Source organism: Kineosporia sp. A_224, from assembly GCF_002198655.1.
Classification (GTDB): domain Bacteria; phylum Actinomycetota; class Actinomycetes; order Actinomycetales; family Kineosporiaceae; genus R-H-3.
Genome location: NZ_MWLN01000210.1, coordinates 1 through 57,671, shown reverse-complemented (window position 1 = coordinate 57,671; position 57,671 = coordinate 1). Strand labels below are relative to the sequence as shown.

Here is a 57,671-nt window from a genome sequence, read left to right as displayed (position 1 = left end):
ACACGTTCGGCTGGCCGGCGCCGAAGCCGGTCATGACGGCCCGGCTCGCGCAGTACGTCGACCTCGCCGCGAAGCACGGCCTGCGGGTCCAGCTGACCCTCTTCGACTGGTTCGGCCGCACCGACCAGGTCGCGCAGAGCACCACCTGGGTCCGGGCCGTCACGGCGCCGTACCGCGGCGACTCCCGGGTCGCCTTCGTCGAGCTGCTCAACGAGGTCGACCCCGGCGACGCGCGGACGACGGCCTTCCTGCAGGCCCTGCTGCCCGTCGTCCGGACGGCGCTGCCCGGGGTGCCGAGGACCGTCTCGGTGAGCTCGACCGCCGGGCCGGACGCCCTGCGCCGGCTCGTCACCGCCCTGCCCGGGCTGCTCGACGTCGCGGACATCCACTACTACGGCGAGGCGTCGAGCGCGTACGCCTGGCTCGGCCGGGCGAAGGCCGCGGCGGGCGGCCTGCCGCTGCTCGTCGGCGAGGCCGGGCACTCGATGCGCTACCCGACGGACACCGCCCGCGGGCGCGCCCACCACGAGGCGCTCCAGGCGGTCTGGTTCGACGCCGTCCTGCGGGCCGGGCGCGACCGCGGCGTCCCGATCGGGGTGTGGATGCTCACCGACCTCGCGCCGACGGCGATCCCCGGGCACGCCGAGCGCGAGGCTCCGCAGGAGTACACGTTCGGGCTGCGCCGCCTCGACGGGACGCTGCGGCCCGCGGCCGGGGTGGTCCGCGCGTGGTGGAGCGGGAAGCCGCCGGCCGGGCTCACCGACACCTTCTCCCGGTCCTCGACGGACGGGCTGCCTCCCGGCTGGCGGATCGACCGCCCGGCGGCGGCGACGTACGGCCGCGACGCCGCCGTCGGTGCCGCGGCGGCGGGCAGCGCGCGGGTCTCGGGGGCGTCCGGGGACGCGCTCGCGGTGCCGAACCTGTTCCGGCTCGTGCCGGTCGACGTCCGGGCCGGGAGCCGGGTGCGGGCGACGGCGAAGGTCCGGTTGCCCGGCAGCGGTGCCGTGTCCGTGGCGCTCGGCTGGCACGACGCGTCGGGCGCGTTCCTCGGCGGGCCGCAGTCGGCGACGGCGCGGCGGGGGACGGCGTGGACGACGCTGTCGGTGACCGGCACCGCGCCGAAGGGGGCCCGGACCGTCGTCGTCTACCTCAAGGCCTCGGGCGTGGCGGGCTCGGTGTGGTTCGACGACGTGACCGTCCTGCCCGTCGCCTGAGGCGGGACCCGCGCAGGGTCAGCAGTCGCAGGCGATCGTCACGCGGAGCCGGGTGTCCTCGCGCTCCTCGTGCCACTCCACGTCGCGGCCGCAGCCCGGGCAGGCGGCGACGAAGACGACGACGTCCGGTGCGGGGACGCCACGCAGCCGGGCGCGCGCGAGCGCGACCCGGGCGCTCTCGGTCCGGCCCGCGGGCAGCGGGACGAGTGGGACGCCGGGCAGCAGGGCGGCAGGTCCCGGACCGGCGACCGGTGGCGCGTCCGTGCTCGACATGACCTCGTCCCTCCGCCGGTGCCCGGGTGGCGCCGTCACCGGACCATCGACCCCCGCGCGGGGCGGCTTGAGGGACCGGTCCCTACGCTGGCCCCCGTGGAGACACGTGCGCTCGGCCGGACGGGCCGACAGGTAGGGGTCGTCGGGCTCGGCTGCTGGCAGCTGGGGGCGGACTGGGGCCAGGTCGAGGAGAAGGACGCGGTCGCCGTCCTCGAGGCCGCGGTGGAGTCCGGGGTGACCTTCCTCGACACCGCCGACGTCTACGGCGACGGTCGCAGCGAGACGCTCATCGGCGCCTTCCTCCGGGAGCGCCCCGACGTCGCGGCGCGGGTCACCGTGGCGACGAAGATGGGCCGGCGGGCGAACCCGCACGTGCCCGCCGAGTACTCGACGGCGAACTTCCGGGCGTGGGCCGACCGCAGCCGGGCGAACCTCGGCGTCGACACCCTCGACCTCGTCCAGCTGCACTGCCCGCCGACGCCGGTCTACTCCTCGGACGCGGTCTACGACGCGCTCGACGCCCTCGTCGCCGACGGCACCCTCGCCGCGTACGGCGTCTCCGTCGAGACGTGCGACGAGGCGCTCACCGCGATCGCCCGGCCGAACGTCGCGACGGTCCAGATCATCCTCAACGCGTTCCGGCTCAAGCCGCTCGAGCGGGTGCTGCCGGCGGCGCGGGCGGCCGGGGTCGGGATCATCGCCCGGGTCCCGCTCGCCAGCGGGCTGCTCTCCGGCAAGTACGACGAGACGACGACGTTCGGTGCCGACGACCACCGCACGTACAACCGGCACGGCGAGGCGTTCGACGTCGGCGAGACGTTCAGCGGCGTCCCGTTCGACGTCGGCGTCGCCGCGGCCCGCGAGGTCGCGGCGCTCGCCCCGCCCGGCGCCACGACCGCCGCCTTCGCGCTGCGCTGGATCGTCGACCAGCCCGGCGTCAGCGTCGTCATCCCCGGCGCCCGCAACGCCGAGCAGGCCCGGGGCAACGCGGCCGCGGCCGGCCTGGCGCCGCTCGACGCGGCCGCGCTGGACGCCGTCCGCGGGATCTACGACGCGCGGGTCCGCAGCCACGTCCACGACAGGTGGTGAGTCCGGGGGTGACCGGCGCCGTCCGCCCCGGCCCGTAGGATCGACGGGCGCACCGAACGAGAACCCTCCGGAAGGACCACCGTGCTCCGCACCCATGAGGCCGGCACCCTGCGTGCCGACCACGTCGGCCAGACCGTCACCCTCGCCGGCTGGGTGTCCCGGCGCCGGGACCACGGCGGCGTCGCCTTCCTCGACCTGCGGGACGCCTCGGGCGTCGCCCAGGTCGTCGTCCGGGACGAGACCGTCGCCCACGGCCTGCGCAACGAGTACTGCCTGCGGGTCACCGGCGAGGTGTCGGCCCGTCCCGAGGGGAACGAGAACGAGAACCTGCCCACCGGGGCGGTCGAGGTCGTCGCGAAGGACGTCGAGGTCCTCAACGAGGCCGCGCCGCTGCCGTTCCAGATCGACGAGCACGTCGAGGTCGGCGAGGAGGCGCGGCTGCGCTACCGCTACCTCGACCTGCGTCGCCCGGCGCCCGGCGCGGCGCTGCGGCTGCGCAGCAAGGTCAACGCGGCGGCCCGCGAGGTGCTCGCCCGGCACGACTTCGTCGAGATCGAGACCCCGACGCTGACCCGGTCGACGCCCGAGGGCGCCCGCGACTTCGTCGTGCCGGCCCGGCTCGCGCCGGGCTCCTGGTACGCCCTGCCGCAGAGCCCGCAGCTGTTCAAGCAGCTGCTCATGGTCGCCGGGATGGAGCGGTACTACCAGATCGCCCGCTGCTACCGGGACGAGGACTTCCGCGCCGACCGGCAGCCGGAGTTCACCCAGCTCGACATCGAGATGTCGTTCGTCGAGGAGGACGACGTCATCGCCCTCGCCGAGGACGTCCTCGCGGCGCTCTGGAAGCTCATCGGCCACGAGGTCACGCTGCCGCTGCCCCGGATGACCTACGCCGACGCGATGCGTCGCTACGGCAGCGACAAGCCCGACCTGCGCTTCGGCCTCGAGCTCGTCGAGTGCACGGAGTACTTCTCCGGCACCGGGTTCCGGGTCTTCCAGGCGCCCTACGTCGGCGCCGTCGTCATGCCGGGCGGGGCGTCCCAGCCGCGCAAGACCCTCGACGCGTGGCAGGACTGGGCCAAGCAGCGCGGTGCGCGCGGTCTCGCCTACGTCCTCGTCGGCGATGACGGCGAGCTCGGCGGCCCGGTCGCCAAGAACCTCTCGGACGACGAGCGCGCGGGGATCGCGGCGCACGTCGGCGCGACGCCGGGGGACTGCGTCTTCTTCGCGGCCGGCGAGGTCGCGCCGTCCCGGGCGCTGCTCGGCGCCGTCCGGCTCGAGGTCGGCCGCCGGGTCGGGATCATCGACGAGTCGGCGTGGTCGTTCCTCTGGGTCGTCGACGCGCCGCTCTTCGAGCCGAGCGCGAAGGCCGTCGAGAGCGGCGACGTCGCGGTCGGCGCGGGGGCCTGGACGGCGGTGCACCACGCGTTCACCTCGCCCAAGCCGCAGTGGCTCGACACCTTCGAGTCCGACCCCGGCAACGCGCTCGCCTACGCCTACGACATCGTCTGCAACGGCAACGAGATCGGCGGCGGGTCGATCCGTATCCACCGCAGGGACGTGCAGGAGCGGGTCTTCGCGCTCATGGGCATCACGCCCGAGAAGGCCCAGGAGAAGTTCGGCTTCCTCCTGGAGGCGTTCAAGTTCGGCGCCCCGCCGCACGGCGGCATCGCGTTCGGCTGGGACCGGATCGTCATGCTCCTCGCAGGCGCCGAGTCGATCCGCGACGTCATCGCGTTCCCGAAGTCGGGCGGCGGCTACGACCCGCTCACCGGGGCGCCCGCGCCGATCACGCCCGAGCAGCGCAAGGAGGCCGGCGTCGACGCGAAGCCGGCCGTCAAGGAGCCGAAGCCCGAGGACGCCCGCGTCTGAGGCGTCCCGGTACGACGAGGGCCCCTGCCGGTCGGCGGGGGCCCTCGTCGTACGGCGGGGGTGTCAGCCGGTGAACGGCACCCGGACCCACGACAGCGGCTCGGTGGCGTCCTCGTCGACGGTCACCCGCAGGTAGTCGGTCGCGTTGCCGGACCCGTCGACGGTGACCCGGTGCAGGTTCGGCACCGCCGGGACGCCGTAGAACGACGTCCACGTCGCCGCCAGGCCGATCGGCGAGGCCTTCGTGCCGTCCAGGGGGTTGTCGTCGGTGAAGACGTGGCTGTCGCCGTTGAGCAGGTAGACGGGCTTGCCGTACTTCAGCGACTCGGCGGCGATCGTCTGCACGACCGGTCGGAACGCGCCGAACGCGAGGTCGACCTGCGGCGTCGTCGGGTCGAACATGTCGGCCTGCATCATGAGGACGACGGCCTGGTCACCCTCGCCCCTGGCCCGCCGGAACGTCTCCTTGACCAGGGCGATCCCGGCCGCGGTCCGGGCCTTCTCCTCGGCGACCTGCTCCGGGGTGGGGGCGGTGCGGCCGGTCCACGGCAGCAGGCTGTTGTTGCTGCCGACGATGTGCACCGCGGCGAACGCGACGTCGGCCCGCTCGAACGAGACGTTCTCCGGGATCCCGGCACGCGCCTGGCTGCGGACCTTCATCGTGGCCCGGCCGAGGGTGCGTCCCGGCGCCGGGACGAAGACCTCGCGCACCTTCGCGAGCCGCTCGAGCGGGTCGTACGTCCCGTTGTTCGGCCGGTGGCAGTCGGTCCACTCGTTGTCGCCCGGGGTGTAGACGAGCGGCTTGGTGAACGCGTCGAAGTCGCTGCGGATCGTCGCGAAGTACGCGTCGCTGCACAGCGACGACCCGCTCTTGATGTCGCCGAGGTGAGCGACGAACCGGACCTCGCGGTCGGCGCCGATCTGGGCGACGTTCGCGGGGAACGCCGCGAGGGCCGCGTCGCCGTACGGGATGTCGCCGATGACGGCGAAGGTGTACGGGCCGTCGTCCGCGCTGGCGGTGGCGGCGGTCGCCACGGAACCGCAGGCGAGTGCCGCGGTGGCGAGGACGGCGCCGGCGGCGGCGCCGAGTCGGCGGGAGCGTGCGGTGCGGGCCATGGAGGCGCCCTTTCGGTCGGGGGCCGGACGCGCCGATGCTCGCGGCCTCCGGTGAACGGGGCCGACCGGTGCGACGCACGCCGGATGAACCTCCCGGGCTGCTACCGCGCGGAGTCCTCCGCGAGCCCGGCGCCGGCGGCGAACCGGGAGGACGCGAGGTGCAGCGCCATCCGGTAGCCGAGCCGCTCGTAGAGCCGGCGGGCGGCGGGGTTGTCCGCGTAGAGGTCGATGGTCACCGCGGCGGCGCCGGCGGCGAGGGCGTCCCGGGTGAGGCAGGCGGTGACGGCGGCTCCGAGGCCCTGCCCGCGGGCGGCCGTCGCGACGGCGATCGAGGCGAGCAGCGGCACCCCGGGGACGGCCTCGTAGTCGGCGCCGCAGGCGAGCAGGGCGCCGTCCGGGCCGCGCACCCCGAGCCAGCCGCGCACGGCCGGCTCACCGGGCTCGGCGCTGTGCCGCGGGCTCTCGGCGGCCAGCAGCGCGGTGATCGCGGCGTGGTCGTCGGCTCCGAGCGGGACGACCCGGTCCTCCGCGGGCACCGCGGCCGGGGCTGTCGTCGTCCACATCCAGTCCCACTCGGCGGGTGCGGACAGGCCGGGGAACGCGTCGGCGAGGGCCCGGGCCCACGGCCCGCGCTCGACGGTCACGAAGTCGGCGCCGCTGCGCCCTGCGACGTGCCGGACGACGTCCACCACCGCGCCGGTCGTGCCGGGGTCGCCGGCGGGGTCGACGACGACGAGGCCCGTGCCGTAGGCCCGCCGGTGCCGCACGAGCGCGACGACCCCGGACGCCGGGTCGTGCCAGGCGCACCCGGGCTCGGGCTGCGCGACGCCCCAGCGCAGCCAGGCGGCGACGCCGGGGCGGGGCTCAGGCCGGTGCGTCGGGCGCGGCCACGTGCCGACCGGCACCGGTGCGACCCGCGGGGGAGTCGGCGAGCCCATACGCATCCACCTCGAGGTCTTCGGGGCCTTCGCGCAGGCCGAACCGGTCGTGCAGGCGGCGCAGCGGTTCCGGTGCCCACCAGTTCCACTCGCCGAGCAGCGTCATCGTCGCGGGCACGAGGAGCATCCGCACGAGCGTGGCGTCGACGGCGACCGCCACGGCGAGCGCGACCCCGATCTGCTTGATGATGAGCAGGTCGCCGGCCACGAAGCCGGCGAAGACGACGACGATGATGAGCGCCGCCGACGTGATGATCCGGCCGGAGCGCTGCAGGCCGTTGAGCACCGCGGCGTCGTTGTCGAGGCCGAGGTCGCGGAACTCCTTGATCCGTGACAGGAGGAACACCTCGTAGTCCATCGACAGCCCGAACGCGAAGGCGAGCGCCAGCGCCGGGATCGTCGTGTCGATGCCGCCCGCGGAGGAGAAACCGAGCAGCGACTCCAGGTGACCCTCCTGGAAGACCCAGACGAGCACGCCGAAGGACGCGCCGAGCGAGACGATGTTCATGACGAGCGCCTTGAGCGGCACGAGGACCGAGCCGGTCATGAGGAAGAGCAGCACGAACGTCGCGAGGGCCACGACGCCGACGGCGTAGGGCGCGCGGGCGAGGATCCCGGCGGTGAAGTCGGCGACGTTCGCGGCCTCGCCCGTGACGTAGGAGGTGAACCCGGGGCGGACGTCGCGGACCCGCTCGACGACGGCGCGGGCGGCGTCGGACTGCGCGTCGTCCGTCGTCCGGATCCCGAGGACGGCGACGGCGTCGGCCCCCGTGCCCTGGACCCGGGCCGGGTCGACGGACGCGACGCCGGGCAGGTCGGCGACGCCGCGCTGCGCGGCCCAGGCGTCGAGGTCCGCCGCCGGGCGGCCCGGGGCGACGACGACGACCGAGGCCTCGCTCAGCGCCCCGAAGCGGGTCTCGACGGTCTCGAAGAGCACACGCTGCGCGGAGTCCGGCGGGAGCATCTTCACGCCACTGGAGACCAGCCGCATCGACAGCACCGGCACGGCGGCGACGACGAGCACGGCGGCGACGGCGAGGATGACGACGAGAGGACGGCGCTGGACCCGGCGGGCGAGCCGGGAGAAGGCGCCCTCGGCCGGGGCGACGTCACCGAGGCGGCGGGCCAGGCGGTCGAGCAGCGGGACCCGGTGCAGCACCCCGGGCCGGATGAGCCGGTCCCCGGAGACCGCGACGAGCGCGGGGACGAGCGTGAGCGCGACGAGGAGCGCGACGACGACGACGCTCACCCCGGCTGCGCCGACGGCCCGCAGGACCGACGCGTTCATGAGGAGCAGCCCGGCCAGGCTGACGGCGACGGTGATGCCGCTGAAGAGGATCGTCCGCCCCGCCGTCCCGAGGGTGTGCTCGAGGGCGCCCTCGAGGGCCGCCGCTCCGGGGCTCTCGTCAGGGCCCAGCCCGTCGCGGGCGTGCAGCCGGCGCAGCTCCTCGCGGTAGCGGCTCACGAGGAGCAGCCCGTAGTCGATGCACAGGCCCAGCCCCAGGACGCTGACGACGCTCGGCACGCTGGAGTCGAGGTCGATGACGTACGAGAAGCCGAGCAGCGTCGCCAGGCCGCCGCCGATCGAGGCGATCGCGCCGACGATCGGCAGCCCGGCGGCGAGCAGGCCGCCGAACACGAGCACCATGACGAGCAGGCTCAGCGGCAGCGCGATCGTCTCGCCCTTGCGCAGGTCGCTGCCGACCTTGCCGTTGATCTCGTCGACGAGCGTCTGGATGCCGCCGACCGTCGTCCTCGCCCCGGGCGCCGCCGCGCTGACCTGGGCGCCGAGCGCGCCGAGGCGCTGCGTGACGATGTCGAGCGTCGTCCGCTGGACGCTGCGGGTGAGGTCCGGGTCGAGGGTGACGACGACGAGGAACGCCCGCCCGTCGGTCGACAGGAGCGGGCTCGGGGTGCCGGCCGGTCCGAGGTAGGGGTCGACGACGGACTGCACGTGGTCGATCCCCGCGAGGCCCGGGCGGGCCCCGGTGACGAGGCCGCGCAGCGCCGGGTCCTGCGGGTCCGTGCCGTCGACGAGGAGCTGGAGCACGGTGCCGGTCGTGTCCGAGGCCGCGAGCAGCTCCCGGCCGGTCGTGCTCTCGCCGGGCACCTGGGGGGCGTCGCCCGCCTGGAGCCGGTCGAAGAGGGCCTCGTTGCCGAAGGCCCCGGACGCCGCACCGAACCCGGCGACGACGGCCACGAGCCACGCCACGAGGAACCAGCGGGCCTTGCGTGCGATGAGGCGTCCGAGAGCGTGCAGCACGTCGATAGCGTGGCAGGCGTGACGGACCTGTTCTCACCGGACCCCGACGACACGGACGACGACGGCGTGTCGTCGGGCGCCGTCCGGCTGCCGCTCGCCGTCCGGATGCGCCCGACGTCGGTCGGCGAGCTCGTCGGCCAGGGGCACCTGCTCGCCGCCGGGTCGCCGCTGCGCCGGCTCGCCGAGGGCGGCTCCGGGCCGGCCGGCCCGGCGTCCGTGATCCTCTGGGGGCCGCCGGGCACCGGCAAGACGACGCTCGCGCACGTCGTGTCGAAGGCGACGGGGCGGCGGTTCGTCGAGCTGTCGGCGGTGACGGCCGGGGTCAAGGACGTCCGGCGGGTCATGGAGGAGGCCCGGGACGCCCGCGACCTGCACCGCCGCGAGACGGTCCTGTTCCTCGACGAGATCCACCGCTTCACCAAGGCCCAGCAGGACGCCCTGCTGCCCGGCGTGGAGAACCGCTGGGTGGTGCTCGTCGCCGCGACGACGGAGAACCCGTCCTTCTCCGTCGTGTCGCCGCTGCTGTCCCGCTCGCTGCTGCTCACCTTGCGGCCGCTCTCGGACGACGACATCGGCGGTCTGCTCGACCGGGCCGTCGCGGACGACCGCGGGCTCGGCGGCGCCGTCACCCTCGAGGACGACGCCCGCGCGCACCTCGTGCGGATGGCCGGCGGGGACGCCCGGGCCGCGCTCACCGCGCTCGAGGCGGCCGCCGGTGCGGCGCTCGACGAGTCGGCCGCCCGGCCGGCGCCGGTCTCGCTCGCGACGACCGAGCGCGCCGTCGACCGGGCCGCGGTCCGCTACGACCGCGCGGGCGACCAGCACTACGACGTCGCGAGCGCCCTCATCAAGTCGATGCGCGGCTCGGACGTCGACGCGTCCCTGCACTACCTCGCCCGGATGCTCGAGGCAGGGGAGGACCCGCGCTTCGTCGCCCGGCGGATCATGATCGCGGCGAGCGAGGACGTCGGCATGGCCGACCCGAGCGCGCTCCAGACCGCCGTCGCGGCCGCCCAGGCGGTCGCGATGATCGGCATGCCGGAGGCGCGGATCATCCTCGCCCAGGCCGTCGTCCACCTCGCGCTCGCCCCGAAGTCGAACGCGTCGTACATGGGCATCAACGCGGCCGTCGCCGACGTCCGCGCCGGCCTCGGCGGGCCGGTCCCGCCGCACCTGCGCGACGCGCACTACGCGGGGGCGAAGAAGATCGGCCACGGCAAGGGGTACGTCTACTCGCACGACGAGCCGCTCGGGGTGGCGTCCCAGCAGTACGCCCCGGACGGCGTCGACGGCCGCGAGTACTACACCCCGACCGACCGTGGCTTCGAGCGCGAGCTGACGACGCGCCTGCAGCGGCTGCGGGACATCCTCCGGCGTCGCTGACCGAGGTGCGGCCGTTCTGCGGTTGATCGTCCGGCGACGGGCCGGACGATCAACCGCAGAACGGCGCCCGCCTGCCGCCTGTGGATGACGGGCGGCGTCCGTGGCCGGGGTTGGGCATGATCTGCGGCCGTGGTGGGGCGGGACCGGAGGTCGGCGCGGTGGCGGCACGCGGGTGCCGACGCGTGGCGTGCGCTCGCCGCCGCCCAGGCCGGGGTCGTGAGCCGGCCCCAGCTGCTCGGGCTCGGGCTCACCTCCGGACAGGTCGACGCGCTCCTCGACTCCCGCCGGTGGCAGGGCCTGCACCCCGGCGTCTACGCGACCTTCACCGGGCCGGTCCCGGCCCTCACCCGGGCATGGGCCGCTGTTCTGGCCGCCGGCGACGGCGCGGCCCTCGGCGGGACGACGGCGCTGTGGCTGTGGGGCGTGCACGACGGACCGCCCGCCGTCATGACCGTCTGCGTGCCGGGCGCGCGGCACGTCGTCCAGCCGCGGGGTGTCGGCCGGGTCCGTGTCGTGCGCAGGCGCCGGCTCGACGGTCGGGTGCACCCCGCCCGGCAGCCGCCGCGGCTGCGCCTCGAGGAGGCGGTGCTCGACCTGGCCGACGAGGCGACCCAGGAGGCCGCGGTCGTCGACCTCGTCATCCGGGCCACCGCGAGCCGGCGCACCTCCCCGGAGCGGCTCCGGTCAGCGCTGGACGCCCGTGCGCACCACCGGCACCGCCGGCTGCTGGTGGAGGTGCTCGGCGAGACCGCCGAGGGCGTGCAGTCGGCGCTCGAGCGCCGATACCGCCGCGGCGTCGAACGCCCGCACGGGTTGCCCCGTGGTCACTGCAACCGGCCCGAGCCGGTGCACGACGGGCGCGGGCGGAAGGTCCGCAACCGCTACCGCGACGTCCGGTACCGGCGGTGGGGCCTCGTCGTCGAGCTCGACGGTCTCGAGGCGCATCCGCGCTGGCTCGCCTGGCTCGACCGTGGCCGGGACAACTCCGTGACCGTGGTCGGGGACCGAAGCCTCCAGTACGGCTGGCACGAGACGGTGGACGACCCCTGCGGGATGGCCGTCGAGGTCATCACGGTGCTGCGGCACCGGGGCTGGCGCGGTACCCCGACCCCGTGCGGCCCCGCCTGTCCCGTCGCGCCGCTCGTTCCGTCCACGGATCCGCTTCCTTGAGGTCGATCGTCGGGCGCTGCCCGGGTTCAACCGGTGGTCGCAACACCGGCTGCTGGTGGGCTGGACAGTAGCTGGTCAAGGGCTTCTGCGGGGGTTCGCCAGTCGAGGGTCTTTCGGGGTCTGGCGTTGAGGGTGGCGGCGACGGCTTCGATGTCGTCGCGGGTCCAGCGGGTCAGGTCGGTGCCCTTGGGGAAGTACTGGCGGAGCAGGCCGTTGGTGTTCTCGTTCGTGCCTCGCTGCCAAGGACTGTGCGGGTCGGCGAAGTAGACCCGGACACCGGTGTCGATCGTGAACTGCGCGTGCTGGGCGAGCTCTTTGCCCCGGTCCCAGGTCAGTGACCGTCGTAGTTCTTCGGGCAGGGTGGTGATCTGGGCGGCGATCGCGGCGCGGACGGCCGCGGCGCCGTAGCCGCTGAGCGTGCTGCGGCTGGGCGCGTCACCGTCTCGAGGCAGGTGCAGGAGCATCGTGAAACGGGTGGTGCGTTCGACCAGTGTCCCGATCGCGGTCTTGCCCGCCCCGATGATCAGATCGCCTTCCCAGTGCCCAGGGACCGCTCGGTCCTCGGCGTCGGCCGGCCGTTGGCTGATCTCGACGTCGGGTGTGACGTGGTTGCCGGGGTGCTGGCGTGCTCGGGCGCGCGGGCTGCGCAGCGAGCGTCCGGTCCGCAGGCAGGCGACGAGCTCGCGGTTGAGTGCCCCACGGCTCTGGACGAACACGGCCTGGTAGATCGCCTCCGGTGAGATCCGCATCGACTCATCGTCGGGGAAGTCCACCCGCAGCCGGCGCGAGATCTGCTCCGGGCTCCACGCCGTCGCCCATCGCCGGTCCCGCCCCCGCTCAGGGCGCCTGCGCAGCACGGGCGCCGTCGCCGGCCCGGGGACTGGGGTGCCGTCCGCGCGGCGGACCTGCCCGGACAGGCGTTCCTGGACGTACCTGCGCAGCCGGGGGTTGACGGCCAGCTTCGCCGGCTTGGGGCGACGGGCCCTCATCTCGGCCTTCCAGTGCGCCGACGACGGCACGTAGACCGGCTTGCCGTTACGCAGGCTGGCGTTACGGCGCAGCTCGCGCGAGATCGTCCCCGGGTCACGGCCCAGTTGACGGGCGATCTCACGAACCCCATCGCCTGCGGCCTTCGCAAGGGCGACCTGCTCGCGCTCGGCGAACGACAGGTACCGGCCCTTGACCGGCAGCAGCATGAACGTCGGCATCCCGCCACGATCACGAAACAACCGATGCCCGGTCGGAACGGACACGCCGATCACCGCGGCCGCGTCCTCGGTGCTCAGCCCCGCGGCGATCTGTCGCCAGAACACCCGCTCGAGTTCGAACCGGACCGGCGCAACCCCGGGCGCACGCCCCGGCCACCCACTCCTACGCATCGGACGCCCACCAGGCCGATCCACAAGACACCTCCACGATCGAGGTGTTGCGACCACCAGTTGAATCCGCCCTGTGCCGGACGATCCACCGCAGAGGCGGGACGCGTGCGTCAGACCGGGCGCTCCAGGGTCAGGAGGGTGTCGTCGACCTCGATCGGGCCGCTGCGGATCTGGATCGTGCCGTGGACCCGGTACGGCGGCAGCCCCGTGTCGGTGAAGCCGAGGCGCGCGTAGACGGCGCGCGCGGCCGCGTTGTCCTCGCTCACCGTCAGGCGCAGCCGGTCGGCGCCGAGCGCTCGCGTCTCGTGCAGCAGCGCCTCGACGAGGGCCCGGCCGACGCCGCGGCCGCGGGCGCCCTCGGCGACGAGGACGTCCTGCATCTCCGGCGGGTCGGTGAGCGCGAGGTGGGCGTGCCCGAGGGGCGTGCCGCCGTCCCAGGCGACGACGTAGAACCCGGTCGGGGACGTCGTCGCGCCGGGGGAGAGCCGGGAGAGGTCGAGCACCTCGAGCACCCGGGGCACGTCGTCGTCCGTGAGCCGTCTGACCTGCGGCACCGTCTCCACGCGCGGGAGCGTACGCCCGTGCCGAGCGGTGCACGAAGGAGGCGATAAGGTCACCCGATAGCCCGAACGTCGCCCGGACCGCGCCTGCGGACGACGCGCGGGCGTCCCGTCCGTCCGGCCCGCGTGCCGGTCCAGAACACCGCACAGGGGAGCAACGCATGTCCCTCGGCGACGTCGCAGGGCTCATCGCGGCCCTCGCGTTCGTGCTGCTCGTCGGCTTCCTCGCCTACCCGCTCGTCAAGCTGGGCAAGGTCCTCGAGGAGACCCGCGTGACGGTCCGCGGCATCTCCGACGGCACGGTCCCGCTGCTGTCCGAGGTGACGACGACGGTCGCGAGCACGAACGCCCAGCTCGTCAAGGTCGACTCGATCACCGACAACGTGGCGCAGGTGTCGACGAACGTCTCGGCGCTCACCGCGCTCTTCGCGGCGACCCTCGGCTCGCCCGTCGTCAAGGTCGCCGCCTTCAGCTACGGCGTCCGGCAGGCGATGAACGGCCGGTCCTCGGGCCGCTCGCGCCGGAAGGGCTGAGCGCGATGAAGCGGCTGTTCTGGATCGCGCTCGGCGCCACGGCCGGCGTCCTCGTGGTGCGCAAGCTGACGAAGACCGTCGACCAGTACTCTCCGGAGGGCGTCGGGCGCTCACTGTCGAACCTCGCGGACGCCGTCCGGGACGCCGCGGACGTCGTCCGGGAGGCGATGGACGAGCGGGAGCAGGAGCTGCGCGTCGCCCTCGGCGTCGACTCCGGGGTCATCACGCAGGACGAGGCCCGGGCGCTGCTGGAGAACCCGACCCGGGGCCGGGGCGACCGCTGACCCACCGCGCCACGGACGGCGCGCGAGCACCACGCACGAGACGAGAACCACCCGACGAGCACCACCGAGCCACACGAACACGACCGGAGGCCCCGAGATGGAGACGGCTGAGATCCGCCGTCGCTGGCTGCGCTTCTTCGAGTCTCACGGGCACACCGTGGTCCCGAGCGCGCCGCTGCTCTACGACGACCCGACGCTGCTGTTCGTCAACGCCGGCATGGTGCCCTTCAAGCCGTACTTCCTCGGCCAGGAGACCCCGCCGTACCCGCGCGCGACGAGCGTGCAGAAGTGCGTGCGGACCCTCGACATCGAAGAGGTCGGCAAGACCACCCGGCACGGCACGTTCTTCCAGATGAACGGGAACTTCTCGTTCGGCGACTACTTCAAGGCCGGTGCCATCGAGCTCGCCTGGCAGCTCGTCACGGGCTCGCAGGCCGAGGGCTACTACGGCTTCGACCCGGACACGATCTGGGTCACCGTCTACCAGGACGACGACGAGGCGATCGACCTCTGGAAGAAGATCGCGGGCCTGCCCGACGAGCGGATCCAGCGCCGGGGCCTGGCGGACAACTACTGGCACATGGGCGTCCCGGGTCCCGGCGGCCCGTGCAGCGAGATCTACGTCGACCGCGGCCCGGAGTACGGCAAGGACGGCGGTCCGGTCGTCGACGAGGACCGGTACCTCGAGATCTGGAACCTCGTCTTCATGCAGTCCGAGCTGTCGGCGGTCCGCACGAAGGTCGACTTCGACATCCGCGGCGACCTGCCCGCGAAGAACATCGACACCGGCATGGGCCTCGAGCGCGTCGCGTACCTGCTCCAGGGCGTCGACAACATGTACGAGATCGACGAGATCTTCCCCGTCATCAAGCGGGTCGAGGAGCTGTCGGGCCGGCGGTACGGCGCGAACCACGAGGACGACGTCCGGATGCGGGTCGTCGCCGACCACGTCCGCAGCGGCCTCATGCTCATCGGGGACGGCGCCACGCCGTCCAACGAGGCCGGCGGCTACGTGCTGCGCCGGATCCTGCGCCGCGTCGTCCGGTCGGTCCGCCTCCTCGGCGTCGAGGACCCGGTGCTCGCCGACCTCACGACGGTGAGCAAGGACCGCATGAAGGCGTCCTACCCCGAGCTCGAGAGCGGCTTCAACCGGATCCGCTCCATCGTCGACGCGGAGGAGGAGGCGTTCCGGCGCACCCTGACCGCCGGGACGACGATCCTCGACGTCGCGGTCGAGAAGACCAAGGCGGCCGGCGGCACGACGCTGTCCGGGCCGCAGGCGTTCCAGCTCCACGACACGTACGGCTTCCCGATCGACCTCACCCTCGAGATGGCCGGCGAGCAGGGCCTGACCGTCGACGAGACCGAGTTCCGCCGGCTCATGGCCGAGCAGCGCGACCGGGCCAAGGCCGACGCCAAGGCGAAGAAGACCGGCCACACCGACCTGTCGAGCTACCGCGCGATCGCGGACTCGATCGGCCGCTCGGTCGAGTTCACCGGCTACGACGAGGTCGTGTCGGTCGGCCGGGTCGCCGGGCTCGTCGTCGACGGGGTCACCGCGCAGTCCGCGACGGAGGGCACCCGGGTCGAGGTCGTCCTCGACCGGACGCCGTTCTACGCCGAGGGCGGCGGCCAGCTCGCCGACGCCGGCCGGATCGAGGTCGACGGCGCGGTCCTCGAGGTCGAGGACGTGCAGTCCCCGATCACGGGCATCGTCGTCCACCGGGCGCGGGTCGTGTCCGGCGAGGTCCGGGTCGGCTCCGAGGCCCAGGGCATCGTCGACGTCGAGCGGCGCAAGGCGATCAGCCGCTCGCACACCGCGACGCACATGGTGCACAAGGCGATCCGGGAGGCGCTCGGCGACACCGCGACCCAGGCGGGCTCGGAGAACTCCCCGGGCCGGTTCCGGTTCGACTTCCAGTCCCCGAACGGCCTGCCGGCGAGCGCCCTGCGCGACGTCGAGGCCCGGGTCAACGCGCTGCTCATCGAGGACCTCGAGGTGCACGCCGAGATCATGAGCCAGGAGCAGGCCCGCGCGGCGGGTGCGATGGCGCTGTTCGGCGAGAAGTACGGCGACCAGGTGCGCGTCATCTCGGTCGGTGACTGGGCGCGCGAGCTCTGCGGCGGCACGCACGCCCGGCGCTCGGGCCAGCTCGGCGTCGTCCGGCTGCTCGGCGAGGGCTCGATCGGCTCCGGCGTCCGCCGGGTCGAGGCGCTCGTCGGCGCGGACGCCTACGCCTGGTCGGCGCGGGAGCACGTGCTCGTCTCCCAGCTCACCGACGTCCTCAAGGTGCGCCCGGAGGAGCTGCCCGACCGGGTCGCGGCCCTCGTCGCCCAGCTGCGCGACGCGCAGAAGGAGATCGACCAGATCCGCGCCGGACAGGTGCTCGCGGTCGCGGGCTCGCTCGCGGCCAAGCCGGTCGACGTCTTCGGCGTCGGCGTCGTCACCCACGACGCGGGCGAGGCCACCGCGGACGACCTGCGCACCCTCGCGCTCGACGTCCGCGGCCGGATGCCCGCCGACCGGCCGGCCGTCGTCGCCGTCGGCGGCGTCACCAAGGGCCGCCCGGTCGTCGTCGCGGCGACGAACGAGGAGGCCCGGCGCTGGGGCGTCGCGGCCGGTGACCTCGTCAAGGTCGCGGCCGGGGTGCTCGGCGGTGGCGGCGGCGGCAAGCCGGACGTCGCCCAGGGCGGCGGCACCGACCCGGCCCGGGTCGCCGAGGCGCTGACCAAGCTCGAGCACGCCGTGGGCGAGCGCGTCACGGCGGGGCGCTGACCGGGGAGGCGGGCGGGGACGTGCGTCGCGGCGTACGGCTCGGGGTGGACGTCGGCTCGGTGCGGGTCGGTGTCGCGCGCAGCGACCCGCACGGCATCCTCGCGACGCCCGTAGAGACCCTGAAGCGGGACAAACGGGACCGGTCGGACATTGACCGCCTCGTAGATCTTGTCCGTGAATGGGAGGTTCTCGAGGTTGTCGTCGGGCTTCCGACGGGCCTGTCGGGGGCCGAGGGGGCAGCGGCGGGGGCCGCCCGCGGTTACGCTGGCGAGGTCGCGCGGGCGGTGTCGCCGGTTTCGGTACGGCTCGTCGACGAGCGGTTGTCGACGGTGACGGCGACGGCCGCTCTACGTGGTGCTGGGGTGGCGGCCCGCAAGCACCGCGGTGTCGTCGACCAGGCGGCCGCGGTGGTGATCCTGCAGTACGCACTCGACGCCGAAAGGGCGTCGGGGCACGCGCCCGGCTCGCTCGTGGAGTCCGGGTCGGCGCCGGAGGAGGCTCGGGAGGCGTGACGACGTGGTGAGCGACGTCGAGTTGCCCGGGCTGCAGCCACCCCCCGGGCGGGTCCGGCGCAGCCAGCGGGCCCAGGAGAAGCGCCGCAAGAAGCGCAAGCGCCGTTCGCTGGTCGCGGTCCTCGTCAGCCTGGTGATCCTTGCGCTGGCCGGGACGGCCGTGTGGTTCGGCGCCAAGCCGATCATCGCGAGCCTCACCGCGCCGAGCGACTTCCCCGGCCCCGGCACCGGCAGCGTCATGGTGAAGATCCCGGACGGCGCGTCGGGTCGCACGATCGGCCGGATCCTCGCGGAGAAGAAGGTCGTCAAGTCGGCGAAGGCCTTCGTCGACGCCGCGAACAAGGACCCCCGCGCGCAGAAGATCCGGCCCGGCACGTACGAGCTGCGGCTGCAGATGACGTCCTCTGGTGCCATCGCGCTCCTCGCGGACCCGAAGAACCGCCAGGTCAAGACGTTCACGGTCGCCGAGGGCAAGCGCGTCGCCGAGATCGTCGACATCATCGCCAAGACCGGGATCCCGAAGAAGGACCTCCAGGCCGCGCTCAAGGACCCGGCGGCGCTCGGCATCCCGGAGTGGGCGACCTCGAAGAAGGGGCTCAAGTTCCCCGCCGAGGGCTTCCTCTTCCCCAAGACGTACGAGGTCGAGCCCGGGGACACCGCGGTGAGCGTGCTCACGGCGATGGTCACCGAGACCCTCGACGAGCTGACCGCCGCCGGGGTGCCGGCGGGTCAGGAGTGGAAGGTCCTCACCGAGGCGAGCATCCTGCAGGCCGAGGGCGGCCGCTCGTCGGACTACCCGAAGATGGCCCGGGTGCTCGACAACCGGACGAAGAAGGGCTGGAAGTTCCAGCTCGACTCGACGACGTCGTACGCCGTCCAGCGCTTCGGCGTCACGACGACGAAGAAGGAACGCGACACGAAGTCTGCGTACAACACCTACTACGTCAAGGGCTACCCGGTCGGGCCGATCTGCAACCCGGGCGCGGACGCCATCGAGGCGGCCCTCGCCCCGGCCAAGGGGACCTGGCTGTACTGGGTCACCGTGAACCCGGAGACGGGCGAGACGAAGTTCGCCACGACGGACGCCGAGGCGCAGAAGAACATCGCCGAGTTCCAGAAGTGGCTGCGGGACCACCCGCAGGGCACCTGACGTGACCGGCCCCGGCACCGCACCCGACGGGGTGCGGCGGGCCGCCGTGCTCGGCAGCCCGATCGCGCACTCGCTGTCGCCGACCCTGCACCGGGCCGCGTACGAGGCGCTCGGGCTGACCCGGTGGCGGTACGACGCCGTCGAGGTCGCCGAGGACGGCATGGCGGCCTTCCTCGCCGGGCTCGACGCGTCCTGGGCCGGGCTCTCGCTCACGATGCCGCTCAAGCGGGTCGTCCGGCCGCTGCTCGCCGCGGAGAGCGACCTCGCCCGCGCCGTCGGCGCGGTCAACACCGTGACCTTCGGACCGGCCGGCCCGGTCGGCGACAACACCGACGTGCACGGCATCGTCGCCGCGCTGGCCGGGGCGGGGGTCCGGTCCGCCGGCACCGCGGCCGTCCTCGGCGGGGGTGCGACGGCGTGCTCGGCGGTCGCGGCGCTGCGCGACCTCGGGGTGCGTGCGCCGCGGGTCCACGTCCGCTCGGCCGGGCGGTCCGCGGACGTCGTCGCCGCGGGGGAGCGGCTCGGGCTCGACGTCCGGCTCGCCGCCCTCGACGCGGCGGACGTCGTCGGCGCGGCCCCGGCCGTCGTCGTCTCGACGCTGCCCGCGGGTGCGGCGGACGCCCTCGCCGACGCCCTCGCGGCCGGTCTCGTCGCCCCCGCCGTCCGGGACGGCGCCGCGCCGCCGGTGCTGCTCGACGTCGTCTACGCCCCGTGGCCGACCGCGCTGGCGCGGGCCTGGGCCCAGGCGGGCGGCCCCGTGGTCTCCGGGCTGGCGATGCTCCTGCACCAGGCGGCCGAGCAGGTCCGGCTCATGACCGGGCTCGAGCCCCCGGTGGCGGCGATGCGGGCCGCCGTCGAGGCCGAGGTCGCGCGCCGCTGACCCGGCCACCCGGACGGCCCCCGCGGCGGTTGGGCCGAGCGGTGGACCTCCTTCAAGCGTGCGGCGCCGGCTGCCGATGACCGCGCCATGACGGCGACCGGCTCCCAGCCCGCGGAGCGTCGCCGCCGGTGGCGCACGTGGTGAAGCAGCTCGCGGAGATCCTCCTCGACGGGGGCCTCGTCGACGAGGCCCAGCTCGCCGCCGCGTACGACGTCCACCAGCGCGAGGGGCGCAGCCTCGGGCGCGTCCTCGTCGAGCACGGCGTCCTCTCCGAGGCCCAGCTCGTCGCGGCGCTCGCCCACCAGATCGGGCTGCCCTTCGTCGACCTCACCGACTACAACGTCGACGGCTCGGCCGTCGCGCTCGTGCCCGCCGCGGTCTGCCGCCGGCACGCCGTCCTGCCGATCGGCTACGAGGACGGCAAGCTCCTGCTCGCGATGGCGGACCCGGGCAACGTGTTCGCCCTCGACGACGTCCGGTCGATGACCGGCTGGGAGCCGCGACCGGTCGTCGCGACCCGCGACGACCTGCTCGCCGCCGTCGACCGGCTCTGCCGGGCGGAGGCCGACCTCGACGACCTCGGCAGCAGCTTCGCCGTCGAGGAGGAGGACGACCTCGGCCGGCTCAAGGAGGTGGTCGAGGAGGCGCCGATCGTCAAGTACGTCAACCTCCTCATCACCCAGGCGATCCAGGACCGGGCGTCCGACATCCACATCGAGCCCGGCGAGCACGAGCTGCGGGTGCGCTACCGGATCGACGGCGTCCTCCACGACGTCATGCGCTCGCCGCGGTCGATCCAGTCCGGCGTCATCTCGCGCCTGAAGATCATGGCCGACATCGACATCTCCGAGCGCCGCATCCCGCAGGACGGCCGGCTCTCGGTCTCCACGGGCGGCCAGAAGATCGACCTGCGCGTCGCGACCCTGCCCACGGTGTGGGGCGAGAAGGTCGTCATGCGCATCCTCGACAACTCCACGGCCCGGCTGGCCCTGTCCGACCTCGGCTTCACGGACGAGAACTTCACCCGCTACTCGGCGAGCTTCACCAAGCCCTACGGGATGATCCTCGTGACCGGACCGACCGGCTCGGGGAAGTCGACGACGCTCTACGCGACGCTCAACCTCGTGGCCCGGCCGGAGATCAACGTCATCACCGTCGAGGACCCGGTCGAGTACCGGCTGCCGGGCATCAACCAGGTGCAGGTGAACGCGAAGGCCGGCCTGACGTTCGCGGCGGCGCTGCGGTCGATCCTGCGCTCGGACCCGGACGTCGTCCTCGTCGGGGAGATCCGCGACCACGAGACGGCACAGATCGCCGTCGAGGCGGCCCTCACCGGGCACCTCGTGCTCTCGACCCTCCACACGAACGACGCGCCGTCGGCGATCACCCGCCTCACCGAGATGGGCATCGAGCCGTTCCTCGTCGGCTCCGCGCTCGACTGCGTGCTCGCCCAGCGGCTCGCGCGGCGGCTCTGCGTGAAGTGCAAGGAGCCCTACGAGCCGACGCCCGAGGAGCTCCTCGCCGCCCGCTACCCGTGGATCCCCGGCCAGGAGGTGCCCACGCTGCACCGGGCCGCCGGCTGCCCGGCGTGCGCGCGCACCGGGTACAAGGGCCGCCTCGCGCTCCACGAGGTCATGGCGGTCACCGAGGACGTCGAGCGGCTCGCCGTGCAGCGGGCGTCGTCGACCGACATCGGCAGCGTCGCCGGCCGGGAGGGGATGCGCCGGCTGCGCGAGGACGGGATGGCGAAGGTGCGGGACGGCGTGACCTCCATCGAGGAGATCCTCCGGGTCGTCGCCTAGGCCCCCGCCGGGCCCGCAGACCCGGACGGCGGCACCCGGACGGCGGCATCCGCGCTCAAGCGGGGGAGCCGGACGGCCGATCGACAGACGAGCACGAGTCCAGGGCGCGCGAGGGAGAGCATCGGTGGAGCAGCAGGGACAGCCGGGCGGGCCGCCGAGGCCCGCCGAGCCGTACGTTCCGGAGCGGTTCGCCCTCGCCGACCCGGCGCAGCCCGCCGTCCCGGCGCAGCAGCCCGTCCAGCCCGTCGCCGTCCAGCCTGCCGTGCACCCGGCGGCCCACCCCGTCGCCCAGCCCGTCGCGCAGGCGACCGCGCCGCACCCGCCCGAGCCGCGGGTCGCGGCGGCGGCGGAGGCCGCCTCCGGCGAGGCGTACCGGCGGGCGACGACCGAGCAGGGTGTCGGCGAGGGCGACCTCGACCTCGGCATGGTGCTCGGACGCGCCCTCGACATCGGTGCCTCCGACGTCCACCTCTCCGCGGGCGCCCCGCCCGTCGTCCGGGTCAACGGCGAGCTCGCCGGGCTCGACGAGCTCGGGCCGCTGTCGTCGCAGCTGATCCAGCGGGTCGTCTACGCGATCCTCACGCAGAAGCAGCGCGAGCGCTTCGAGACCGAGCTCGAGCTCGACTTCGCCTACGCGCTGCCGGGGCGGGCCCGGTTCCGGGTCAACGTCTACCGCCAGCGCGAGTCGGTCGGCGCCGCCTTCCGGCAGATCCCCTTCGAGATCAAGACCCTCGAGGACCTCGGCGTCCCGCCCGCCGTGAGCAACTTCGCCGGGCTGCCGCGCGGCATGGTCCTCGTCACCGGGCCGACCGGCTCCGGCAAGTCGACGACGCTCGCCGCGCTCGTCGACCTCGCGAACCGGACGCGCCGCGACCACATCATGACCGTCGAGGACCCGATCGAGTTCCTCCACCGGCACAAGGCCTGCCTGGTCAACCAGCGCGAGGTCGGCGAGGACACGCACTCGTTCTCGCAGGCCCTCAAGCACGTCCTGCGGCAGGACCCCGACATCATCCTCGTCGGCGAGATGCGTGACCTCGAGACGATCTCCGTCGCCCTCACCGCGGCCGAGACCGGTCACCTCGTCTTCGCGACCCTGCACACGCAGGACGCCGCGCAGACGATCGACCGCGTCATCGACGTCTTCCCGCCGCACCAGCAGACCCAGGTCCGCACCCAGCTCGCCGGCGCGATCCAGGGCGTCGTGTGCCAGACCCTCTGCAAGACGGCCGACGGCCGCGGCCGGGTCGTCGCGACCGAGGTCATGGTCGCCACGCCGGCCATCCGCAACCTCATCCGCGAGGGCAAGACCCACCAGATCTACTCGGCGATGCAGGCGGGCGCCCAGTTCGGCATGCACACGCTCGACCAGCACCTCGCCGACCTCGTCCGGACCCGGCGCATCACGTACGAGCACGGTCTCGAGAAGGCCCACCACGTCGAGGACTACACCCGCCTCACCGGCCGGGCCTGAGCCGACCTAGGGAGACGCACATGGCGACGGCGACGAAGACCTTCGACTACTCGGTCCGCGACCGCAAGGGCCAGCTCGTCAGCGGGCGCCTCGACGCGCCCACCGAAGCTGCGCTCGTCCAGAAGCTGCGGGGCATGGGCTACGCCCCGGTCAGCATCCGGGAGTCCAACGCGGGCATGAACAAGGAGCTGTCCCTACCGGGCGGCAACCGGGTCACGCTCAAGGACCTCGCGGTCATGAGCCGGCAGTTCGCGACGATGATCAACTCGGGGCTCTCGCTGCTGCGGGCGCTCGCGATCCTCTCCGAGCAGACCGAGAGCAAGCCGCTCGCCAAGACCCTCGGCGAGGTCCGCAACGCCGTCGAGACGGGGCAGTCGCTGTCGTCGGCGCTCGGCAAGCACCCCAAGGTCTTCCCGCCGCTCATGGTGAACATGACGCGCGCCGGCGAGGTCGGCGGCTTCCTCGACGCCGTCCTGCTCCAGATCGCGGCGAACTTCGAGGCCGAGGTCAAGCTGCGCAGCAAGATCAAGTCGGCGATGACCTACCCGGTCGTCGTCTTCGTCATCGCGATCATCGCCGTCGTCGGCATGCTCCTGTTCATCGTGCCGATCTTCGCGAAGATGTTCGACGACCTCGGCGGCACGCTGCCCGCGCCGACCCGGGTGCTCGTGTTCCTCTCGGCCGCGATGCGCTGGGCCGCACCGATCCTGCTCGTCCTGGGCATCGTCGGCGCCGTCGTCTGGTCCAAGGTCAAGCACGAGGACCGGGTCCGCTCCGTCGTCGACCCGATCAAGCTCAAGGTGCCGGTCTTCGGCTCGCTCTTCCAGAAGGTCGCCATCAGCCGGTTCAGCCGCAACCTCGGCACGATGCTCTCCTCGGGCGTGCCGATCCTGCAGAGCCTGGAGATCGTCGGCGACACCAGCGGCAACATCGTCATCCGGAACGCGGCCCGGGACGTCGAGGAGAGCGTGCGCCGCGGCGAGTCGCTCGCCGGTCCGCTCTCGGAGCACAAGGTGTTCCCGCCGATGGTCGTCCAGATGCTCGCCGTCGGCGAGGACACCGGCGCGATGGACACGATGCTCCACAAGATCTCGGACTTCTACGACCAGGAGGTCGAGGCGACGACCGAGGCCCTCACGAGCCTCATCGAGCCGATCATGATCGCCGTCCTCGGCGGCATCGTCGGCGCGATGATCATCGCCCTCTACATGCCGATCTTCTCGGTGTTCGACCTCATCCAGTAGTTGATCCAGTAGCTGATCCAGTAGCTGATCCAGTAGGAGGACCGGTGACCCGCGCCCTTCGGGCCGCCCGGAGGACGGCGGAGCGCCCCGGCGACGACGGCTTCACGCTCGTGGAGCTGCTCGTCGTCATGCTCGTCATCGGCATCCTCGCGGCCATCGCGATCCCGGTCATCGCCGACCAGCGGCAGAAGGCCCGGGACGCCTCGACCCGCTCCGACGTGAACCGCCTCGGCAAGCGCGTCGTCGAGCACTGGCTCGGCGCGACGACGCCGCCCACCGTCGTCATCACCGGCGGCCGGTTCGTCGTGGCCGGTGACGACCTCGGCAAGACCAGCCCCGGCGTCGTCGTCGCGGGCGCCGACCCGGCGACCGTCGACACGACGGGCTGGACGGCGTCCGCCTGGTGCCTGGCGCTGACGCACCCCGACGGCTCGCTGGCCGGCGTCCGGTTCTCCGCCCAGCAGGGCCTCGAGAGCGGCGTCTGCTCGAGCCCGACCGCGCCCTGACCGCAGGCCGCAGGGGACCGAGGTCCCCGCGGCCTGGGCCGTCCGGGTGAACCGGCCACCCGAACGCAGCACCGGCCGGCCGGGGGCCCTCAAGAACCGGCGTGGGTCGCCGATGCAGGACCGTCATCGTCAACCATCGCGGCGACCGCTCTCCGGCGGGCGCCGAGCCTCGAGAAGGGCCCAGCGCATGCTTGCTCGCATCCGCAAGTCCGTCGACGAGAAGGACTCGGGCTTCACGCTCATCGAGCTCCTCGTCGTCATGATCATCATCGGCATCCTCGCCGCGATCGCCATCCCGGTCTTCCTCTCGCAGCGGGCCAAGGCGCGCGACACCGCGGTCAAGGCCGACGTGTCCACGCTCGGCAAGGAGATCGCGACCTACTTCGTCGACAACACCACGGCTCCCGCGGTGACGCTGACCTCGGGCCGCTACACCGTCGCCGGCTCCGACGCCGGCAAGGCGAGCAGCGGCGTCGCCGTCGTCACCACGTTCGGTGCGACCGCGACCGCCACCGGCGCCACGGCCACGACGACCGGCTGGACCGCGGCCGCGTGGTGCATCGCGCTCAACGACACCAACGGCAGCACGAAGACCTTCAAGTACTCGGCGCAGAACGGCCTCGAGTCGGGTCAGTGCGGCACGGCCACCACTCCGTGACCTCGGTCCGGTGACCTTGCGGCCCTGGCGGCCGCAGACCACGCCTCAGGGGCGACTCCCGCAGGGGGAGTCGCCCCTGAGGCGTTGCAGCGCAACAGGTCGGCGCGCATCCCGGCGGTCACCCCGGTGGCCGTCGCCGTCCGTCACGGTACCCACGGACGGCGGGAGGCCGGCCGGGCGCACCCCGGTGACCGGCCTCAAGGGATCGCCCGGTCCGGTCGATGACGCAGCCGGGACGGCGCGGGCGCAGCACCGTCGCGTCCCGGCCGCAGGACTGTCCACGAGGGGGAGCACATGCCGCGACGAGGCCGGCCGGACGGTGGGTTCACTCTCGCCGAGGTCCTCGTCGCCATGAGCGTGTTCAGCATCCTCGTGACGGTGGCGCTCGGCCTCGTGCTGCGGACGACGGGCCTGCTCGCCTCGAACGACCGCCGGGTCGTCGCCGCGAACCTCGCCGACCGCCAGATCGAGTCGGCCCGCTCGCAGCGCGCCGTCGACATCCCGGACGGCCTCACGACCCGCACCGAGACCGTCGGCGGCGTGACGTACACGGTCAAGCAGACGGCCACCTACGTCCCCTCCGACGCCACGTCGAGCGTCTGCACCGCGAGCGCCGCCGGGCTGGCCTACAAGCTCGTGACCGTGACCGTGACGTGGCCCGGGATGGGGCAGGTCAAGGCGGTCCGGGCCGACACCCTCAAGGCGGTCGGCATCGGCACCGACGGCCTCGACACGGCGTCCGGCTCGGTCGCGGTGTCGGTCGTCGGCGCGAGCGGTGCCGCGGTGTCCGACGTCGTCGTGACGCTCTCCCCGGGGGGTGCGACGACGACGACCGGCGAGGACGGCTGCGCCGTCTTCACGAGCCTGGCCCCGGGCGCGTACACCGCGGCCGTCGACGCGGGCGGCTACGTCGGGACGACGAACGCGCAGGCGAGCACGCTCACGAGCCTCGGCGTCTCGGCGGGCACGATCGCCCGCGGCACGCTGCTCTACGACACCGCGCGCTCGGCCCAGCTCGTGCTCGACGGGCCGACGGGCTTCACCGCGCCGGCCGGGCTGCGGACGGTGCTGCGCAGCAGCTACGTCTCCGAGACCGCCTACCCGGTCTGCACCGGGGCGGCCGTCGGCTGCGTGACGGCGCTCCCGGGCACCGCCGAGCACCTCTTCCCGACCGTGTACGACGTCTGGGCCGGGACGTGCGCCGACGTGAAGACGATCAGCGGCGCCGTGACGACGGTCGACCTCTCGCCGGCGGCGTCCGACGGCACGAGCGTCTCCGTGCGGACCGGCTCGGTCCTCGTGGACGTCCGCAGCCTCCTCGGTACGAGCCTGGCCGGCCGGGTCGTCACGGCGACGCACGCCGCGGACGCCGCCGGACTCGGGCAGCGCTGCACCACCGGTGAGACCTTCGTGCTCCCCGCGACGACCGGCGGGGGGACCGGCGTCCTGCTGCCCGCCGGGACCTGGACGTTCACCGTCGCGAACGGGGTCGCCCCGGTCACGGCCTCGCTCGACACGTCCGGCCCGAAGACCGTCGTGCTGACGGTGACCGCGTGATCCGCCGCCTCGCCCGCAGACTCACGGGCCGACCGGGACGCCGCGGCGACGCCGGCGTCTCCGTCGTCGAGCTCGCCGTCACGGCGGCGGTCGGGTCCGTCGTCCTCGTCGGGGTCGCCACGGTCGCGATCGGGACGATGAACGCCTCGCGCTCGGTCGCCGTCCGGGTGGGGACGTCGGCCGACACCCGGATCGTCGGCGAGGCCGTCAGCCGCAGCCTGCGGACCGCGGTCCGGCCCAAGGGCCAGTCCGCCGCCCTCGTCCAGGGCACCGCGACGTCGGTGACGTTCTACGCGCTGCTCAACCGGTCCGGCACCCCGCAGAGCACCGACACGGTGGCCTCGCTCGTCGAGCTCGGCTGGGACGGCACGTGCGTGACGCGCCGGATCACCCCGGGCGTCGCGGTGACCGCCCCGGCGGTCACCGGCCCGTTCTGGACCTGGACGCCGTCCGGCACCCCGGTGTGCCTGGCCCGGACGACGACCCCGCCCGCCTACCGGTACTACGCGACCGCCGTCCTCGCCCAGGGCGGCGTCGACACCGCACCGGTCGCCCTGGTCTCCGGGGCGCTCGCGAGCACGGACCTGCGCGCCGTCCAGAGCATCGAGGTCGGCCTCACCGTGACCGACCCGAAGCACCCGGAGGTGCCCGGGGCGCCGCTGCTCACCCGGGTGACGCTGTCCAACGTCCTCACCGACTCCGGAGGGGTGTAGCCGATGCGTCAGCGAACGGGCCGCCCGATGCGCCGCCTGCACGCCGCCGACGAGGGCGTCGCGCTCGTCACCGTGCTCGGCACGATGGCGGTCGTCACGCTCTTCCTGCTCTCCTCGCTCGCGCTCGTCATCGGGCAGGCGCCGAAGGCCCGCACCGACCAGGACGCCAAGGCGGCCGTCGCCGCGGCGCAGGCCGGGATCGACGAGTACGTCGCGCGGCTCACCGCGAACGACAGCTACTGGACCCTCGGCGCCGACTCCGCGAACCCGGCGTTCACGACCGGCCGGACGATCCAGGGCTCGGCCGGCCGGGCGGCGTCCTACCGGTACCAGCTCCTGTCGACGGCCGAGGACACCGCGCGCAACGGCGTGATCCGGCTGCAGGCCACCGGGACGTCGAGCCCCGGCGCGGGCGCCGCGCCGGTGAGCCGGACGCTCACGGCGACGTTGCAGCCCAAGGGGTTCCTGCGGTTCATCTACTTCAGCGACGTCGAGGTCCTCGACCCGGAGCTGTTCTACGCGCGGACCTCGGTGACCGTGAACGGCAGCGCCTACTGGAACAGCGGCACGTCCGGCACCCGGTACCGCTACGTGGACGAGGGGACCGGGGTGCCCGTCGCCTGCGGGGGCTACTACTACGCGGGCCGGTCCGCTCCCACGTACGCGGCCGCCTCGTACCCGGTCCGGGTCCTCGACACCTGGTCGAACACCCTCACCGGGACCGTCGTCAGCACCGGCACCGTCGCGGGGTTCAGCTGCCTGGAGATCCAGTGGGCGTCCGGCGACATCGTCCAGGGGCCGCTGCACAGCAACGACGCCCTGCAGGTCGGCGGCAGCCCGCTCTTCACCGACCCGGTCACCGAGTCGAGCTGGACCAACCCGCCGGACCCGTCCCGGCGCTGGTGGAACAGCGGCCAGCCGCTGCTGTCGTCCGGCGGGACGCAGGGCTACTGGCCGGTCTACGCCGCACCGCTGGCGATGCCGAACGGCAACTCCGAGCTCCTCAAGTACGTCGAGCCGCGGATCGACGACCCGTCGGCGGCCGCCGGCCCGGGCTGCCTCTACACCGGCCAGACCCGGATCACGTTCCAGGGCAGCACGATGCAGGTCTACAGCCCGTCGACGACGAACGCCCCGTCGCGCTGCCTCGACACCTCCAACCGCGGCAACGTCCAGACCAAGGCGGTCCCGCCCGTCGTCTACGTCAACGACACCGCGACGTGCGGCAGCGTCGACACCTCGAAGATGACCGTCCCGCGGTCGGGGGAGTGGACCGGCGGGATCACGACCGACTACTCCTGCGGCCGCGGCACCGCCGTCGTCCAGGGCACCGTGGACGGCCAGGTGACCGTCGCCGCGAAGGACGACGTCGTCGTCACCGGGGACGTGCTCGCCTCGGACGGCGCCACCGGGACGGACATGGTCGGCCTCGTCGCCGGCAGCTACGTCTGGGTCTACCACCCGGTCGACTCCTCGGGGAACAACCTGCTGTCGTCGTCCTCGAGCGTCCACACGATCCAGGCGGCGGTGCTCTCGCTGCGGCACAGCTTCCTCGTGCAGAACTGGCAGTACGGCGCGGCGCTGTCGTCGACGTCGTCGACCTCGTCCAAGCTCAACGTGCTCGGCTCGATCTCGCAGCGGTACCGGGGCCCGGTCGGCACCGGCAACTCCGGCGGCCCGACGAGCGGCTACCTCAAGAACTACGTCTACGACCAGCGGCTGAAGAACCTCCAGCCGCCCTACTTCCTCAAGCCGGCGGCGACGCCGTGGCAGGTCGTCACGGTCACGGACAAGTGACGGGTCCGGTGACCGGGGCGTGACGCACCGCAGCCGTCCACTACGGTTCTCGGCGTGCTGATCGCGGTCTGCGGCGTCCTGGGCCTGCTCGTGGGGTCGTTCCTCAACGTCGTCGTCGCGCGCGTGCCCGTGGACCGGTCGGTGGTCAGCCCGCCGAGCGCGTGCCCGCGGTGCGACACCCCGATCGCGCCGCGGGACAACGTCCCCGTCGTCTCCTGGCTGCTCCTGCGCGGCCGCGCCCGGTGCTGCGGGGAGCCGGTCTCGGTGCGCTACCCGCTCGTCGAGGCCGGGACGGCCGTGGCGTTCGCGCTCGTCGGCTGGTGGCTGGGCTGGGTCGCCGTGCTCCCCGCGTTCCTCTTCCTCGCGGCGATCAGCATCGCGCTGGCGCTCATCGACATCGACACGTTCCGGCTGCCGTACGTCATCGTCGCGCGGTCCTACCCGGTCGCCGCGGTGCTCCTGGGGGCCGCGAGCCTGGCGGCGCGGGACACGTCGTCCGTCGTCCGGATGCTCGCCGGCGGCGCGGTGCTGTGGCTGTTCTACCGGCTCCTGCACGCGGTCTACCCGCAGGGGATGGGCTACGGGGACGTCCGCCTCGCCGGGGTGCTCGGGATGTACCTCGGCTGGCTCGGCTGGTCCGAGCTCGTCACCGGGGCGTTCTTCGCCTTCCTCGTCGGCGGCCTCGCCGGCATCGCGATCATGGTCGTGGGCCGGGGGTCGCTCAAGACCCAGATCCCGTACGGGCCGTACATGATCGTCGGGGCCTGGCTCGGCGCGGTCTGGGGCGCGGACGTCGCCGGGGCGTACCTGCGCGCGGCCGGCCTCGCCTGATCCGCACAGGCCCCCGCCCGGCCCCTCGCGGCTACGCTCTGCGCTGCTGGACCCCGCCCGGCCCCCAGCGACGCCACGTCCTCGTCGGGACCAGCGCGGTGACCCTTCGTGAGACGGGCGCTCCGCCGATCGGACGAAGCGTGCCCCTCCCGGGCTAGTGGGCGGGGCCGACGCCTCAAGCGGTCGTCCTCCGGACCCGATCTGGACTCGTGAGCCCGGTGCCAACCGCGCCGGGCCGATTCCACGGAGGGGATCATTCATGGCGGGTCGAACCGCGATCGGTCTGGACATCGGGACCTCGGTCGTCCGCGCCGTCGAGCTGTCCTACGGGCGCTCCGGCATCACCCTGGAGCGCTTCGGCCAGGTGGTGCTCCCCGAGGGTGCGGTGCGCGACGGCGAGGTCGTCGACCCCGAGCCCGTGACGGCCTCGCTGCGGCAGCTCTGGAGCGCGACGGGCTTCTCGCACAAGCGTGTCGTCATGGGCGTGGCGAACCAGCGGGTCATCGTCCGCCAGCTCGAGCTGCCGTGGATGCCCAAGGACGAGCTGCGGGTCAGCCTCCCATTCCAGGTGCAGGACTTCCTGCCGATGCCCGTCGACCAGGCGGTGCTCGACTTCTTCCCCGTCGAGGAGACGACGGACGCCTCCGGCGCCCGTGCGCTGCGCGGCCTGCTCGTCGCCGCGGCCCGCGAGACCGTGCTCGCGAACGTGCGCTGCGCCGAGAAGGCCGGCCTCACGGCACTCTCGGTCGACCTCACGTCGTTCGCCGTCCTGCGGGCGATGGGCAAGCAGACCGGCTCGGACGTCGAGACCGAGGCGCTCATCGACATCGGTGCCCGGGTGACGAACGTCGTCGTCCACTCCGCGGGGAGCCCGCGCTTCGTCCGCATCCTCCTCATGGGCGGCCAGGACATCACCGACGCGGTCGCCGACCGGCTCGGCATCACCGTCGCGGAGGCCGAGGCGCTCAAGCAGACCGCGGCCCACACCGGGTCGAGCGAGGACCTCGCAGCGGTCAACAAGGCGCTCACCGCCACCGCCCAGGAGTTCGTCGACGAGATCCGCAACTCCCTGGACTACTACGCCGCCTCGACGCCGGGCGTCCCGCTGGAGCGGATCCTGCTCTCCGGCGGCGGCTCGCGGCTCGACGGCCTCGCCGAGCGGCTCTCTGCCGCGACCCGGCTGCCCGTCGTCGCGGGCGACCCGCTCGCCTCGCTGAAGATCGGCCGGACCGGCCTGGACGACAACCAGCTCGCCTTCGTCCGCCCGCTCGCGGCCGTCCCGGTCGGACTCGCCCTGGGAGCCATGTGATGACCGTCGACGCCCAGCAGCAGCCGGTCGAGGCCGTCGCCCCGGCCGGGGGCGGGGTCCGGGTCGACTGGGCCCCCGTGCCCAAGGTCAACCTCCTGCCCCGGGAGGTGCTCGACGCCCGCGCGTTCCGGCGCGTCCAGAAGCTGCTCGCCGGGGCCGTCGTCGGCACCGTCGCGGTGGCCGGCCTCGCCTTCGCGTGGTCCCTGCACGGGGTCCAGGTCGCCCAGGCGGACCTCGACGTGTCCCGCGCCCGGACCGCCCAGCTCCACACCGAGGAGGCCAAGTACTCCGACGTGCCTCGGGTGCTGTCCCGGGTCGAGCAGGCCAAGACGGCGCGGACGGCGGCGCTCGGCTCCGACGTCCTGTGGTACCGGTTCTTCGACGACCTCGCGGCGGCGACGCCGGACACGGTGTCGCTGACGAACGTCACGGTCGCCATGGACACCTCGGGCGCACCGACGACGGCGACCGATCCGCTCGTCCCGTCCGGCCTCGGCGCCGTCACCTTCACCGGCGGCGGTGACCGGTTCCCGGACGTCTCGACGTGGCTGGAGTCCGTGGGCAGCGTCGACGGCCTCGACGGCTCCACCCTGCAGAGCGCGACCCGGTCGGCCGGCGGCGGCACCGCCGACGACGGCCCGGTGACCTTCTCCTCGAAGATCGTCATCGACTCCAGCGCGCTCTCGCACCGCTTCGACGGGAAGGCGAGCTGACCATGCTGACGAGCCGCACCGCCCGGTGGGTCGCCGGCACGACGCTCCTGTGCGTCGCCCTGCTCGGCCTGAGCTGGCTGCTCCTGGTGTCGCCGCAGCGCACCGAGGCCGCCGAGCTGCGCGACCAGAACGCCTCGACGCAGAGCCAGAACGACCTGCTCGAGGTGAAGATCGCCCAGCTCCGCGCGCAGTTCGCCAAGCTCCCCGAGAACCAGGCCGAGCTCGCCTCGATCCTCGCGCAGATGCCGCCGGACGCCGGGATGCCGCGGCTCGTCCGCGACCTCGACACGATGTCCGAGAGCACCGGGGTGACCCTCTCGAGCGTCACGCCCGGCCCGGGCCAGACCCTGACGACCGGGACCACGGTGCCGGGCGCGGCCGCGGCGGCGCCTGCCGCCACCGCCGCAGCCACCGCCGCCGCCGGGACGACCCCCGTCGACGGGTCGACGGTCGTCGCCATCCCGGTCACCATCGCCGTCGACGGCGACTACTTCCAGACCGTGGCGTTCCTCAAGCAGCTCCAGACCCAGATGCCGAGGGCCTTCCTCGTGACGGCCGTCCAGATGTCCGCCGGCAGCGCCGGCGGCGCGGACGCCTCGGCGACCGGCGGGAACGTCGCCGTGACGATCACCGGCAAGGTCTTCGCCCTGCCGGGGATGAGCGCCGACGTCCTCACGACGGGCACCGGCACCACCGCCGGCACCGCCGGGAGCCCGATGTCCACGGCAACCCCCGGCACGACCCCCGGCACGACCCCCGCAGCCGCTCCGACGGCCTCCGCCCCCGCGGCGACGGCCACCCCGGCGCCGACCGCCACCGCCACGCAGGAGGTCTCGTGAGCCAGGAGCCGCAGTTCGGGTCCCTCTTCGGTGCCCCGGCGGGGTCGCCGTCGGCGCCGGTGCCCCCGGTCCCGCCCGGCACGGCCGAGGTGGTCCAGAGCGGCCCGTCGCCCGCCCGTCCCGCGGCCACCGCCTGGTACCGCCGGCGCGAGGCCGTCGTCGCGGGCGCCGGACTCGGGGTCGCGGTCGTCCTCGGCGCGGTCGCCTTCGTCGTCCTCGGCGGCGGCGGTGACGACCTCACGACGACCGGGGCCACGGTGGCCCGGTCGACGCGCAGCGCGACGGCGACCGGGACGGCGGTCCCGACGACCGGCGCGGTCCGCCCCGCCAACCGCAACCCGTTCTCCGGCAAGGCAGCGGCCGCCGGCACCGGCTCGGCCGGGACGACGGCGGCCGCCACGACGACGACCCCCGCCGCGGTGACGACGGTCGTCAAGACGGTCAGCTCGGTCGTCACGACGACGAAGACGTCGACGCGGACGACGACGACCACGCGGACGAAGACCGCGACGGCCACCGTCACCGCGACCCCGACGTACGTCTACCTGCTCTCGCTGACCGGCGCCGCGGGTGACGCGGTCTTCGTCGTCAACGGCGAGGAGCAGGCGGCGGCCTCCCCGAACGACACCGTCGTGACGAACCTGGAGTACACCGGGACCTCGAGCGCCACCTGCGCGAAGGTGTCCTGGAAGGCCGGCGCGGCCCAGACGATCTGCGTCGGGGCGGGGACCCGCGTCGACGACTGACCCGGCGGGCGTGGGAGGATCGGCCCCATGCTTCGCTGGCTCACGGCGGGGGAGTCCCACGGCCCCGCACTCGTCGGCGTCCTCGAAGGTCTGCCCGCCGGGGTGCGGGTGACCAGCGACGACGTCCAGGCTGCCCTCGAGCGCCGACGCCTCGGCCACGGCCGCGGCGCGCGCATGAAGTTCGAGCAGGACGCCGTCCGGTTCCTCGGCGGGCTGCGGCACGGCCTGACCCAGGGCGGCCCGGTCGCCGTCGAGGTCGGGAACACCGAGTGGCCCAAGTGGGAGACGGTCATGTCGGCCGACCCGGTGCCGCAGGACGTCCTCGAGGCGCAGGCCCGCAACGCCCCGCTGACCCGGCCGCGGCCGGGGCACGCCGACCTCGTCGGCATGCAGAAGTACGGCTTCGACGACGCGCGCCCGGTCCTCGAGCGGGCCAGCGCCCGCGAGACCGCGGCCCGGGTCGCGCTCGGCGCGGTGGCGTCGGCGTTCCTCGAGCAGGCCGCCGGGGTCCGGCTCGTCAGCCACACCGTGGGGATCGGCCCGGTCGAGGTGCCCGAGGGCAGCGACCTGCCCGGTCCCGACGACGTCAAGGCGCTCGACGCCGACCCGGTGCGCTGCCACGACGCCGCGACGAGCGCCGCGATGGTCGCCGAGATCGACGCCTGCCGCAAGGACGGCGACACCGTCGGCGGGATCGTCGAGGTCGTCGCCTACGGGCTGCCGCCGGGCCTGGGCAGCCACGTCCACTGGGACCGCCGGCTCGACGCCCGCCTCGCCGGGGCCCTCATGGGCGTGCAGGCGATCAAGGGGGTCGAGGTCGGCGACGGCTTCACGACGGCCCGCCGCCGCGGGTCCGCGGCGCACGACGAGATCGAGCGGGTGGACGGCGTCATCCGGCGCCGGACCGGGCGTGCCGGCGGCACCGAGGGCGGCATGAGCACCGGTGACGTGCTGCGCGTGCGCGCCGCGATGAAGCCGATCTCGACGGTCCCGCGGGCGCTCGACACCGTCGACGTCGCGACCGGCGAGGCCGCCGTCGCGATCAACCAGCGCTCCGACGTCTGCGCGGTCCCGGCCGCCGGGGTCGTCGCCGAGGCGATGGTCGCCCTCGTGCTCGCCGACGCCGTCCTGGAGAAGTTCGGCGGCGACAGCGTCACCGAGACCGCGCGCAACGTCCGCTCCTACCTCGACGCGCTGCCGGACCTGCTCCGCAGCGAGGGCTCGTGAGCGGCGGCGCCCCGGACGACGCCGCAGCGGTGCGCCCCGCCGTCGTGCTCGTCGGCCCGATGGGTTCGGGCAAGTCGACGGTGGGCCGGCTCGTCGCCGCCCGGCTCGGGCTCGCCCTGCGGGACACCGACTCCGACGTCGAGACGGTCGCCGGCAAGTCGGTCTCCGACGTCTTCGTCGACGACGGCGAGCCGGTGTTCCGGGACCTGGAGCGCGCCGCCGTGGCGACCGCGCTGCGCGAGCACCCCGGTGTGCTGGCGCTCGGCGGCGGCGCCGTCATGGACCCGCTCACCGAGGACGCGCTGCGCGGCCACACCGTCGTCTTCCTCGACGTCCAGGTCACCGACGCGGCCCGCCGGATCGGCCTCAACCGGGACCGGCCGCTGCTGCTCGGCAACCCGCGCGCGCAGTGGCTGCGGATCATGGAAGGGCGCCGTCCGGTCTACGAGCGGGTCGCGACCGCCGTCGTCGCCACCGACGGGCGCAGCCCCGAGGAGGTCGCGGCCGCAGTCCTCGACGCGCTCGGTCTCACGGCGGACGCGTGACCAGCGCCACCCGGCTGCGCGTCGGCCCCGGTGCCGGGGGCGACCCGGCCGGCCCGAACGCCTACGACGTCGTCGTCGGGCACGACCTCCTCGGCGCGCTGCCGGGCCTGCTCGCGGGCGCCCAGCGGGTGCTCGTCGTCCACCCCGCGGGCCTGCGCGCCCGCGGCGAGGCGGTCCGGGCGGACCTGCTGGCGGCCGGCTACGAGGCCTACGTCACCGAGGTCCCGGACGGCGAGGGCGCCAAGACCGCCGCCGTCCTCGCCGACTGCTGGGGCGTGCTCGGGCGGGCCGGCTTCACCCGGACCGACGCGGTCGTCGGCGTCGGCGGGGGAGCGGTGACCGACCTCGCGGGCTTCGTCGCGTCGACGTGGCTGCGCGGGGTGCGGGTCGTCCAGGTCCCGACGACGCTGCTCGCGATGGTCGACGCCGCCGTCGGCGGCAAGACCGGCATCAACACCGCCGAGGGCAAGAACCTGGTCGGCGCCTTCCACCCGCCGGCCGGGGTGCTCTGCGACCTGTCGGCGCTGTCGACGCTGCCGCCGGAGGACCTCGCCGCCGGCCTCGCCGAGGTCGTCAAGACCGGTTTCATCGCCGACCCGCGGATCCTCGACCTCGTCGAGGCCGACCGGGTCGCGGCGACCTCCTGGGACTCCCCGGTGCTGCGCGAGCTCGTCGAGCGCAGCGTCGCCGTCAAGGCCCGCGTCGTCACCGAGGACCTCAAGGAGTCCCACCTGCGGGAGATCCTCAACTACGGCCACACCTTCGGCCACGCCGTCGAGCAGGTCGAGGGGTACACCTGGCGGCACGGCGCGGCGGTGAGCCTGGGCATGGTGTTCGCCGCGGAGCTCGGGCGGCTCGCAGGGAGCACCCCGCCGGCCCTCGTCGACCGGCACCGCGAGGTGCTCGGCACCCTGGGGCTGCCGCTGACCTACCCGGCGGGCCGCTGGGAGACCCTCCTCGACGTCATGCGCCGGGACAAGAAGACCCGCGGCGACCTGCTGCGCTTCGTCGTCCTCGAGGACGTCGGCCGGCCGGTGCGGCTCGAGGGCCCCGACCCGGACCTGCTCGTCGGGGCCTACGCCGCCGTCAGCGCGTAGCCGGCACCTCGACCCGCCCGGCGGCGGCCGGCGGCCGCGGGACCTCGGCGAACGGCGACCGGGCGAACCAGCCGGGCAGCGCCCGCCGGACGCCGGACGGCGCCTCGACGCTCACCGTGCCGGCCCGCACGAGGGCGGGCCACGACAGGTCGCCGTTCCACCACCGCGTGACGCCGTGCAGCGACCCGGTGACGGACGCCGCGACCGGGTGCCCGGGGTCGGCGTCGCAGACGTCCACATCGTCCGGGCTGATGACGAGCCACCAGTCCCGGTCGACGACGCCGGGGTCGGTGAACCGGAACCGGACGACGGTCCGGCGCGACGGGACGGCCGCCAGGTCGACGTTGCGGTGCATGTCCCACAGCAGCAGCTTCGGGTCGAGGTCGGCGTCGCCGATCTCGCCGATCCAGCGGGTGCCCCAGGCGCCGAGCGCCTCGACGACGGGGCGCAGCTCGCGGCCGGCCTCGGTGAGCACGTAGCGGACGTCGGCGCCGTCCTCGACCCGGCGGACGAGGCCCGCCCGGGTGAGCTGCTGCAGCCGCCGGGACAGCAGCGTCGGCGACATCCGCGGCAGCCCGCGCCGCAGGTCGTTGAACCGCTCGCTGCCGGTCACGAGCTCGCGGACGAGCAGCATCGTCCAGCGCTCGTCGAGGAGCTCCATCGCCTTCGCCACCGGGCAGAACTGGTGATACGGGGCACCCATCGCCCAACGGTACCGATCGCGGTACAGATCGTGTATGCGGTACAGATCGTGTACTAGGAGCGGCACCGCCGGCTTCGTACGTTGGCAGACATGTCGACCAAGACCACGCAGCAGAGCACCTACCACGTCGGCGACGACGCCGACCGGGCCCTCAAGGCCCGCCACGCGACGATGTGGGCCCTCGGGGACTTCCCCTCGGTCGCCCACCGCGTCATCCCGCACCTCGGCGCCGACCTCGTCGAGGCGGCCGGCGTCCGCGCCGGGCAGCACGTCCTCGACGTCGGCGCCGGCGCCGGCAACGCGGCGATCCCGGCCGCCGTCCGCGGCGCGACCGTCGTCGCGTCCGACATCGCCCCCGTCCTGCTCGACGCCGGCCGGGCGGAGGCGCAGGCCTTCGGCGACGACGTCGCGGCCCGCCTCGACTGGCAGGTCGCCGACGCCGAGGCGCTGCCGCACGGCGACGGCGAGTTCGACGTCGTCCTGTCGAGCGTCGGCGTCATGTTCGCCCCTCACCACCCGGACGCCGCCGCCGAGCTGCTCCGGGTCACCCGGCCCGGCGGCACGATCGCCCTCGCGAACTGGACGCCGCAGGGCTTCGTCGGCCGGCTCTTCGCCACCATGAAGCCGTTCGCGGCCCCGCCGCCGCCCGGCGCGCAGCCGCCGCCGCTGTGGGGGGACGAGGACCACGTGCGGTCCCTCCTCGGGGCGGGGACGACCGCGCTCCACCTCGAGCGCCGTCAGGTGCTCGTGGAGGGCTTCACCTCGGGTGCGCAGTGGCGCGACCTGTTCAAGGCCGCCTACGGGCCCACGGTGGCCGCCTACGCGGCCCTGGCGGACCGGCCGGACGACGTCGCGGCCCTGGACGCCGCCCTGGCGGCCCTCGGGGACGACGCCCTCGCCGACGGGGTCATGGAGTGGGAGTACCTGCTCGTCGTGGCGGAACGGGGCCGTTAGGCTCGGCGGCCGTGAGCAGCCCGCGCGTCCTCGTCCTCAACGGCCCCAACCTCGGCCGGCTCGGCACCCGGGAGCCGGAGGTCTACGGCCACGAGACGATCGAGGACCTCGCGGCCCGCTGCCGGGCCGTGGCCGACGAGCTGGGCCTGGTCGCCGACGTCCGGCAGACCGACGACGAGGCCACGCTCGTCGGCTGGCTGCACGAGGCCGTCGACACCCGCTCCCACGTCGTGCTCAACCCGGCGGCGTTCACGCACTACAGCTACGCCGTCCGCGACGCGTGCGCGCAGGTCACGAGCGCCGGCCTGACGCTCGTCGAGGTGCACCTGTCGAACCCCGCGACGCGCGAGACGTTCCGTCACACGAGCGTCGTCGCGGGGGTCTCGACGGGCACCGTCGCCGGGTTCGGCCTCGGCTCGTACGACCTCGCGCTGCGCGCCGTCGCCGCGCGCGCCCGGTAGGATCTGACGGTCCGCCAGACCCCTGGCACAGACCCTTGACACCTCCGACGGGTGCACGCGTGCCCGCGACACCGATGAAGGCAGAACCGTGGCCACCACCAACGACCTGAAGAACGGCCTCGTGCTCAACCTCGACGGCAACCTCTGGGCCGTCGTCGAGTTCCAGCACGTCAAGCCCGGCAAGGGCGGCGCGTTCGTCCGCACGAAGCTCAAGAACGTCCTGTCCGGCAAGGTCGTCGACAAGACGTTCAACGCGGGCACGAAGGTCGACACCGCCACCGTCGACAAGCGCGACATGCAGTACCTGTACAAGGACGGCACCGACTACGTCTTCATGGACACCAACACGTTCGACCAGCTGCTCGTGCCGGAGGTCACCGTCGGGGACGCCGCGCACTTCCTCCTGGAGAACATGGAGGCGATGGTCGCGACCCACGACGGGATCCCGCTCTACGTCGAGATGCCGACGTCGGTCGTCCTCGAGATCACCTACACCGAGCCGGGCCTGCAGGGCGACCGCTCGACGGGCGGCACGAAGCCGGCGACCGTCGAGACCGGCTACGAGATCCAGGTGCCGCTCTTCCTCGAGACGGGCACGAAGGTCAAGGTCGACACCCGCGACGGCAGCTACCTCGGCCGGGTGAACTGAGCCCTTGGGCGCCCGGAGCAAGGCCCGCAAGCGGGCCCTCGACATCCTCTTCGAGGCCGACCAGCGCGGGCTGGCGGCCCTCGACGTGCTGCGCGAGCGGCGCGAGGCCGCCGAGCCCCCGGTGGGGGACTACTCGGCGCAGATCGTCGAGGGCGTGGTCGCCGAGCGGGAGCGGATCGACGAGCTGCTCTCCACGTACTCGCACGGCTGGACGCTCGAACGGATGCCCGGCGTCGACCGCTGCGTGCTGCGGATCGGCGCCTGGGAGCTGCTCTACAACGACGACGTGCCGGACGCCGTCGCCATCGACGAGGCCGTCGAGCTCGCCCGGTCGCTGTCGACCGACGAGTCACCGTCGTTCGTCAACGGCCTGCTCGGCCGGCTGCTCACCGTGGCGGGACGCCCCGCCTGACACCGGTGAGACCCGGCACCGCACCATCGACCGGACGATCGTCGGGACAAGCTGACGGCCCGGACCGCACCCGCGCAGACGGGGCGTCCGGGCCGTTCCGCTGCTGTCAGTCCTCGGCGGCGACGGCGCGTCGCGCGTCGGCGTTGAGGACGCCCCACGCGATGAGTTGCTCGGCGAGGACGGCCGGCGGCACGTCGTAGATCACGGCGAGCGTGCGGAGGTCGTCCGTGCGGATGGAGAGCACCTTGCCGTTGTAGTCGCCGCGCTGGCCCTGGATCGTCGCGGCGTACCGCGCGAGGGGACCGGCCTTCTCGGCGGGAACGGACTGGAGACGCTCGAGGTCGAGGACCAGCTTCGGCGGCGGCTCGCTGCTGCCCGTCGGGGCAGCGTCGGGCAGGAGCGCCTGCACCGGCACACCGTAGAAGTCGGCGAGTTCGGCGAGCCGCTGGACGGTCACGGCGCGGTCACCTCGCTCGTAGGAGCCGACGACGACCGCCTTCCAGCGGCCCTCGGACTTCTCCTCGACACCGTGCAAGGACAGACCCTGCTGGGTGCGGATCGCGCGGAGTCGGGCGCCAAGTGCCCGGGCGTAGTCGGAGGCCATGCGCTGATGGTCACGGAGAGTTACGTTTCTCGTCAAGCAGGATCGCCGAACTCGTCGTGATCTCCACCCGAACGGCGTAGATTTTCTTCAGTTTTGCCCCGATATGTCGCCCACCGAATGGTGGACACCACCCGACCACTCTTGACCGGTCGCGGCGCGGCGTGGCGCGGAGGCGGGGTCACGCTACGGGCCCGCGGGCCCCCTGCTAGCCTCGACGGTGCAGGACGCCGGACGATCTCGGGGCAACCCGCGGACCCCCGCCCGACCTGCGACGACCGCCCCCTTTAACGACCCGTCCCGAGAGGCGGGGAAGGAGGTCGGCTGCGTGACCGCGCGCCGCACCGTGCTCGAAGCTGCTGAGATCCGCCGGGCGCTGACCCGGATCGCCCACGAGGTCCTCGAACGCAACAAGGGCGCCGACGACCTCGTCCTCCTCGGGATCCCGACACGAGGGGTGACCCTCGCGACGCGGCTCGGCCGCCGGCTCACCGAGATCGAGGGCCGCCCCGTCCCCGTCGGCTCGCTCGACGCGACGATGTACCGCGACGACCTGCGCCGCCAGCCGGTCCGGACGATCGCCCCGACCGAGCTGCCCGACGGCGGCATCGACGACAAGGTCGTCGTGCTCGTCGACGACGTGCTCTTCTCCGGGCGGACCATCCGGGCCGCGCTGGACGCGCTGTCCGACCTCGGGCGGCCGCGCGCCGTCCGGCTCGCGGTCCTCGTCGACCGCGGCCATCGCGAGCTGCCGATCCGGGCCGACCACGTCGGCAAGAACCTCCCGACGTCGCTGTCCGAGCGCGTCCGGGTCGCGCTCGAGGAGGTCGACGGCACGGACGAGGTGCGGATCGAGTCGGACGCCGCGGAGGTGTCCGCGTGAGGCACCTGCTGTCGGCCGCCGACCTCGACCGGGCGCAGGCCGTGACCGTCCTCGACGTCGCCGAGCAGATGGCCGCCACCCAGCGCCGCGAGATCAAGAAGCTCCCCACGCTGCGCGGACGGACCGTCGTCAACCTCTTCTTCGAGGACTCCACCCGGACCCGGATCTCCTTCGAGGCCGCGGCGAAACGGCTCTCGGCGGACGTCATCAACTTCTCCGCCAAGGGGTCGAGCGTCTCCAAGGGCGAGTCGCTCAAGGACACCGCGCTCACCCTCGAGGCGATGGGTGCGGACGCCGTCGTCGTCCGGCACCCGGCGTCCGGCGCACCGCACCGGCTCGCCCACGCCGGCTGGACCCGGGGCGCCGTCGTCAACGCCGGGGACGGCACCCACGAGCACCCGACGCAGGCGCTGCTCGACGCGTTCACGATGCGGCGCCACCTCGTCGAGAACGCGACCGGCGCCGATCTCGCCGGCCGCCGGGTCGCCCTCGTCGGGGACGTCCTGCACAGCCGGGTCGCGCGCTCGAACGTGCTGCTGCTCAACACCCTCGGCGCGCACGTCGTCCTCGTCGCGCCGCCGACCCTGCTGCCGGTCGGGGTCGAGGGCTGGCCGTGCGAGGTCTCGTACGACCTCGACGCGACGCTCGCGGGCGGCCACGGCGACCTCGACGCCGTGATGATGCTGCGGGTCCAGGCCGAGCGGATGAACGCGTCGTACTTCCCGAGCGTGCGCGAGTACTCGCGGCGCTACGGGCTCGACGCCCGCCGGGTCGGGCTGCTGCCGGAGCACACGGTCGTCATGCACCCCGGGCCGATGAACCGCGGCCTGGAGATCTCGGCGGACGCCGCGGACTCGCCGCGCTCGACGATCGTCGAGCAGGTGACGAACGGCGTCGCCGTCCGGATGGCCGTCCTCTACCTGCTCCTCGCCGGGGCGCGCGACCTCGCGCCCGCCGGCCCGCCCGCCGACGAAGTCGCTCTCACCGAAGGGGTCCTCCCGTGACCACCACGACGGCCGGCACGACCTGGCTGGTCCGGCGCTCGCGCGTCCTCGGCGGCCAGCCGACCGACGTCCTCGTCGAGAACGGCGTCGTCGCCGAGATCGGCCCGGGGCTTTCCGCGGCCGGCGCCAGCGTCCTCGACGCCGACGGCCTCGTCCTCCTGCCGGGGCTCGTCGACCTGCACACCCACCTGCGCGAGCCGGGCCGGGAGGACGCCGAGACCGTCGAGACCGGCTCCCAGGCGGCCGCACGGGGCGGCTTCACCGCGGTCCACGCGATGGCCAACACCGACCCCGTCGCGGACACCGCGGGCGTCGTCGAGCAGGTCTGGCGGCTCGGCCGCCGCTCCGGCTGGGTCGACGTCCGCCCGGTCGGCGCCGTGACGGTGGGCCTGGCGGGGGAGCGGCTCGCCGAGCTCGGTGCGATGGCCGACTCCGCGGCCGGCGTCCGGGTCTTCTCGGACGACGGGAAGTGCGTCAGCGACGCCGTCCTCATGCGCCGGGCCCTGGAGTACGTCAAGGCGTTCGACGGCGTCGTCGCCCAGCACGCGCAGGAGCCGCGGCTCACCGACGGCGCGCAGATGCACGAGGGCGCGGTCTCCGCCGTCCTCGGGCTGCGCGGCTGGCCGGCGGTCGCCGAGGAGGCGATCATCGCCCGCGACGTCCTGCTCGCCGGGCACGTCGGCTCCCGCCTGCACGTGTGCCACCTGTCGACGGCCGGCTCCGTCGAGATCGTCCGCTGGGCCAAGGGCCGCGGCATCGACGTCACCGCCGAGGTCACCCCGCACCACCTGCTCCTCACCGACGAGGAGGTCCGCAGCTACGACCCGGTCTTCAAGGTGAACCCGCCGCTGCGCACCGCCGAGGACGTCATGGCGCTGCGCGAGGCCCTGGCCGACGGCACGATCGACATCGTCGCCACCGACCACGCCCCGCACCCGGTCGAGGACAAGGACTGCGAGTGGGCCGCGGCCGCGATGGGGATGACCGGGCTGGAGACGGCGCTGTCCGTCGTCCAGCACACGATGGTCGAGACCGGGCTCCTCGACTGGGCGGGCGTCGCGCAGCGGATGTCGGCCGCCCCGGCACGGATCGGCCGGCTCGCCGACCAGGGCCGCCCGCTCGTCGTCGGCGAGCCCGCCCACCTCACGCTCGTCGACCCGGCGGCCCGCTGGACCGTCGAGCCGCACACGATGGCGACGATGGGCCGCAACTCGCCGTTCCGCGGCCGTGAGCTGCCCGGCCAGGTCGTCGCGACCTTCTACGCCGGGCACCCGACCGTCCTGGACGGCAAGCTCGCCGGGCCGCGCCCGGGCACGACCCCCGGGAGGGACGCATGACCGCGACGACGACCGGCGCGACGACGGGCCCCGACCCGGCGGTGCTCGTCCTCGAGGACGGCCGCACCTGGCGCGGGCAGGCGTACGGGGCCGTCGGCTCGACGGTCGGGGAGGCGGTCTTCTCGACCGGCATGACCGGCTACCAGGAGACCCTCACCGACCCGTCGTACCACCGGCAGGTCGTCGTCATGACGGCGCCGCACATCGGCAACACCGGCGTCAACGACGAGGACGGCGAGTCCCGGCGGATCTGGGTCGCGGGGTACGTCGTCCGCGACCCCGCCCGGCGCGCGTCCAGCTGGCGCTCGCGCCGCGAGCTCGTCGACGAGCTGGCCGCCCAGGGCGTCGTCGGGATCAGCGGGGTCGACACCCGCGCGATCACCCGGCACCTGCGCGAGCGCGGCGCGATGCGGGTCGGCGTGTTCTCCGGCGCGGCCGCGCTGCGGTCGGACGACGTGCTGCTCGCCGAGGTCCGCGGCGCCCCGCAGATGGCCGGCGCCGACCTCGCCGGCGAGGTCTCGACGGACGCCGCCTACGTCGTCCCGGCGATCGGGGAGAAGCGCTTCACGGTCGCCGCGGTCGACCTCGGCATCAAGTCGATGACCCCGCACCGGATGGCGCAGCGCGGCATGGAGGTGCACGTCCTGCCGGCGACCGCGACGCTCGCGGACATCCTCGCGACCGGCGCCGACGGGGTGTTCTTCTCCAACGGCCCCGGCGACCCGGGCGCCGCGACGCACCCCGTCGAGCTGCTCCGCGAGGTGCTCGACCGGCGGATCCCGTTCTTCGGCATCTGCTTCGGCAACCAGATCCTCGGCCGGGCGCTCGGCTTCGGCACGTACAAGCTCGGCTACGGCCACCGCGGCATCAACCAGCCGGTCATGGACCGCACGACCGGCAAGGTCGAGGTCACGGCGCACAACCACGGCTTCGCCGTCGACGCGCCCGTCGACGGGCCCGCCGACACGCCCTACGGGCGCGCCGAGGTGAGCCACGTGTGCCTCAACGACGGCGTCGTCGAGGGTCTGCGCTGCCTCGACGTGCCGGCGTTCTCCGTGCAGTACCACCCGGAGGCGGCCGCCGGCCCGCACGACGCCGCGTACCTGTTCGACCGGTTCGCCGACCTCATGGCGGACCAGACCGGGAAGAAGGCCTGATGCCCCGCCGCACGGACCTCAAGAGCGTCCTCGTCATCGGCTCCGGCCCGATCGTCATCGGCCAGGCCTGCGAGTTCGACTACTCCGGCACCCAGGCGTGCCGGGTGCTGCGCGAGGAGGGGCTGCGCGTCGTCCTCGTGAACTCCAACCCGGCGACGATCATGACCGACCCGGAGTTCGCCGACGCGACGTACGTCGAGCCGATCACCCCCGAGGTGGTCGAGGCGATCATCGCCAAGGAGCGGCCCGACGCGCTGCTCGCGACCCTCGGCGGCCAGACGGCGCTCAACGCCGCGATGTCGCTGCACGCCGCGGGCGTCCTGGAGAAGTACGGCGTCGAGCTCATCGGGGCCAACGTCGCCGCGATCGAGGCCGGCGAGGACCGCCAGCAGTTCAAGGGCGTCGTCGACCGGGTGGCCGAGAAGTACGGCCTCGACGCGTCGACGGCCCGCTCGTCGATCTGCCACACGATGGACGAGTGCCTCGCGGTGACCGCCGAGCTGGGCTACCCGGTCGTCGTCCGGCCCTCGTTCACCATGGGCGGCCTCGGCTCCGGGATCGCCTACGACGAGGCCGACCTGCGCCGGATCGCCGGGGCCGGGCTGCAGTACTCGCCGACGACCGAGGTCCTCCTCGAGGAGTCGATCATCGGCTGGAAGGAGTACGAGCTCGAGCTCATGCGCGACCGCAACGACAACGTCGTGGTCGTCTGCTCGATCGAGAACCTCGACCCGATGGGCGTGCACACCGGCGACTCGATCACCGTCGCGCCGGCCCTGACCCTCACCGACCGGGAGTACCAGCGGCTGCGGGACATCGGCATCGCCGTCATCCGCGAGGTCGGCGTCGACACCGGCGGCTGCAACATCCAGTTCGCCGTGGACCCGGCGGACGGCCGCGTCGTCGTCATCGAGATGAACCCGCGGGTCTCGCGCTCGTCGGCGCTGGCGTCCAAGGCGACGGGGTTCCCGATCGCGAAGATCGCGGCGCGGCTGGCCGTCGGGTACACGCTCGACGAGATCCCCAACGACATCACCCGCAAGACGCCGGCGTCCTTCGAGCCGACGCTCGACTACGTCGTCGTCAAGATCCCGCGGTTCGCGTTCGAGAAGTTCCCCGCGGCCGACACGACCCTCACGACGACGATGAAGAGCGTCGGCGAGGCGATGGCGATCGGGCGCTGCTTCACCGAGGCGCTGCAGAAGGCGCTGCGGTCGCTGGAGAAGCGCGGGGCGTCCTTCCACTGGACCGGGCCGACCCCGACGGCGGCCGACGTCGATGCCCTCGTCGAGGCCGCGCGGCGGCCGACGGACGAGCGGCTGCTCCAGGTGCAGCAGGCGATCCGCGGCGGAGCGAGCATCGAGCGGCTGCACGCGGCGACCGGCATCGACCCGTGGTTCCTCGACCAGATGCTCCTCATCGACGAGGTCGCGACGAAGGTCGCGGGCGCGCCGGCGCTGACCCCCGAGCTGCTCCGGGAGGCCAAGCGGCACGGCTTCTCCGACGTCCAGATCGGCGAGCTCCGCTCGATGCCCGAGGACGTCGTCCGCGGTGTCCGGCACGCGCTCGGCGTCCGGCCGGTCTTCAAGACCGTCGACACGTGCGCCGCCGAGTTCGCCGCGACGACCCCGTACCACTACTCGTCGTACGACGAGGAGGACGAGGTCACCGCCTCGGGGCGGCGCAAGGTGATCATCCTCGGCTCCGGCCCGAACCGGATCGGCCAGGGCGTCGAGTTCGACTACTCGTGCGTCCACGCCTCGTTCGCGCTGCGCGACGCCGGGTTCGAGACCGTCATGGTCAACTGCAACCCCGAGACCGTCTCGACGGACTACGACACGAGCGACCGGCTCTACTTCGAGCCGCTCACCCTCGAGGACGTCCTCGAGGTCGTGCACGCCGAGCAGGGCTCGGGCGAGCTCGTCGGCGTCATCGTCCAGCTCGGCGGGCAGACCCCGCTCGGGCTGGCGGCCCGGCTCAAGGCCGCGGGCGTCCCGATCGTCGGCACGAGCCCGGAGGCGATCCACCTCGCCGAGGAGCGCGGTGCGTTCGGCCGGGTGCTCGCGCAGGCCGGGCTGCCGGCGCCGAAGCACGGGATGGCGAGCAGCTTCCTCGAGGCCAAGGAGATCGCCGACGAGATCGGCTACCCGGTGCTCGTGCGGCCCTCGTACGTCCTCGGCGGGCGCGGCATGGAGATCGTCTACGACGAGGAGATGCTCGGCGACTACATCGGCCGGGCCACCCAGGTCAGCCCCGAGCACCCGGTGCTCGTCGACCGGTTCCTCGACAACGGCATCGAGATCGACGTCGACGCGCTCTACGACGGCACCGAGATGTACCTCGGCGGGATCATGGAGCACATCGAGGAGGCCGGCATCCACTCCGGCGACTCGGCGTGCGTCCTGCCGCCGGTGACCCTCGGCGACAAGGACGTCGAGCGGGTCCGCCGCAGCACCGAGGCGATCGCGAAGGGCGTCGGCGTCCGCGGGCTGCTCAACGTCCAGTTCGCCCTCGCCGGCGGCGTCCTCTACGTCCTCGAGGCGAACCCACGGGCGAGCCGGACGGCGCCGTTCGTCTCCAAGGCGACCGCCGTCCCGCTCGCGAAGGCGGCGGCCCGGATCATGCTCGGTGCCACCGTCGCCGACCTGCGGGCCGAGGGGATGCTCCCGGCGACCGGGGACGGTGCGACCCTGCCCGACGACGCGCCGGTCTCGGTCAAGGAGGCCGTGCTGCCGTTCAAGCGGTTCCGGACGCCGGAGGGCAAGGTCGTCGACAGCCTCCTCGGGCCGGAGATGCGCTCGACGGGCGAGGTCATGGGCATCGCGTCGGACTTCCCGCGGGCCTTCGCGAAGTCGCAGTCCGCGGCGTTCGGCGGGCTGCCGGACGCCGGCCGGGTGTTCGTCTCCGTCGCGGACACCGACAAGCGCGCCGTCGTCTTCCCGGTGAAGCGGCTCGTCGACCTCGGGTTCGAGGTCCTCGCGACCGCGGGCACCGCGACGGTCCTGCGCCGCAACGGGATCCCGAGCACCGTCGTCCGCAAGCACTCCAGCGGCCGCGGGCCGGACGGCGAGCCGACGATCGTCGACCGGATCACGGCCGGCGAGGTCGCCATGGTCGTCAACACCCCCGAGGGCCCGGCGGCCCGGCTCGACGGCTACGAGATCCGGGCGGCGACGACGGCGGTCGACGCCCCGATCATCACGACGGTCCAGCAGCTCGCGGCGGCCGTCCAGGCCATCGAGGCCGCGCGCGACGAGCCCATCCACGTGGCCTCGCTCCAGGAGCACGCACTGCGGGTGCGGCCCGAGCTCGGGACCCGGGCGTGAGCGCGGTGACCGGGACACCGGCCGCCGAGACCCTCGGTGCCCGCGACCGCCGCCCGGACCCGGTCCAGCTGCGCTGCGCCGTCCTCGCGAACGAGCCGGCCGGTGCCTACCGGCGGCTCGTCCTCGACGCGGGGGAGGCCGCCCGGCGGGCGCTGCCGGGCCAGTTCGCCGCGCTCGCGGTGGGGGAGCCGCCGACGGCGATGCTGCTGCGGCGCGCCGTGTCGATCCACGCCGCGACCCCGGGCGACCGCCGGTTCGACGGCGCGGACACCCTGGAGATCGTCGTCGCCGCGCACGGCCCGGGCACCGAGTGGGTGACCCGCCGCCGCGCCGGTGACGTGCTCGACGTCGTCGCGCCGCTCGGCCGGCCGTTCCCGGCCCCGGAGGTCGGGGCGCCGACGGTGCTCGTCGGCGGCGGCTACGGCTCGGCGCCGCTGGTCTGGCTCGCCCGGGACCTGCGCGACGCCGGGCACCGGGTCGACGTCGTCCTCGGCGCCGCCTCGCGGGACAAGCTCTTCGGCCTCGAGGAGGCCGCGGCCGTCGTCGGCCCCGACCTCGTCCACGTGACGACGGACGACGGGTCGGCCGGGCTGCGGGGCCGGGTCACCGACGCGCTCGCGCCGCTCGCCCGGGACGGGGTCGTCGTCTACGCGTGCGGCCCGATGGCGATGCTCCGGGCCGTCCACGAGGTCGCGTCCGGTGCCGGCGGCACCTCGTGGCTCGCGGTGGAGGAGTCGATGGCCTGCGGCATCGGCGTGTGCATGACGTGCGTGCTGCCCGTGCGCGGCGAGGACGGCGTGACCCGGATGACGCGCTCGTGCGTCGAGGGCCCGACGTTCGACGGCGACCGGGTCCGCTGGGACGCGATCACCATCGGCCCGGGCGGCGCGACGAGCGCCGTCCCGGCGGACTGCCTCGGTGCGCCGGTGGCGTCCGGGAAGGGGCACTGATGACGACCACCGCCGCCAGCACCGCCGGCACCAACGGCACGGCCGTCGGCTTCGACGCGCGGACGTCGATCGGGGCGCTGGAGCTCAAGAACCCGGTGCTCACGGCGTCCGGCTGCGCCGCCGCCGGCCGCGAGCTCGGCCGGCTCTACGACGTCGCGGCGCTCGGCGCCGTCGTCACGAAGTCGATCCTGCGCGACGCCCGCTCCGGCCGGCCGACCCCGCGGATGGCCGAGACGCCGTCCGGGATGCTCAACTCGATCGGCCTGCAGGGCCCCGGCATCGACGCGTTCCTCGCCCACGACCTGCCGTGGCTGCGCGACCACGGCGCGACCGCCGTCGTCTCGATCGCGGGCAACGATGCCGCGGAGTTCGCCGAGCTCGCCGGCCGGCTCGTCGACGAGCCGGGTGTCGGCGCCATCGAGGTGAACATCTCCTGCCCGAACGTCGCGAACCGCGGGCTCGTCTTCGCGTGCGACCCCGGGTCGTCGGCCGAGGTGGTCTCCGGGGTCGTCGACGTCGTCGGCGGCCGGGTGCCGGTGCTCGCCAAGCTCTCCCCGGACGTCACCGACATCGTCGCGATCGCCCGGGCCTGCCTCGACCACGGCGCCGACGGCCTCGCGATGGTCAACACGACGCTCGGCATGGTCGTCGACACCGACACGATGCGGCCGGTCCTCGCCGGGGTCACCGGGGGGCTGTCCGGCCCCGCGATCCGGCCGGTCGCCGTCCGCTGCGTCTGGCAGGTGCACGCCGCGATGCGGCGGGGCGACCTGCGGCCGGCACCCGTCGTCGGCATCGGCGGCATCCTCACCGGGCTCGACGCGCTCCAGTTCGTCCTCGCCGGGGCGAGCGCCGTCCAGGTCGGCACCTCGACCTTCCACGACCCGTCGGCGCCGCTGCGCGTCGGCGCCGAGCTCGCGCAGGCGCTCGCCGCGCGCGGGTTCGCCGGCGTGGCCGACGCCGTCGGCCACGCGCACACCGTCCTGGCCCGGGAGGGCGCCCGATGAGCACCTCGACGACCAGGTCCCCGTTCGGCACCCGGCTGCACGCGGCCATGGCGTCCCGCGGGCCGCTGTGCGTGGGGATCGACCCGCACCCCGGGCTGCTCGCCGAGTGGGGGCTGGCGGACGACGTCGCCGGGCTGGAGCGGTTCTCGCTCACCGTCGTCGAGGCGCTCGCCGACCGGGTCGCCGTCCTCAAGCCGCAGGCGGCCTTCTTCGAGCGGCACGGCTCGCGCGGGGTCGCCGTCCTCGAGCGGGTCCTCGCCGAAGCCGCGCAGGCCGGCGCGCTGACGATCGCCGACGCCAAGCGCGGCGACATCGGCTCGACGATGGCCGCCTACGCCGACGCCTTCGTCGGCGAGGGCTCCCCGCTCGCCGCGGACGCCGTGACCGCCTCGCCGTACCTCGGCGTCGGCTCGCTCGCGCCGCTGCTCGAGCTCGCGGCGAAGACCGGCCGGGGCGTCTTCGTGCTCGCGCTGACGTCCAACCCGGAAGGGCCGCAGGTGCAGCACGCGCGGGTCGCGGACGGCCGCACCGTCGCGCAGGCGGTCCTCGACGACCTGCGGGCGCTCAACGCGCCCGAGCTCGCCGCCGGTGCCCCGCTGGGCAGCGTCGGCGCCGTCGTCGGCGCGACGATCGGCGGCTCGGGGCAGGTGCACGACCTGGCGGTCGGCGGCCCGCTGCTGGCGCCGGGGATCGGCGCCCAGGGCGCCACCGCGGACGACCTGCGGACCGTCTTCGGCGCGGCGCTGCCCGCCGTGCTGCCGAGCTCGAGCCGCGAGGTGCTCCGCGGCGGGCCGGACGTCGCCGGGCTGCGGGCCGCCGCCGAGCGCACGCTGGACCAGGTCGGGGCGGTGCTCGCGGGCGCCTGACAGCCTGCGAACGGTCACATCCGAAACGTTGCGTAGTCCAACCATTACGCACCGTAGGTTGGTGTCGTGCCGACCTACCGAGGGCCCGACGGCGCCGCGCTGCACCACGAGCGCCGCGGCGGCGGCCGGCCGACCGACCCGCCCGTCGTCGTCCTCGCCGGCGGCGCCGGGCGGCACCCGGACTACCTCGGCGACCTGGCGGGCCTCACCGACCGCGCGGACCTCGTCGTCCCGCACCTGCGCGGCGTGGGGGAGTCCCCGGCCCCGGCCGACCCCGACCTGGGGTCGTACTGGCGCCAGGCGGACGACCTGGAGGCCCTGCGTGCCGCGCTGGGGGCCGAACGGCTCGTCCTGGTCGCCCACTCCGCGGGGACCCGGCTCGCGGTCTCCTACGCGGCGCAGCACGCCGGGCGCCTCGCCGGGATGGTGCTCGTGTGCCCGCCGACCGGCTACCTCGTCGACGAGCCCGGTGACGCGGCGGTGCTCGCCGCGGCGCGGGCGGGGGAGCCCGCCTTCGACGCCGCGTGGGCGGCCCTGCACGACGGGCCGGACACGACCGACGACGCGGCGTTCAACGCCTGGGAGCGCCGCACGGCGCCGGCGGCCTGGGCCACCTGGGACGACACCGCACGCGCGCACACCCTCGTCGGGCCGTGGAGCCTCGCCGCGGCGCAGGCCTGGTTCGCCACGCTGCCGCCTGCCGACCTCGCCGCACAGCTCTGGGACGTCCGGGCGCCGGTGCTCGTCGTCGGCGGCGACCGGGACTGCCTCACGGGCGTCGCGCCCGTCGCCGCCCTCGCGGACCTCTTCCCCGACCGGACGTCGGTCACCCTCCCCGGCTGCGGGCACCACCCGTGGGTCGAGGCGCCGGCGGCCTTCCGGGCCGCCGTCGACCCGTTCCTCGACGCGCTGACCGTCCGCGCTTCGGACTCGGGGCGGGCCGCGTTGCTCCGGAACGGGCCGAGTGGGTAGGTTCGCTGCGCTGGTCGTGCCCCCTGCCGACCGGTGGCGACGGACCTTTCCTGGCGACGGGCCCAACGGCTGCCAGACGATCGACCGAGGTGACGTGAGTGGCACTTCCTCCCCTGTCCGACGAGCAGCGTGCGGCAGCCCTCCAGAAGGCGGCCGAGGCCCGGCGTGCGCGTGCCGAGGTGAAGAACCGCCTCAAGTACTCCCAGGGCTCCCTCGGTGACGTGATCCGTGAGGGCCAGCAGGACGAGATCGTCGGCAAGATGAAGGTCTCGGCCCTCCTCGAGGCGCTCCCGGGCGTCGGCAAGGTGCGGGCGCGCCAGATCATGGAGGAGATCGGCATCTCCGAGTCCCGCCGCGTGCGCGGCCTCGGCTCCAACCAGGTCGCGGCGCTCATCGAGCGCTTCAGCCGCTGACGCCGACGTCGTGACCGAGGGGGGAACCACGGCGCGACGGCTCACCGTCCTGGCAGGTCCGACGGCGGTGGGCAAGGGCACCGTGTCCGCGGACATCCGGCAGCGCTACCCGGAGGTGTGGCTGTCGGTGTCCGCGACGACGCGGGCCCGGCGACCCGGTGAGGTGGACGGCGTCCACTACCACTTCGTGACGCCCGAGCGCTTCGACGAGATGGTCGCGGGCGGTGAGCTCCTCGAGTGGGCCGTCGTCCACGGTGTGAACCGGTACGGCACGCCGCGCGCGGCCGTCGAGGAGGCGCTGCGGCAGGGCCGGCCCGCCCTGCTGGAGATCGACCTCCAGGGGGCGCGGCAGGTCAAGGAGACGATGCCCGAGGCGTTCTTCGTCTTCCTCGCGCCGCCGTCGTGGGACGAGCTGGTCCGCCGGCTCGTGGGCCGCGGCACCGAGGGCGAGGAGGAGCGGGAGCGCCGGCTGAGCACGGCGCGCGTCGAGCTGGCGGCCGAGCCGGAGTTCGACAAGACGATCGTCAACGACGATGTCAACCGGGCGACGGACGAACTCGTACAATGCATGGGGCTGATCCCTCACCCGCTGGCCGACAGGTCGGTCTGAGGCAGTCCAGGGCCGACCGGCCCGCCCGACGAATACCAGCTCCTGAGGAGACGCGTGTCCGGCATCACCGCGACGCCCGAAGGCATCACCAACCCCCCGATCGACGACCTGCTCAAGGTCGCCGACTCGAAGTACGCCCTGGTCATCTACGCGTCGAAGCGCGCGCGGCAGATCAACGCGTACTACTCCCAGCTCGGCGAGGGCCTGCTGGAGTACGTCGGCCCGCTCGTGGAGACGCACGTCCAGGAGAAGCCGCTGTCGGTCGCCATGCGCGAGATCAACGAGGGCCTGCTCGTCGCCGAGCCCACCGAGGGCTGACGGCTCCGCCGAGCCGGCCCCGATCGCTGCCACGACGCTGAGCGACACCATCCCGACGGACGACGCGCGGCCGCGCGTCGTCCTCGGCGTGTCCGGGGGGATCGCCGCCTACAAGGCGTGCACGCTGCTGCGGATCCTCACCGAGACCGGGCACGACGTCCGCGTCGTCCCGACGCGGGCCGCGCTGGAGTTCGTCGGCGCGCCGACCTGGGCGGCCCTGTCCGGGCACCCGGTGAGCGCGTCGACGTGGGACGACGTCCACGAGGTGCCGCACGTGCGGCTCGGCCAGCGCGCCGACCTCGTCGTCGTCGCACCGGCCACGGCGGACCTGCTCGCCCGGGCGGCGCACGGCCTGGCCGACGACCTCCTCACGAACGTCCTGCTCACCGCGCGCTGCCCGGTCCTGCTCGCCCCGGCGATGCACACCGAGATGTGGCAGCACCCGGCGACCCAGGCCAACGTCGCCCTGCTGCGCTCGCGCGGCGTCGTCGTCCTCGACCCGGCGAGCGGGCGGCTCACCGGGGCCGACACCGGCCCGGGGCGGCTGCCCGAGCCGGAGGCGATCGCGGCGGCCGCCGTCCGGCTGCTCGCGCGCGGCGGCGCGGACGTCGGCGACCTCGCCGGCCTGCGCGTCGTCGTCTCGGCCGGCGGCACCCGGGAGCCGCTGGACCCGGTGCGCTACCTCGGCAACCGCTCCTCGGGCAAGCAGGGGTTCGCCCTGGCGGGGGCGGCCGCGGCGCGCGGCGCGCACGTGCGACTGGTCGCCGCGAACACGGTGCTGCCGCTGCCCGGCGGCGTCGAGGTGACGGCGGTCGGGACGGCGCTCGAGCTGCGGACGGCGATGCTCGCCGCGGCCGGTGACGCGGACGTCGTCGTCATGGCGGCGGCGGTCGCCGACTTCCGGCCGGCGCAGGTCGCCGAGCACAAGATCAAGAAGACCGACGACCCGGACGACACGCCCGTCGTCCGGCTCGTCCGCAACCCCGACATCCTCGCCGAGCTCGTCGCCGGCCGGCGGCCCGGCCAGGTCGTCGTCGGGTTCGCCGCCGAGACCGGTGACGAGTCGGCCGACGTCCTCACGCACGCCCGCCGCAAGCTCGCCCGCAAGGGTTGCGACCTGCTCGTCGTCAACGACGTCTCCGGCGGCCAGGTCTTCGGGCAGGAGCACAACGCCGTGACGGTCCTCGACGCCGCCGGCGGCGCGGTCCCCGTGCCGCTGTCGACGAAGGAGGCCGTCGCGGACGCCGTCTGGGACGCCGTCCGGCACCGCCTCGACACCGGCGCTGCCGATGACGACGCCGCCGACGGCGACGTGGACGTCATGTGAACAGCCGCCCACGTCCCGTCGGTGCACCTGGCTACAGTTGGTGCGCCGGACCACACCGCACGCACGTCCGTCTGACAGGAGCATCGTGAGCAAGCGCCTCTTCACCTCGGAGTCGGTCACCGAGGGCCACCCGGACAAGATCTGCGACCAGATCAGCGACGGCATCCTCGACGCGCTGCTGACGCAGGACCCGAAGAGCAGGGTCGCCGTCGAGACGATGGTGACGACCGGGCTCGTGCACGTCGCCGGCGAGGTGACCACGGCGGGCTACGCCGAGATCCCCACGATCGTCCGGCAGACGATCCTCGGCATCGGGTACGACTCCTCGACGAAGGGCTTCGACGGCAGCACCTGCGGCGTCGAGGTCTCCATCGGGTCGCAGTCGCCCGACATCGCGCAGGGCGTCGACTCCGCCTACGAGGCGCGGGTCGAGGCCGGCGAGGACCCGCTCGACCTGCAGGGCGCCGGCGACCAGGGCCTCATGTTCGGCTACGCCTGCGACGACACGCCCGAGCTCATGCCGCTGCCGATCTGGCTCGCGCACCGGCTGGCGCAGCGGCTCTCCGAGGTCCGCAAGTCCGGCGAGGTCCCGTACCTGCGACCCGACGGCAAGACCCAGGTCACCATCGCGTACGACGGCGACCGCGCCGTCTCGCTCGACACCGTCGTGGTGTCGTCGCAGCACGCGGGGGACATCTCGCTGGAGAACCTGCTCCACCCCGACATCGCCGACAAGGTCGTCAAGCCCGTCCTCGACGAGGTCTCCATCGACTCCTCGAGCTACCGGCTGCTCGTCAACCCGACCGGCCGCTTCGAGATCGGCGGCCCGATGGGCGACGCCGGGCTCACCGGCCGCAAGATCATCGTCGACACGTACGGCGGCATGGCCCGCCACGGCGGCGGCGCGTTCTCCGGCAAGGACCCGTCGAAGGTCGACCGCTCCGCCGCGTACGCGATGCGCTGGGTCGCGAAGAACGTCGTCGCCGCGGGCCTCGCCCGCCGCTGCGAGGTCCAGGTCGCCTACGCGATCGGCAAGGCGCACCCGGTCGGGCTCTACGTCGAGACGTTCGGCACCGAGACGGTGCCGCTCGAGCGGATCCAGAAGGCGATCGACGCGGTCTTCGACCTGAGGCCGGCCGCGATCATCCGCGACCTCGACCTGCTGCGGCCGATCTACCAGCAGACCGCTGCCTACGGCCACTTCGGCCGCGAGCTCCCGGACCTCACGTGGGAGCGGACCGACCGGGTCCAGGCGCTGCAGTCCGCCGTCGGCTGACCGGCAGGCACCGCACCGGGTGAGCGAGGACGCCGCCGCACGGGACGACGCCCCCGCCGACCGGCCGGGTGAGCAGCTGAGCCTCATCCGGGCGGCGGTGCGGGCCCGTCCGCGGGCGAAGACGGCCCCGCCGCCGGTCGCCGCCGACCTGCCGGTCGCGCGGGTCGTCGTCGACGTGCCGCTGCCGCACCTCGACCGGGTCTTCGACTACGCCGTGCCGGAGCCGCTGTCCGCAGCGGCCCGGCCGGGCACCCGGGTGCGGGTGCGCTTCGCCGGGCAGGACGTCGACGCGTACGTCGTCGAGCGCGCCGCGACGACCGACCACACGGGGGCGCTGACTCCGCTGCGCCGGGTCGTCTCCGCCGAGCCGGTGCTCACCCCGGAGGTGCTCGCGCTGTGCCGGGCGGTGGCCGACCGGTACGCCGGGAGCCTCGTCGACGTGCTCCGCCTCGCCGTGCCGCCGCGGCACGCCGCGGCCGAGAGGGCGGCACCGGCGGCGCCGGCGGCGCCGGACGGGCCGGATGCGCAGACCGGGCCCGCGCCCGGCCCGGTCGACGAGGGCCCCTGGCAGGACTACGTCGCGGGTCCGGCGTTCGTCGCCCGGCTGGCCGCGGGCGGGTCCCCGCGCGCGGCCTGGACGGCGCTGCCGGGCCCGGCGTGGACCCGGGCCGTCGCGACGGCGGTCGCCGCCACGGCGGCGTCCGGCCGGGGCAGCCTCGTCGTCGTCCCGGACCACCGCGACGCCGACGCGGTGGAGGCTGCGCTCACCGAGGTGCTCGGGCCGGGCCGGCACACCCGGATCGGCGCCGACCTCGGCCCGGCCGCCCGCTGGACGGCGTTCCTCGCGGCGCTGCGCGGCGGCGTCCGCGTCGTCGTCGGCACCCGGGCCGCGATGTTCGCCCCGGTCGTCGACCTCGGTCTCGTCGTCCTCTGGGACGACGGCGACGACTCGCACGCCGAACCGCACGCGCCGTACCCGCACGCCCGGGAGGTGCTCGTCCTGCGCGCCGAGCAGGCCGGTGCCGGGGCGCTGCTCGGCGGGTGGTCGCGGACCACGGAGACGGCGCTGCTGCTCGCCGACGGCTGGGCGCGCCCCGTCGAGGCGGCGCGCGCCGTCGTCCGGGCGAGGTGGCCGCGGGTCGTCCTCGCCGACGAGGCGGCCCGGCCCGACGAGGCCGCGGCCCGCGCCGCCCGGATGCCCGCGCCGGCCTGGCGCGCCGTCCAGGAGGGGCTGCGCCGGGGGAGCGTCCTCGTCCAGGTGCCGCTCGTCGGGTACGTGCCGCGGGTCTCGTGCCAGACCTGCCGGCGACCGGCGCTCTGCGCGCACTGCCACGGTCCGCTGCGGCTGCCGCACGCCGCGCCCGGGCTCGTCGCGGCGGCGCCGGAGTGCACGTGGTGCGGCCGCCCCGCCGTCGCGTGGCAGTGCCCGCACTGCTCCGGCCGCGCGCTGCGGGCGAGCCGGATCGGCGTGGACCGCACCGCCGAGGAGCTCGGCCGGGCCTTCCCCGGCGCCAAGGTCGTCGTCTCCCGCCCGACCCGGACGCTGCCCGCCGTGCCGCCGTCCGGGGCGATCGTCCTCGCCACCCCGGGCATCGAGCCGGGCGCGCCCGGTGGCTACGCCGCGGCGGTGCTGCTCGACGGCGACACGCTCCTCGCCCGGCCGGACCTGCGGGCCGGCGAGGAGGCGCTGCGCCGCTGGCGGGCCGCGGCGGCACTGGTCCGTCCCGCCGGCGAGGGCGGCCTCGTCGTCGTCGTCGCGGACCCGGCGGCCGCAGCGGTCGAGGCCTTCGTCCGGGGCGACCCCGCGCACTTCGCCGCCCGCGAGCTCGAGGAGCGGGCGGGGTTGCGGCTGCCGCCGGCGGTCGCCGCGGCGACCCTCGACGGGCCGGCCGCCGCGGTGGCCTCGCTGCTCGCGGCGGCGACGCTGCCCGACGGCAGCGAGACCCTCGGCCCGGTCCCGCACGAGGCCCGGACCCGCGCGCCCGCGGCGCCGGC

General features: G+C 74.3%; 54 protein-coding genes (1 of these 54 running past the window's edge). 46 read left to right on the top strand and 8 right to left on the bottom strand.

The window, feature by feature from the left end:
• Nucleotides 1-1,214: part of a cellulase family glycosylhydrolase coding region (locus EDJALFJO_RS26495; protein ID WP_143448798.1), annotated on the top strand (this coding region is incomplete at its 5' end). Its footprint begins 202 nt before the window's first position; the window shows 1,214 of its 1,416 annotated nt.
• 18 nt (nucleotides 1,215-1,232) lie between these two features.
• Here the strand turns inward: EDJALFJO_RS26495 and EDJALFJO_RS26490 are convergent.
• Nucleotides 1,233-1,487: a hypothetical protein gene (locus EDJALFJO_RS26490; protein ID WP_088289324.1), complete on the bottom strand. Its 255-nt coding sequence runs from the start codon at nucleotides 1,485-1,487 to the stop codon at nucleotides 1,233-1,235.
• 96 nt (nucleotides 1,488-1,583) lie between these two features.
• On the opposite strand from EDJALFJO_RS26490, the gene EDJALFJO_RS26485 reads away from it, so the two are divergent.
• Both EDJALFJO_RS26485 and aspS read left to right on the top strand, forming a co-directional pair.
• Nucleotides 1,584-2,576, top strand: coding sequence for an aldo/keto reductase (locus EDJALFJO_RS26485; protein ID WP_088289323.1), 993 nt, complete (start codon nucleotides 1,584-1,586; stop codon nucleotides 2,574-2,576).
• Between the two features lie 81 nt (nucleotides 2,577-2,657).
• Nucleotides 2,658-4,448, top strand: a complete 1,791-nt coding sequence (gene aspS, locus EDJALFJO_RS26480) for an aspartate--tRNA ligase (protein WP_088289322.1) — start codon at nucleotides 2,658-2,660, stop codon at nucleotides 4,446-4,448.
• Nucleotides 4,449-4,511: 63 nt separating this feature from the next.
• Here aspS and EDJALFJO_RS26475 read toward each other — a convergent pair whose 3' ends face one another.
• The 3 genes from EDJALFJO_RS26475 to EDJALFJO_RS26465 form a co-directional block, all read right to left on the bottom strand.
• On the bottom strand, nucleotides 4,512-5,564 hold the full coding sequence (locus EDJALFJO_RS26475; protein WP_088289321.1) for a metallophosphoesterase family protein: 1,053 nt from the start codon (nucleotides 5,562-5,564) through the stop codon (nucleotides 4,512-4,514).
• A gap of 101 nt (nucleotides 5,565-5,665) precedes the next feature.
• On the bottom strand, nucleotides 5,666-6,469 hold the full coding sequence (locus EDJALFJO_RS26470; RefSeq protein WP_143448797.1) for a GNAT family N-acetyltransferase: 804 nt from the start codon (nucleotides 6,467-6,469) through the stop codon (nucleotides 5,666-5,668).
• Nucleotides 6,429-8,765: an MMPL family transporter gene (locus EDJALFJO_RS26465; RefSeq protein ID WP_088289319.1), complete on the bottom strand. Its 2,337-nt coding sequence runs from the start codon at nucleotides 8,763-8,765 to the stop codon at nucleotides 6,429-6,431. The genes EDJALFJO_RS26470 and EDJALFJO_RS26465 overlap by 41 nt, the downstream gene beginning before the upstream one ends.
• Nucleotides 8,766-8,783: 18 nt before the next feature.
• Between EDJALFJO_RS26465 and EDJALFJO_RS26460 the strand changes: the two genes are divergently transcribed.
• The gene (locus EDJALFJO_RS26460; protein ID WP_088289332.1) at nucleotides 8,784-10,148 is read left to right on the top strand and encodes a replication-associated recombination protein A; all 1,365 of its coding nucleotides are present in this window, start codon (nucleotides 8,784-8,786) and stop codon (nucleotides 10,146-10,148) included.
• A gap of 216 nt (nucleotides 10,149-10,364) precedes the next feature.
• A complete protein-coding gene (locus EDJALFJO_RS26455) occupies nucleotides 10,365-11,318 on the top strand; it encodes a hypothetical protein (RefSeq protein ID WP_143448796.1) in 954 nt (317 codons plus the stop codon).
• 26 nt (nucleotides 11,319-11,344) lie between these two features.
• Here the strand turns inward: EDJALFJO_RS26455 and EDJALFJO_RS26450 are convergent, their stop codons facing one another.
• Nucleotides 11,345-12,697: an IS30 family transposase gene (locus EDJALFJO_RS26450; protein WP_088289317.1), complete on the bottom strand. Its 1,353-nt coding sequence runs from the start codon at nucleotides 12,695-12,697 to the stop codon at nucleotides 11,345-11,347.
• Between the two features lie 110 nt (nucleotides 12,698-12,807).
• Nucleotides 12,808-13,260, bottom strand: coding sequence for a GNAT family N-acetyltransferase (locus EDJALFJO_RS26445; protein ID WP_158220574.1), 453 nt, complete (start codon nucleotides 13,258-13,260; stop codon nucleotides 12,808-12,810).
• Nucleotides 13,261-13,418: 158 nt separating this feature from the next.
• Between EDJALFJO_RS26445 and EDJALFJO_RS26440 the strand changes: the two genes are divergently transcribed.
• The 22 genes from EDJALFJO_RS26440 to aroB all read left to right on the top strand — a co-directional run bounded on the left by EDJALFJO_RS26440 (nucleotide 13,419) and on the right by aroB (nucleotide 36,450).
• Nucleotides 13,419-13,790: a DUF948 domain-containing protein gene (locus tag EDJALFJO_RS26440; protein ID WP_088289315.1), complete on the top strand. Its 372-nt coding sequence runs from the start codon at nucleotides 13,419-13,421 to the stop codon at nucleotides 13,788-13,790.
• A 5-nt stretch (nucleotides 13,791-13,795) separates the two neighbouring features.
• The gene (locus EDJALFJO_RS26435; RefSeq protein WP_198950665.1) at nucleotides 13,796-14,074 is read left to right on the top strand and encodes a hypothetical protein; all 279 of its coding nucleotides are present in this window, start codon (nucleotides 13,796-13,798) and stop codon (nucleotides 14,072-14,074) included.
• Nucleotides 14,075-14,171: 97 nt separating this feature from the next.
• Entirely contained in the window at nucleotides 14,172-16,850 is a 2,679-nt protein-coding gene (gene alaS, locus EDJALFJO_RS26430) for an alanine--tRNA ligase (protein ID WP_088289314.1), read from the top strand.
• A 44-nt stretch (nucleotides 16,851-16,894) separates the two neighbouring features.
• Complete coding sequence (gene ruvX, locus EDJALFJO_RS26425) at nucleotides 16,895-17,362, top strand: Holliday junction resolvase RuvX (protein WP_233150044.1); 468 nt, start codon at nucleotides 16,895-16,897, stop codon at nucleotides 17,360-17,362.
• 7 nt (nucleotides 17,363-17,369) lie between these two features.
• Nucleotides 17,370-18,512 carry an endolytic transglycosylase MltG gene (mltG, locus tag EDJALFJO_RS26420; protein WP_158220573.1) on the top strand — a complete coding sequence of 381 codons (1,143 nt, stop codon included), beginning with the start codon at nucleotides 17,370-17,372 and terminating at the stop codon, nucleotides 18,510-18,512.
• Between the two features lies 1 nt (nucleotide 18,513).
• Complete coding sequence (locus tag EDJALFJO_RS26415; protein ID WP_233150043.1) at nucleotides 18,514-19,392, top strand: shikimate dehydrogenase; 879 nt, start codon at nucleotides 18,514-18,516, stop codon at nucleotides 19,390-19,392.
• 140 nt (nucleotides 19,393-19,532) lie between these two features.
• Entirely contained in the window at nucleotides 19,533-21,194 is a 1,662-nt protein-coding gene (locus EDJALFJO_RS26410) for an ATPase, T2SS/T4P/T4SS family (protein ID WP_088289330.1), read from the top strand.
• A 124-nt stretch (nucleotides 21,195-21,318) separates the two neighbouring features.
• On the top strand, nucleotides 21,319-22,668 hold the full coding sequence (locus EDJALFJO_RS26405) for a type IV pilus twitching motility protein PilT (protein ID WP_233150042.1): 1,350 nt from the start codon (nucleotides 21,319-21,321) through the stop codon (nucleotides 22,666-22,668).
• Between the two features lie 20 nt (nucleotides 22,669-22,688).
• Complete coding sequence (locus EDJALFJO_RS26400; RefSeq protein ID WP_088289311.1) at nucleotides 22,689-23,912, top strand: type II secretion system F family protein; 1,224 nt, start codon at nucleotides 22,689-22,691, stop codon at nucleotides 23,910-23,912.
• Between the two features lie 44 nt (nucleotides 23,913-23,956).
• Nucleotides 23,957-24,418: a prepilin-type N-terminal cleavage/methylation domain-containing protein gene (locus tag EDJALFJO_RS26395; protein WP_088289310.1), complete on the top strand. Its 462-nt coding sequence runs from the start codon at nucleotides 23,957-23,959 to the stop codon at nucleotides 24,416-24,418.
• A 187-nt stretch (nucleotides 24,419-24,605) separates the two neighbouring features.
• Nucleotides 24,606-25,076, top strand: coding sequence for a type II secretion system protein (locus tag EDJALFJO_RS36155; RefSeq protein ID WP_088289309.1), 471 nt, complete (start codon nucleotides 24,606-24,608; stop codon nucleotides 25,074-25,076).
• A gap of 294 nt (nucleotides 25,077-25,370) precedes the next feature.
• Entirely contained in the window at nucleotides 25,371-26,633 is a 1,263-nt protein-coding gene (locus tag EDJALFJO_RS26385) for a prepilin-type N-terminal cleavage/methylation domain-containing protein (RefSeq protein ID WP_088289308.1), read from the top strand.
• Entirely contained in the window at nucleotides 26,630-27,346 is a 717-nt protein-coding gene (locus EDJALFJO_RS26380; RefSeq protein WP_088289307.1) for a hypothetical protein, read from the top strand. The genes EDJALFJO_RS26385 and EDJALFJO_RS26380 overlap by 4 nt, the downstream gene beginning before the upstream one ends.
• A 3-nt stretch (nucleotides 27,347-27,349) precedes the next feature.
• Complete coding sequence (locus EDJALFJO_RS26375; RefSeq protein ID WP_143448795.1) at nucleotides 27,350-29,143, top strand: hypothetical protein; 1,794 nt, start codon at nucleotides 27,350-27,352, stop codon at nucleotides 29,141-29,143.
• Between the two features lie 54 nt (nucleotides 29,144-29,197).
• Entirely contained in the window at nucleotides 29,198-29,974 is a 777-nt protein-coding gene (locus tag EDJALFJO_RS26370; protein WP_088289305.1) for an A24 family peptidase, read from the top strand.
• 259 nt (nucleotides 29,975-30,233) lie between these two features.
• A complete protein-coding gene (pilM, locus tag EDJALFJO_RS26365) occupies nucleotides 30,234-31,283 on the top strand; it encodes a type IV pilus assembly protein PilM (protein WP_088289304.1) in 1,050 nt (349 codons plus the stop codon).
• Nucleotides 31,283-31,996 (top strand): PilN domain-containing protein, encoded by a 714-nt coding sequence (locus tag EDJALFJO_RS26360; protein WP_088289303.1) that lies wholly within the window; start codon nucleotides 31,283-31,285, stop codon nucleotides 31,994-31,996. The genes pilM and EDJALFJO_RS26360 overlap by 1 nt, the downstream gene beginning before the upstream one ends.
• A gap of 2 nt (nucleotides 31,997-31,998) precedes the next feature.
• Complete coding sequence (locus EDJALFJO_RS26355) at nucleotides 31,999-32,835, top strand: hypothetical protein (RefSeq protein ID WP_088289302.1); 837 nt, start codon at nucleotides 31,999-32,001, stop codon at nucleotides 32,833-32,835.
• Nucleotides 32,832-33,581: a hypothetical protein gene (locus EDJALFJO_RS26350; RefSeq protein ID WP_088289301.1), complete on the top strand. Its 750-nt coding sequence runs from the start codon at nucleotides 32,832-32,834 to the stop codon at nucleotides 33,579-33,581. Before EDJALFJO_RS26355 ends, EDJALFJO_RS26350 begins: the two co-directional genes overlap by 4 nt.
• A 27-nt stretch (nucleotides 33,582-33,608) precedes the next feature.
• Entirely contained in the window at nucleotides 33,609-34,808 is a 1,200-nt protein-coding gene (gene aroC / locus EDJALFJO_RS26345) for a chorismate synthase (protein WP_088289300.1), read from the top strand.
• A 59-nt stretch (nucleotides 34,809-34,867) separates the two neighbouring features.
• Nucleotides 34,868-35,353 carry a shikimate kinase gene (locus tag EDJALFJO_RS26340; RefSeq protein WP_088289328.1) on the top strand — a complete coding sequence of 162 codons (486 nt, stop codon included), beginning with the start codon at nucleotides 34,868-34,870 and terminating at the stop codon, nucleotides 35,351-35,353.
• The gene (gene aroB / locus EDJALFJO_RS26335) at nucleotides 35,350-36,450 is read left to right on the top strand and encodes a 3-dehydroquinate synthase (RefSeq protein ID WP_088289299.1); all 1,101 of its coding nucleotides are present in this window, start codon (nucleotides 35,350-35,352) and stop codon (nucleotides 36,448-36,450) included. The genes EDJALFJO_RS26340 and aroB overlap by 4 nt, the downstream gene beginning before the upstream one ends.
• Here the strand turns inward: aroB and EDJALFJO_RS26330 are convergent.
• Nucleotides 36,440-37,153, bottom strand: a complete 714-nt coding sequence (locus EDJALFJO_RS26330; RefSeq protein ID WP_088289298.1) for a helix-turn-helix domain-containing protein — start codon at nucleotides 37,151-37,153, stop codon at nucleotides 36,440-36,442. The two genes, aroB and EDJALFJO_RS26330, sit on opposite strands and share 11 nt — an antisense overlap.
• A 90-nt stretch (nucleotides 37,154-37,243) precedes the next feature.
• Here EDJALFJO_RS26330 and EDJALFJO_RS26325 point away from each other — a divergent pair, with 90 nt between their 5' ends.
• From EDJALFJO_RS26325 to nusB, 4 genes are all read left to right on the top strand, one after another.
• On the top strand, nucleotides 37,244-38,107 hold the full coding sequence (locus EDJALFJO_RS26325; RefSeq protein ID WP_198950662.1) for a class I SAM-dependent methyltransferase: 864 nt from the start codon (nucleotides 37,244-37,246) through the stop codon (nucleotides 38,105-38,107).
• A gap of 11 nt (nucleotides 38,108-38,118) precedes the next feature.
• Entirely contained in the window at nucleotides 38,119-38,568 is a 450-nt protein-coding gene (locus EDJALFJO_RS26320) for a type II 3-dehydroquinate dehydratase (RefSeq protein WP_088289297.1), read from the top strand.
• Nucleotides 38,569-38,656: 88 nt separating this feature from the next.
• Nucleotides 38,657-39,217 carry an elongation factor P gene (gene efp, locus EDJALFJO_RS26315; RefSeq protein ID WP_088289296.1) on the top strand — a complete coding sequence of 187 codons (561 nt, stop codon included), beginning with the start codon at nucleotides 38,657-38,659 and terminating at the stop codon, nucleotides 39,215-39,217.
• A 4-nt stretch (nucleotides 39,218-39,221) separates the two neighbouring features.
• The gene (gene nusB / locus EDJALFJO_RS26310) at nucleotides 39,222-39,629 is read left to right on the top strand and encodes a transcription antitermination factor NusB (protein WP_088289295.1); all 408 of its coding nucleotides are present in this window, start codon (nucleotides 39,222-39,224) and stop codon (nucleotides 39,627-39,629) included.
• Nucleotides 39,630-39,735: 106 nt separating this feature from the next.
• Here the strand turns inward: nusB and EDJALFJO_RS26305 are convergent, their stop codons facing one another.
• The gene (locus EDJALFJO_RS26305; protein ID WP_088289294.1) at nucleotides 39,736-40,233 is read right to left on the bottom strand and encodes a transcriptional regulator; all 498 of its coding nucleotides are present in this window, start codon (nucleotides 40,231-40,233) and stop codon (nucleotides 39,736-39,738) included.
• A 325-nt stretch (nucleotides 40,234-40,558) separates the two neighbouring features.
• On the opposite strand from EDJALFJO_RS26305, the gene pyrR reads away from it, so the two are divergent.
• The 15 genes from pyrR to EDJALFJO_RS34555 form a co-directional block, all read left to right on the top strand.
• On the top strand, nucleotides 40,559-41,113 hold the full coding sequence (pyrR, locus tag EDJALFJO_RS26300) for a bifunctional pyr operon transcriptional regulator/uracil phosphoribosyltransferase PyrR (protein WP_088289293.1): 555 nt from the start codon (nucleotides 40,559-40,561) through the stop codon (nucleotides 41,111-41,113).
• Nucleotides 41,110-42,117 carry an aspartate carbamoyltransferase catalytic subunit gene (locus tag EDJALFJO_RS26295; protein ID WP_088289292.1) on the top strand — a complete coding sequence of 336 codons (1,008 nt, stop codon included), beginning with the start codon at nucleotides 41,110-41,112 and terminating at the stop codon, nucleotides 42,115-42,117. Before pyrR ends, EDJALFJO_RS26295 begins: the two co-directional genes overlap by 4 nt.
• Entirely contained in the window at nucleotides 42,114-43,454 is a 1,341-nt protein-coding gene (locus EDJALFJO_RS26290; protein WP_088289291.1) for a dihydroorotase, read from the top strand. The genes EDJALFJO_RS26295 and EDJALFJO_RS26290 overlap by 4 nt, the downstream gene beginning before the upstream one ends.
• Entirely contained in the window at nucleotides 43,451-44,611 is a 1,161-nt protein-coding gene (gene carA / locus EDJALFJO_RS26285; RefSeq protein WP_088289290.1) for a glutamine-hydrolyzing carbamoyl-phosphate synthase small subunit, read from the top strand. Before EDJALFJO_RS26290 ends, carA begins: the two co-directional genes overlap by 4 nt.
• Entirely contained in the window at nucleotides 44,611-47,937 is a 3,327-nt protein-coding gene (gene carB / locus EDJALFJO_RS26280; RefSeq protein ID WP_088289289.1) for a carbamoyl-phosphate synthase large subunit, read from the top strand. The genes carA and carB overlap by 1 nt, the downstream gene beginning before the upstream one ends.
• Nucleotides 47,934-48,887: a dihydroorotate dehydrogenase electron transfer subunit gene (locus EDJALFJO_RS26275; RefSeq protein WP_198950661.1), complete on the top strand. Its 954-nt coding sequence runs from the start codon at nucleotides 47,934-47,936 to the stop codon at nucleotides 48,885-48,887. Before carB ends, EDJALFJO_RS26275 begins: the two co-directional genes overlap by 4 nt.
• Complete coding sequence (locus EDJALFJO_RS26270; RefSeq protein WP_088289288.1) at nucleotides 48,887-49,894, top strand: dihydroorotate dehydrogenase; 1,008 nt, start codon at nucleotides 48,887-48,889, stop codon at nucleotides 49,892-49,894. Before EDJALFJO_RS26275 ends, EDJALFJO_RS26270 begins: the two co-directional genes overlap by 1 nt.
• The gene (gene pyrF / locus EDJALFJO_RS26265; RefSeq protein WP_088289287.1) at nucleotides 49,891-50,760 is read left to right on the top strand and encodes an orotidine-5'-phosphate decarboxylase; all 870 of its coding nucleotides are present in this window, start codon (nucleotides 49,891-49,893) and stop codon (nucleotides 50,758-50,760) included. The genes EDJALFJO_RS26270 and pyrF overlap by 4 nt, the downstream gene beginning before the upstream one ends.
• A 66-nt stretch (nucleotides 50,761-50,826) precedes the next feature.
• Nucleotides 50,827-51,732 (top strand): alpha/beta fold hydrolase, encoded by a 906-nt coding sequence (locus EDJALFJO_RS26260; protein ID WP_088289286.1) that lies wholly within the window; start codon nucleotides 50,827-50,829, stop codon nucleotides 51,730-51,732.
• Nucleotides 51,733-51,830: 98 nt separating this feature from the next.
• Nucleotides 51,831-52,145: an integration host factor, actinobacterial type gene (gene mihF, locus EDJALFJO_RS26255; protein WP_088289285.1), complete on the top strand. Its 315-nt coding sequence runs from the start codon at nucleotides 51,831-51,833 to the stop codon at nucleotides 52,143-52,145.
• 10 nt (nucleotides 52,146-52,155) lie between these two features.
• Nucleotides 52,156-52,755 (top strand): guanylate kinase, encoded by a 600-nt coding sequence (gene gmk / locus EDJALFJO_RS26250; protein WP_088289284.1) that lies wholly within the window; start codon nucleotides 52,156-52,158, stop codon nucleotides 52,753-52,755.
• Between the two features lie 54 nt (nucleotides 52,756-52,809).
• Nucleotides 52,810-53,073 (top strand): DNA-directed RNA polymerase subunit omega, encoded by a 264-nt coding sequence (rpoZ, locus tag EDJALFJO_RS26245; RefSeq protein ID WP_088289283.1) that lies wholly within the window; start codon nucleotides 52,810-52,812, stop codon nucleotides 53,071-53,073.
• A 22-nt stretch (nucleotides 53,074-53,095) separates the two neighbouring features.
• Entirely contained in the window at nucleotides 53,096-54,400 is a 1,305-nt protein-coding gene (gene coaBC / locus EDJALFJO_RS26240) for a bifunctional phosphopantothenoylcysteine decarboxylase/phosphopantothenate--cysteine ligase CoaBC (protein ID WP_369812582.1), read from the top strand.
• 85 nt (nucleotides 54,401-54,485) lie between these two features.
• Nucleotides 54,486-55,676 (top strand): methionine adenosyltransferase, encoded by a 1,191-nt coding sequence (gene metK / locus EDJALFJO_RS26235; RefSeq protein ID WP_088289281.1) that lies wholly within the window; start codon nucleotides 54,486-54,488, stop codon nucleotides 55,674-55,676.
• Nucleotides 55,677-55,695: 19 nt separating this feature from the next.
• On the top strand, nucleotides 55,696-57,671 hold a 1,976-nt coding region (locus tag EDJALFJO_RS34555; RefSeq protein WP_088289280.1), incomplete at its 3' end, for a primosome assembly protein PriA.

What these genes read in the sequence shown, in the direction of transcription:
- EDJALFJO_RS26490 (WP_088289324.1), bottom strand. Translation starts at nt 1,487, where the DNA reads ATGTCGAGCACGGACGCGCCACCGGTCGCCGGTCCGGGACCTGCCGCC.
- EDJALFJO_RS26475 (WP_088289321.1), bottom strand. Translation starts at nt 5,564, where the DNA reads ATGGCCCGCACCGCACGCTCCCGCCGACTCGGCGCCGCCGCCGGCGCC.
- EDJALFJO_RS26450 (WP_088289317.1), bottom strand. Translation starts at nt 12,697, where the DNA reads ATGCGTAGGAGTGGGTGGCCGGGGCGTGCGCCCGGGGTTGCGCCGGTC.
- EDJALFJO_RS26440 (WP_088289315.1), top strand. Translation starts at nt 13,419, where the DNA reads ATGTCCCTCGGCGACGTCGCAGGGCTCATCGCGGCCCTCGCGTTCGTG.
- EDJALFJO_RS26435 (WP_198950665.1), top strand. Translation starts at nt 13,796, where the DNA reads ATGAAGCGGCTGTTCTGGATCGCGCTCGGCGCCACGGCCGGCGTCCTC.
- alaS (WP_088289314.1), top strand. Translation starts at nt 14,172, where the DNA reads ATGGAGACGGCTGAGATCCGCCGTCGCTGGCTGCGCTTCTTCGAGTCT.
- EDJALFJO_RS26400 (WP_088289311.1), top strand. Translation starts at nt 22,689, where the DNA reads ATGGCGACGGCGACGAAGACCTTCGACTACTCGGTCCGCGACCGCAAG.
- EDJALFJO_RS36155 (WP_088289309.1), top strand. Translation starts at nt 24,606, where the DNA reads ATGCTTGCTCGCATCCGCAAGTCCGTCGACGAGAAGGACTCGGGCTTC.
- EDJALFJO_RS26385 (WP_088289308.1), top strand. Translation starts at nt 25,371, where the DNA reads ATGCCGCGACGAGGCCGGCCGGACGGTGGGTTCACTCTCGCCGAGGTC.
- EDJALFJO_RS26375 (WP_143448795.1), top strand. Translation starts at nt 27,350, where the DNA reads ATGCGTCAGCGAACGGGCCGCCCGATGCGCCGCCTGCACGCCGCCGAC.
- pilM (WP_088289304.1), top strand. Translation starts at nt 30,234, where the DNA reads ATGGCGGGTCGAACCGCGATCGGTCTGGACATCGGGACCTCGGTCGTC.
- EDJALFJO_RS26360 (WP_088289303.1), top strand. Translation starts at nt 31,283, where the DNA reads ATGACCGTCGACGCCCAGCAGCAGCCGGTCGAGGCCGTCGCCCCGGCC.
- EDJALFJO_RS26355 (WP_088289302.1), top strand. Translation starts at nt 31,999, where the DNA reads ATGCTGACGAGCCGCACCGCCCGGTGGGTCGCCGGCACGACGCTCCTG.
- aroC (WP_088289300.1), top strand. Translation starts at nt 33,609, where the DNA reads ATGCTTCGCTGGCTCACGGCGGGGGAGTCCCACGGCCCCGCACTCGTC.
- EDJALFJO_RS26340 (WP_088289328.1), top strand. Translation starts at nt 34,868, where the DNA reads ATGGGTTCGGGCAAGTCGACGGTGGGCCGGCTCGTCGCCGCCCGGCTC.
- EDJALFJO_RS26330 (WP_088289298.1), bottom strand. Translation starts at nt 37,153, where the DNA reads ATGGGTGCCCCGTATCACCAGTTCTGCCCGGTGGCGAAGGCGATGGAG.
- EDJALFJO_RS26325 (WP_198950662.1), top strand. Translation starts at nt 37,244, where the DNA reads ATGTCGACCAAGACCACGCAGCAGAGCACCTACCACGTCGGCGACGAC.
- EDJALFJO_RS26305 (WP_088289294.1), bottom strand. Translation starts at nt 40,233, where the DNA reads ATGGCCTCCGACTACGCCCGGGCACTTGGCGCCCGACTCCGCGCGATC.
- carA (WP_088289290.1), top strand. Translation starts at nt 43,451, where the DNA reads ATGACCGCGACGACGACCGGCGCGACGACGGGCCCCGACCCGGCGGTG.
- carB (WP_088289289.1), top strand. Translation starts at nt 44,611, where the DNA reads ATGCCCCGCCGCACGGACCTCAAGAGCGTCCTCGTCATCGGCTCCGGC.
- EDJALFJO_RS26270 (WP_088289288.1), top strand. Translation starts at nt 48,887, where the DNA reads ATGACGACCACCGCCGCCAGCACCGCCGGCACCAACGGCACGGCCGTC.
- pyrF (WP_088289287.1), top strand. Translation starts at nt 49,891, where the DNA reads ATGAGCACCTCGACGACCAGGTCCCCGTTCGGCACCCGGCTGCACGCG.